Origin of the sequence: Bosea sp. 685, from assembly GCF_031884435.1 — a bacterium.
GTDB lineage: Bacteria > Pseudomonadota > Alphaproteobacteria > Rhizobiales > Beijerinckiaceae > Allobosea.
The window spans coordinates 6,006,194-6,060,161 of the sequence record NZ_CP134779.1; the positions used below are offsets into that span (position 1 = coordinate 6,006,194).

The 53,968-nt window shown below is 64.9% G+C and carries 58 protein-coding genes (1 of these 58 only partly in view); 23 read left to right on the plus strand and 35 right to left on the minus strand.

The window, feature by feature from the left end:
* Positions 1-112 carry the end of a tetratricopeptide repeat protein gene (locus RMR04_RS29220; protein WP_311912008.1) on the plus strand. Its footprint begins 761 nt before the window's first position, so the window shows 112 of its 873 coding nt (coding positions 762-873); its start codon lies beyond the left edge, outside the window; the stop codon is at positions 110-112.
* 350 nt (positions 113-462) lie between these two features.
* On the opposite strand, the gene RMR04_RS29225 is transcribed toward RMR04_RS29220, so the two are convergent.
* Positions 463-1,305, minus strand: coding sequence for an alpha/beta hydrolase (locus RMR04_RS29225; RefSeq protein WP_311912009.1), 843 nt, complete (start codon positions 1,303-1,305; stop codon positions 463-465).
* A 145-nt stretch (positions 1,306-1,450) separates the two neighbouring features.
* Between RMR04_RS29225 and RMR04_RS29230 the strand changes: the two genes are divergently transcribed.
* The gene (locus RMR04_RS29230; protein WP_311912010.1) at positions 1,451-1,864 is read left to right on the plus strand and encodes a DUF2177 family protein; all 414 of its coding nucleotides are present in this window, start codon (positions 1,451-1,453) and stop codon (positions 1,862-1,864) included.
* A 25-nt stretch (positions 1,865-1,889) separates the two neighbouring features.
* On the opposite strand, the gene RMR04_RS29235 is transcribed toward RMR04_RS29230, so the two are convergent.
* The 6 genes from RMR04_RS29235 to RMR04_RS29260 all read right to left on the minus strand — a co-directional run bounded on the left by RMR04_RS29235 (position 1,890) and on the right by RMR04_RS29260 (position 6,018).
* Positions 1,890-2,912: an SAM-dependent methyltransferase gene (locus RMR04_RS29235; RefSeq protein WP_311912011.1), complete on the minus strand. Its 1,023-nt coding sequence runs from the start codon at positions 2,910-2,912 to the stop codon at positions 1,890-1,892.
* On the minus strand, positions 2,909-3,712 hold the full coding sequence (locus RMR04_RS29240; protein WP_311912012.1) for a DUF1295 domain-containing protein: 804 nt from the start codon (positions 3,710-3,712) through the stop codon (positions 2,909-2,911). Before RMR04_RS29240 ends, RMR04_RS29235 begins: the two co-directional genes overlap by 4 nt.
* Positions 3,709-4,335, minus strand: a complete 627-nt coding sequence (locus tag RMR04_RS29245) for a ChrR family anti-sigma-E factor (protein ID WP_311912013.1) — start codon at positions 4,333-4,335, stop codon at positions 3,709-3,711. The genes RMR04_RS29240 and RMR04_RS29245 overlap by 4 nt, the downstream gene beginning before the upstream one ends.
* The gene (locus tag RMR04_RS29250) at positions 4,332-4,874 is read right to left on the minus strand and encodes a sigma-70 family RNA polymerase sigma factor (protein WP_311912014.1); all 543 of its coding nucleotides are present in this window, start codon (positions 4,872-4,874) and stop codon (positions 4,332-4,334) included. The genes RMR04_RS29245 and RMR04_RS29250 overlap by 4 nt, the downstream gene beginning before the upstream one ends.
* A gap of 144 nt (positions 4,875-5,018) precedes the next feature.
* Positions 5,019-5,387 (minus strand): DUF2147 domain-containing protein, encoded by a 369-nt coding sequence (locus RMR04_RS29255; protein WP_311912015.1) that lies wholly within the window; start codon positions 5,385-5,387, stop codon positions 5,019-5,021.
* Positions 5,388-5,424: 37 nt separating this feature from the next.
* Positions 5,425-6,018, minus strand: coding sequence for a hypothetical protein (locus RMR04_RS29260; RefSeq protein ID WP_311912016.1), 594 nt, complete (start codon positions 6,016-6,018; stop codon positions 5,425-5,427).
* 151 nt (positions 6,019-6,169) lie between these two features.
* Between RMR04_RS29260 and RMR04_RS29265 the strand changes: the two genes are divergently transcribed.
* From RMR04_RS29265 to RMR04_RS29275, 3 genes are all read left to right on the plus strand, one after another.
* A complete protein-coding gene (locus tag RMR04_RS29265; RefSeq protein WP_311912017.1) occupies positions 6,170-7,507 on the plus strand; it encodes an NAD(P)/FAD-dependent oxidoreductase in 1,338 nt (445 codons plus the stop codon).
* A gap of 65 nt (positions 7,508-7,572) precedes the next feature.
* Positions 7,573-8,307 (plus strand): DUF1365 domain-containing protein, encoded by a 735-nt coding sequence (locus RMR04_RS29270; RefSeq protein ID WP_311912018.1) that lies wholly within the window; start codon positions 7,573-7,575, stop codon positions 8,305-8,307.
* On the plus strand, positions 8,304-9,539 hold the full coding sequence (locus tag RMR04_RS29275; RefSeq protein ID WP_311912019.1) for a class I SAM-dependent methyltransferase: 1,236 nt from the start codon (positions 8,304-8,306) through the stop codon (positions 9,537-9,539). The genes RMR04_RS29270 and RMR04_RS29275 overlap by 4 nt, the downstream gene beginning before the upstream one ends.
* Positions 9,540-9,984: 445 nt before the next feature.
* Here the strand turns inward: RMR04_RS29275 and RMR04_RS29280 are convergent, their stop codons facing one another.
* The 9 genes from RMR04_RS29280 to RMR04_RS29320 form a co-directional block, all read right to left on the minus strand.
* Positions 9,985-10,962: a type II secretion system F family protein gene (locus RMR04_RS29280; protein ID WP_311912020.1), complete on the minus strand. Its 978-nt coding sequence runs from the start codon at positions 10,960-10,962 to the stop codon at positions 9,985-9,987.
* A gap of 10 nt (positions 10,963-10,972) precedes the next feature.
* Positions 10,973-11,950: a type II secretion system F family protein gene (locus RMR04_RS29285; RefSeq protein ID WP_311912021.1), complete on the minus strand. Its 978-nt coding sequence runs from the start codon at positions 11,948-11,950 to the stop codon at positions 10,973-10,975.
* Positions 11,951-11,978: 28 nt separating this feature from the next.
* Complete coding sequence (locus tag RMR04_RS29290; RefSeq protein ID WP_311912022.1) at positions 11,979-13,433, minus strand: TadA family conjugal transfer-associated ATPase; 1,455 nt, start codon at positions 13,431-13,433, stop codon at positions 11,979-11,981.
* 81 nt (positions 13,434-13,514) lie between these two features.
* Positions 13,515-14,780: a CpaE/TadZ family protein gene (locus tag RMR04_RS29295; RefSeq protein ID WP_311912023.1), complete on the minus strand. Its 1,266-nt coding sequence runs from the start codon at positions 14,778-14,780 to the stop codon at positions 13,515-13,517.
* The gene (locus tag RMR04_RS29300; RefSeq protein ID WP_311912024.1) at positions 14,780-15,523 is read right to left on the minus strand and encodes a CpaD family pilus assembly protein; all 744 of its coding nucleotides are present in this window, start codon (positions 15,521-15,523) and stop codon (positions 14,780-14,782) included. Before RMR04_RS29300 ends, RMR04_RS29295 begins: the two co-directional genes overlap by 1 nt.
* A 33-nt stretch (positions 15,524-15,556) precedes the next feature.
* Positions 15,557-17,002 carry a type II and III secretion system protein family protein gene (locus RMR04_RS29305; RefSeq protein ID WP_311912025.1) on the minus strand — a complete coding sequence of 482 codons (1,446 nt, stop codon included), beginning with the start codon at positions 17,000-17,002 and terminating at the stop codon, positions 15,557-15,559.
* On the minus strand, positions 16,999-17,775 hold the full coding sequence (cpaB, locus tag RMR04_RS29310) for a Flp pilus assembly protein CpaB (RefSeq protein ID WP_311912026.1): 777 nt from the start codon (positions 17,773-17,775) through the stop codon (positions 16,999-17,001). The genes RMR04_RS29305 and cpaB overlap by 4 nt, the downstream gene beginning before the upstream one ends.
* Before the next feature lie 125 nt (positions 17,776-17,900).
* Complete coding sequence (locus tag RMR04_RS29315; protein WP_311912027.1) at positions 17,901-18,413, minus strand: A24 family peptidase; 513 nt, start codon at positions 18,411-18,413, stop codon at positions 17,901-17,903.
* Between the two features lie 155 nt (positions 18,414-18,568).
* The gene (locus RMR04_RS29320; protein WP_311912028.1) at positions 18,569-18,742 is read right to left on the minus strand and encodes a Flp family type IVb pilin; all 174 of its coding nucleotides are present in this window, start codon (positions 18,740-18,742) and stop codon (positions 18,569-18,571) included.
* 413 nt (positions 18,743-19,155) lie between these two features.
* Between RMR04_RS29320 and RMR04_RS29325 the strand changes: the two genes are divergently transcribed.
* The 4 genes from RMR04_RS29325 (at position 19,156) to RMR04_RS29340 (ending at position 22,377) form a co-directional block, all read left to right on the plus strand.
* Positions 19,156-19,659, plus strand: a complete 504-nt coding sequence (locus RMR04_RS29325) for a pilus assembly protein N-terminal domain-containing protein (RefSeq protein WP_311912029.1) — start codon at positions 19,156-19,158, stop codon at positions 19,657-19,659.
* An 85-nt stretch (positions 19,660-19,744) separates the two neighbouring features.
* On the plus strand, positions 19,745-20,710 hold the full coding sequence (locus RMR04_RS29330) for an IS481 family transposase (protein ID WP_311910089.1): 966 nt from the start codon (positions 19,745-19,747) through the stop codon (positions 20,708-20,710).
* 428 nt (positions 20,711-21,138) lie between these two features.
* Positions 21,139-21,750 (plus strand): TadE/TadG family type IV pilus assembly protein, encoded by a 612-nt coding sequence (locus tag RMR04_RS29335; RefSeq protein ID WP_311912030.1) that lies wholly within the window; start codon positions 21,139-21,141, stop codon positions 21,748-21,750.
* Between the two features lie 9 nt (positions 21,751-21,759).
* Positions 21,760-22,377: a TadE/TadG family type IV pilus assembly protein gene (locus RMR04_RS29340; protein WP_311912031.1), complete on the plus strand. Its 618-nt coding sequence runs from the start codon at positions 21,760-21,762 to the stop codon at positions 22,375-22,377.
* A 37-nt stretch (positions 22,378-22,414) separates the two neighbouring features.
* Here RMR04_RS29340 and RMR04_RS29345 read toward each other — a convergent pair whose 3' ends face one another.
* From RMR04_RS29345 to RMR04_RS29375, 7 genes are all read right to left on the minus strand, one after another.
* On the minus strand, positions 22,415-23,914 hold the full coding sequence (locus tag RMR04_RS29345; protein WP_311912032.1) for a phosphomannomutase/phosphoglucomutase: 1,500 nt from the start codon (positions 23,912-23,914) through the stop codon (positions 22,415-22,417).
* A gap of 196 nt (positions 23,915-24,110) precedes the next feature.
* Positions 24,111-24,653, minus strand: a complete 543-nt coding sequence (locus RMR04_RS29350; RefSeq protein WP_311912033.1) for a retropepsin-like aspartic protease family protein — start codon at positions 24,651-24,653, stop codon at positions 24,111-24,113.
* Between the two features lie 178 nt (positions 24,654-24,831).
* The gene (locus RMR04_RS29355; RefSeq protein WP_311912034.1) at positions 24,832-25,740 is read right to left on the minus strand and encodes a ribokinase; all 909 of its coding nucleotides are present in this window, start codon (positions 25,738-25,740) and stop codon (positions 24,832-24,834) included.
* Between the two features lie 34 nt (positions 25,741-25,774).
* Complete coding sequence (gene pcaG / locus RMR04_RS29360) at positions 25,775-26,386, minus strand: protocatechuate 3,4-dioxygenase subunit alpha (RefSeq protein WP_311912035.1); 612 nt, start codon at positions 26,384-26,386, stop codon at positions 25,775-25,777.
* A complete protein-coding gene (gene pcaH / locus RMR04_RS29365; RefSeq protein WP_311912036.1) occupies positions 26,376-27,086 on the minus strand; it encodes a protocatechuate 3,4-dioxygenase subunit beta in 711 nt (236 codons plus the stop codon). The genes pcaG and pcaH overlap by 11 nt, the downstream gene beginning before the upstream one ends.
* Complete coding sequence (locus RMR04_RS29370; protein WP_311912037.1) at positions 27,083-27,856, minus strand: CoA-transferase subunit beta; 774 nt, start codon at positions 27,854-27,856, stop codon at positions 27,083-27,085. The genes pcaH and RMR04_RS29370 overlap by 4 nt, the downstream gene beginning before the upstream one ends.
* Positions 27,857-27,862: 6 nt before the next feature.
* On the minus strand, positions 27,863-28,654 hold the full coding sequence (locus RMR04_RS29375; protein WP_311915981.1) for a CoA transferase subunit A: 792 nt from the start codon (positions 28,652-28,654) through the stop codon (positions 27,863-27,865).
* A 148-nt stretch (positions 28,655-28,802) separates the two neighbouring features.
* Here RMR04_RS29375 and RMR04_RS29380 point away from each other — a divergent pair, with 148 nt between their 5' ends.
* Together RMR04_RS29380 and RMR04_RS29385 are read left to right on the plus strand one after the other, a co-directional pair.
* Positions 28,803-29,570, plus strand: coding sequence for an IclR family transcriptional regulator (locus RMR04_RS29380; protein WP_311912038.1), 768 nt, complete (start codon positions 28,803-28,805; stop codon positions 29,568-29,570).
* A 31-nt stretch (positions 29,571-29,601) separates the two neighbouring features.
* On the plus strand, positions 29,602-30,507 hold the full coding sequence (locus RMR04_RS29385; RefSeq protein ID WP_311912039.1) for an aldose epimerase family protein: 906 nt from the start codon (positions 29,602-29,604) through the stop codon (positions 30,505-30,507).
* A 38-nt stretch (positions 30,508-30,545) separates the two neighbouring features.
* Here the strand turns inward: RMR04_RS29385 and RMR04_RS29390 are convergent, their stop codons facing one another.
* A complete protein-coding gene (locus RMR04_RS29390; protein WP_311912040.1) occupies positions 30,546-31,178 on the minus strand; it encodes a L,D-transpeptidase in 633 nt (210 codons plus the stop codon).
* A 311-nt stretch (positions 31,179-31,489) separates the two neighbouring features.
* Here RMR04_RS29390 and RMR04_RS29395 point away from each other — a divergent pair, with 311 nt between their 5' ends.
* Positions 31,490-32,278, plus strand: a complete 789-nt coding sequence (locus RMR04_RS29395; protein WP_311912041.1) for an alpha/beta hydrolase family protein — start codon at positions 31,490-31,492, stop codon at positions 32,276-32,278.
* 38 nt (positions 32,279-32,316) lie between these two features.
* Here the strand turns inward: RMR04_RS29395 and RMR04_RS29400 are convergent, their stop codons facing one another.
* From RMR04_RS29400 to RMR04_RS29420, 5 genes are read right to left on the minus strand one after another with little or no spacing between them, the layout of a single operon-like run.
* Positions 32,317-33,162, minus strand: a complete 846-nt coding sequence (locus RMR04_RS29400) for an aldo/keto reductase (protein ID WP_311912042.1) — start codon at positions 33,160-33,162, stop codon at positions 32,317-32,319.
* 55 nt (positions 33,163-33,217) lie between these two features.
* Positions 33,218-34,540, minus strand: coding sequence for a bifunctional folylpolyglutamate synthase/dihydrofolate synthase (locus RMR04_RS29405; RefSeq protein WP_311912043.1), 1,323 nt, complete (start codon positions 34,538-34,540; stop codon positions 33,218-33,220).
* Positions 34,541-34,572: 32 nt separating this feature from the next.
* Entirely contained in the window at positions 34,573-35,469 is an 897-nt protein-coding gene (accD, locus tag RMR04_RS29410) for an acetyl-CoA carboxylase, carboxyltransferase subunit beta (RefSeq protein ID WP_311912044.1), read from the minus strand.
* 28 nt (positions 35,470-35,497) lie between these two features.
* On the minus strand, positions 35,498-36,340 hold the full coding sequence (gene trpA / locus RMR04_RS29415; RefSeq protein ID WP_311912045.1) for a tryptophan synthase subunit alpha: 843 nt from the start codon (positions 36,338-36,340) through the stop codon (positions 35,498-35,500).
* 54 nt (positions 36,341-36,394) lie between these two features.
* On the minus strand, positions 36,395-36,796 hold the full coding sequence (locus RMR04_RS29420) for a DUF488 domain-containing protein (RefSeq protein ID WP_311912046.1): 402 nt from the start codon (positions 36,794-36,796) through the stop codon (positions 36,395-36,397).
* A 95-nt stretch (positions 36,797-36,891) separates the two neighbouring features.
* Between RMR04_RS29420 and RMR04_RS29425 the strand changes: the two genes are divergently transcribed.
* Entirely contained in the window at positions 36,892-37,149 is a 258-nt protein-coding gene (locus RMR04_RS29425; protein ID WP_311912047.1) for a type II toxin-antitoxin system Phd/YefM family antitoxin, read from the plus strand.
* 3 nt (positions 37,150-37,152) lie between these two features.
* Complete coding sequence (locus RMR04_RS29430; RefSeq protein WP_311912048.1) at positions 37,153-37,605, plus strand: PIN domain-containing protein; 453 nt, start codon at positions 37,153-37,155, stop codon at positions 37,603-37,605.
* A gap of 8 nt (positions 37,606-37,613) precedes the next feature.
* On the opposite strand, the gene RMR04_RS29435 is transcribed toward RMR04_RS29430, so the two are convergent.
* Genes RMR04_RS29435 through RMR04_RS29445 form a run of 3 tightly spaced genes read right to left on the minus strand, consistent with a single transcriptional unit; the run spans position 37,614 to position 40,306 of the window.
* Positions 37,614-38,339 (minus strand): SIMPL domain-containing protein, encoded by a 726-nt coding sequence (locus tag RMR04_RS29435; protein WP_311912049.1) that lies wholly within the window; start codon positions 38,337-38,339, stop codon positions 37,614-37,616.
* A 31-nt stretch (positions 38,340-38,370) separates the two neighbouring features.
* The gene (trpB, locus tag RMR04_RS29440) at positions 38,371-39,618 is read right to left on the minus strand and encodes a tryptophan synthase subunit beta (protein ID WP_311912050.1); all 1,248 of its coding nucleotides are present in this window, start codon (positions 39,616-39,618) and stop codon (positions 38,371-38,373) included.
* Positions 39,619-39,631: 13 nt separating this feature from the next.
* Positions 39,632-40,306, minus strand: a complete 675-nt coding sequence (locus RMR04_RS29445; protein ID WP_311912051.1) for a phosphoribosylanthranilate isomerase — start codon at positions 40,304-40,306, stop codon at positions 39,632-39,634.
* A 157-nt stretch (positions 40,307-40,463) separates the two neighbouring features.
* On the opposite strand from RMR04_RS29445, the gene RMR04_RS29450 reads away from it, so the two are divergent.
* The 8 genes from RMR04_RS29450 to RMR04_RS29485 all read left to right on the plus strand — a co-directional run bounded on the left by RMR04_RS29450 (position 40,464) and on the right by RMR04_RS29485 (position 52,082).
* On the plus strand, positions 40,464-41,750 hold the full coding sequence (locus tag RMR04_RS29450) for a TAXI family TRAP transporter solute-binding subunit (protein ID WP_311912052.1): 1,287 nt from the start codon (positions 40,464-40,466) through the stop codon (positions 41,748-41,750).
* Between the two features lie 253 nt (positions 41,751-42,003).
* Positions 42,004-43,827: a translational GTPase TypA gene (gene typA / locus RMR04_RS29455; protein WP_311912053.1), complete on the plus strand. Its 1,824-nt coding sequence runs from the start codon at positions 42,004-42,006 to the stop codon at positions 43,825-43,827.
* Between the two features lie 246 nt (positions 43,828-44,073).
* Entirely contained in the window at positions 44,074-45,012 is a 939-nt protein-coding gene (locus RMR04_RS29460) for an aldo/keto reductase (RefSeq protein ID WP_311912054.1), read from the plus strand.
* Positions 45,013-45,286: 274 nt separating this feature from the next.
* Positions 45,287-48,325, plus strand: coding sequence for a DNA polymerase I (gene polA, locus RMR04_RS29465; RefSeq protein WP_311912055.1), 3,039 nt, complete (start codon positions 45,287-45,289; stop codon positions 48,323-48,325).
* Between the two features lie 137 nt (positions 48,326-48,462).
* Positions 48,463-49,617: an AI-2E family transporter gene (locus RMR04_RS29470; RefSeq protein WP_311912056.1), complete on the plus strand. Its 1,155-nt coding sequence runs from the start codon at positions 48,463-48,465 to the stop codon at positions 49,615-49,617.
* 14 nt (positions 49,618-49,631) lie between these two features.
* A complete protein-coding gene (locus tag RMR04_RS29475) occupies positions 49,632-50,102 on the plus strand; it encodes a glycine zipper domain-containing protein (protein ID WP_311912057.1) in 471 nt (156 codons plus the stop codon).
* A gap of 3 nt (positions 50,103-50,105) precedes the next feature.
* Positions 50,106-50,534: a hypothetical protein gene (locus tag RMR04_RS29480; protein WP_311912058.1), complete on the plus strand. Its 429-nt coding sequence runs from the start codon at positions 50,106-50,108 to the stop codon at positions 50,532-50,534.
* Between the two features lie 204 nt (positions 50,535-50,738).
* Positions 50,739-52,082, plus strand: coding sequence for a sensor histidine kinase (locus tag RMR04_RS29485; RefSeq protein ID WP_311912059.1), 1,344 nt, complete (start codon positions 50,739-50,741; stop codon positions 52,080-52,082).
* 148 nt (positions 52,083-52,230) lie between these two features.
* Here RMR04_RS29485 and RMR04_RS29490 read toward each other — a convergent pair whose 3' ends face one another.
* Positions 52,231-52,590, minus strand: coding sequence for a response regulator (locus tag RMR04_RS29490; RefSeq protein WP_311912060.1), 360 nt, complete (start codon positions 52,588-52,590; stop codon positions 52,231-52,233).
* A 179-nt stretch (positions 52,591-52,769) separates the two neighbouring features.
* Positions 52,770-53,276 (minus strand): DUF992 domain-containing protein, encoded by a 507-nt coding sequence (locus tag RMR04_RS29495; protein ID WP_311912061.1) that lies wholly within the window; start codon positions 53,274-53,276, stop codon positions 52,770-52,772.
* Positions 53,277-53,394: 118 nt separating this feature from the next.
* On the opposite strand from RMR04_RS29495, the gene RMR04_RS29500 reads away from it, so the two are divergent.
* Positions 53,395-53,643: a hypothetical protein gene (locus RMR04_RS29500; RefSeq protein WP_311912062.1), complete on the plus strand. Its 249-nt coding sequence runs from the start codon at positions 53,395-53,397 to the stop codon at positions 53,641-53,643.
* Between the two features lie 156 nt (positions 53,644-53,799).
* Here RMR04_RS29500 and RMR04_RS29505 read toward each other — a convergent pair whose 3' ends face one another.
* Positions 53,800-53,964: a hypothetical protein gene (locus RMR04_RS29505; RefSeq protein WP_311912063.1), complete on the minus strand. Its 165-nt coding sequence runs from the start codon at positions 53,962-53,964 to the stop codon at positions 53,800-53,802.
* Between the last annotated feature and the right edge of the window lie 4 nt (positions 53,965-53,968).

Here is a 53,968-nt window from a genome sequence, read left to right on the forward strand (position 1 = left end):
GCGCAGCGTCAGTCAGACGAATAGCTGGGACATCCTGAAGGCCGGCGGCAGCAAGGGCAAGACAACCGCCCGCAAACCGGAAGCACCGATGGGCGAAGCGCCCAAGGTCTGACGCCAAGCTCCGGGAAAGACGCCCTAGGCTGGAGCAATCATGCTTCCGATCGCGTTCGTAAGACCTGTTGGATCTCACCCAGGATGAGACTGACAGGCGCCTCTGACGCAAAAATCTCGCCGAATCTCACTCAGCGTAAGACTGGCCGGTTTTGCTGCCATGCGCTTGACGCATAGCTTTCTTGGAACCAAGGAAAAGCGACCGAAGCCGCTGTCGAGATCGCTTACGGTGTCGAGATGTGGCAGCTCGCCGGAATTCAGAAGGTTACTTCCGAGCGACCGTCATTGGCGACCTAATCGAACGGCCCCTGATCCGCGCTGGCCTGATGTTTTTGCGCGATCAAGGCTTTGTCAGGATCTCGACGTCAAAAACGCGACGACATCATCCAGAATCGGCGCGCTCCATTGCAGAAGCCCCGAGAGCGCGGCAACCGTCCCGACGTGGCCGAGACCGGGATAGATCCTAAGCGAGACCGACTTCGCGCCGACTTTCTTCAGTGCAGCGGCGAGCCGTTCGCTGTTGCGCGGCAGGACCGTCGTATCGTCGGACCCGGTCGCCAGAAGGATCGGCGGGGCGTCGCTGCGGACAAAGTTGATCGGTTGCGTCTGCGCCGGATCGCGGGCATTTCCGAAGGCCGCCTTGGTGACGTCGATGTCGAAAGGCAGGAAATCATAGGGGCCCGAGAGCCCGACGGCGGAGCGGATATCGTTCGAACGCAGCCCCGCAGCGACGAGGTAACGCCTGTCCAGCGTCAGCATCATGGCGTTATAGGCGCCGGCCGAGTGTCCCATGACGTGAAGCATTCGCGGTGAGCCGCCGAAGCGGGCGATATTGTCGCGCACGAAGCGGAGAGCCAGTGCGCCATCCTCAATGAATGTCGGAAAGCGCACCTCGGGAACGAGACGATAGTTCGCGATCACCGTGACAAAACCGCGCGAGGCAAACGCTTCACCGACGAATGCATAGGTCTCCTTGGCGCCATTGGCCCAGGAGCCGCCATAGATGAAGAAGACGACCGGCCTGCCGGTGCCGCCACTTTGCGGGACGTAAATGTCCATTCGCTGCCGCGGGTGGCGGCCGTAGGCGACGTCGCTTGCGCCATTGGTCAGTACGCCGGGGCGTAACGCGGCGCAGCCGGGAAGGGCTCCCGCAGCGAGCAGTGGAACGATCGCGCGGCGGGAGATTTCAGTCATCATGGTCGCCATCAGCTCCAGGGCTTGGCTCTATACGTTTGGCCCGACGGGACGGATTTGTGCCTTGGGCGTTTCGAAGCAGCACCCGGATATGAACCGGGGCGGCTTGCCCTACGTATCTGCAGGCATAGCCCCGGAGGTCATCATGCGCTTCGTCGTCGGTTACATCGCGTTTCTCGTCGCCTTCGGCATCTGCGATGCCATCTGGCTCGGCACGATGACGGCCAAACTCTACAGGCCGGCACTGGGCGACCTGATCGTCGAGCAGGTGCGCTACTGGCCAGCAGCGCTGTTCTATTTCGGCTTTCCGCTCGGTGTGCTGCATTTCGCAATCATGCCCGCTCTGCGAGATGAAAACGCCGGTGCGGCGCTGGTGAATGGCGCCCTGATCGGCTTGTTCGCCTATGCGACCTATGACCTGACGAATTACGCCACGCTGCGACCCTGGACGCTGACGGTCACTGTCGCCGACATCGTCTACGGCACCGTCGTCGTCGGCTTCTGCAGCTGGATCGCCTATGAGATCGTGCGTCGCGCCAGCGGTTGGGGCTGGGTCTGATCGTTCGATCTCCTCGGCGGAGCCATCAAGCGGGCCGCAGCCGATAATGATTGACGCCCCAGGGTTCGCCGCCGGCATGACCGAACAACCCGCTCGTAGCCAGGAAAAAGAGGCGCCAGCGGCGCCGCCACAGCGGCGCGTCCTCGCCATAGGCCTCGCTCAGGATTGGATCGATGGTCGGCAGGTTGCGGTCGAAGTTCGACAGCCAATCTTCGGCAGTGCGCTGGTAGTGCTCGCCGCTCCAGCGCCATTCGGCCTCGACGGTGAAGAGATCCGGAAACTGATGCGCCAGAGCCGCGCTCGGCATGATGCCGCCTGTAAAGAAATGCTGTGCGATCCAGTCGCCGCCATCGCCGATATCGAAACGGTAACAGCCCCGCGCATGGGCGAAGACATGGATGAACAGCCTCCCGTCCGGCTTGAGCCAACCGTGGACGCGGCCGAGAAGCGCGCGCCAGTTCGCCATGTGCTCGAACATCTCGACCGAGACGACGCGGTCGAAACGCTCATCCGATCCGAAATCGTTCATGTCGGCGGTAACGATGCGGAGGTTGTCGAGCCCGTATTCGCGCGCCCGTTCCTCGATGAAGGCGCGTTGCGAGGCCGAATTGGAAACCGAGACGATCCGGGCCGCCGGATAGCGCCTGGCCATCCACAGCGATAGCGAACCCCAGCCGCAGCCGAGCTCGAGGATATCCTGGCCATCGGCGAGCTGCGCGTGCTCTGCCGTCAGCATCAGCGCAGTCTCTTCCGCCGTCGCGAGACTATCGCTGGCATTGGCGTAATAGCAGGAGGAATATTTGCGCTGCGGTCCAAGCACCTTGTCGAAGAAGGCGGCTGGCACCTCATAGTGCTGAGCGTTGGCGATGTCGGTATGGAGTGCGATCGGAAACTCCGCCATCTCGCGGGCGAAGGCGGCGGTGTCGGCGGATTGCGTGGCCAGCGAGCGCCCGGTGCGACCGACCAGAGAGGCGATCACCATGCGGCTGATGGCGTCGGGCACGGGCAGCCCTTCGCCCCAGTTCGAGAGCCTCTGCATGAAGGTCATGGCGTCGCTCCTTTCGGCGGCTTCGGGATCAGCGCGCTGGTTCGATTCTGATAGGCCCGATAGGCCGCGCCGTGCTTGGCGAGCATGTGCTCCTCCAGAGGGGGGATACCGGAGATGCGTGTGAGCAGCAGTGTCATGCAGGCCGGCGCCAACAGAGCAAGCCAGCCCCAGGGATAGGAAACTCCGAGTGCGACGATCGCGTAAGAGCCCCAGAGCACGCATTCGAAGAAGTAGTTCGGATGACGTGACCAGCGCCACAATCCGCGATCGCAGACGCCACCCGTTCCCGAGCGGGCGAAGGCACGCAGTTGCCGATCCGCGACGGCACCGCCTGCGAGGCCGATGGCGAAGACAGAAACACCGATGAAATCCTGCCAACCCAAGGGGGGCGCTGGGTTATGCGCAGCCAGAACGATGCCGAGCGCCAGCAGAATGCTGACCAGCGCCTGCATGTGAAGCAGCCGGACCATCTGTCGGGGTGCATCGCTGCCCCAGTCGCGCTTGAGCTTCGCGTAGCGCGGATCCTCGGTGATAGTGCTCGTACGCTGTGCGATGTGCAGGCCGAGCCTCAGCGCCCAGGCGAGCGCGAGCCCGGCCACCAGCAAACGTCGCGACATCGGCCCGGCGCCGAAGGGCAACAGCGCACCGGCGAAGCCGGTCGCGCCGAGACCAAAGGTCCAGATCACATCGATCCAGCCGGAATTGCCGGTGCGGCGTTCGATCAGCGTTGCCAGCGCCATGAAGGCGGACATCGCCACGCCCGTGAAAACGGCGGCCATGGCGAAGGAAGTGACGGTCACAGCCGCACCAGCGGCTGCAGCAGCCGTCCGAGCCAGCCCTGGAACAGCACATTCCCGGTCATGGCGACGATGCAGGTACAGCCCTCGACCGGGTCGACGCGCGGCGTGTGATCATGATCGGAATCGGCTTCGTCGAAATCCCCGGCCGCATAGCGCCCGTATTGATGCTCATAGGCTCCCGACAGGATCGTGGTCCATTCGAGGCCACTATGTTTGTGGTGCGGCAATGCGATGCCTGGCCCGGCGCGCAGCATGAACACGCGTGCTTCCGCACCGGGAACCTCGATGCGCCGCATGGCAATCCGGATGCCGATCGGCCGCCAGGGGCCGAATGCGTAGGGACGCAGAACCCCGGGCAACCCCGGCTCGCCCCTTGGCGAAGCCGTATCGAAGCCTGGCGTGCCAGGCTCGACCAGCCGCGAATAGGACGGCCCTGCATCCATCGAGACGGGCTCGATTGCATCGAGGAGCGCACCCTGCACAGCCTGCAGTTCCTGCACGCGCCGCCAGCTCTCGTAATCCATCTCGACATGAGCCGCGACGACCACCGCAAGGCCTTCGTCGAGTTGCCCCGCGGCGAAGGACGCCAGCATTTCGTCGGTCGGACGATGCGCGACGCTCATCGCAGATCCTCCAGCTTGCCGCGCAGATGCGACAGTGCCAATCGCAGCCGCGACTTCACGGTCCCGAGCGGGATGGCGAGGCGGTGAGCGACGTCCTGGTGGCTGAAGCCTTCGAGGAACGCCAGTTCGACGACGCGATATTGGTCGGGCGAGAGCTGCGTCATTGCAGCCCGCACCCGCACATCACGTTCCGCTCCGGAGAGGGTCTCGTCAGGACGTTCAGGTCTTTCTTCATCCAAAATCTCGTAAACTTGGGACAATCGCGACCGTGTCTCCCGGCGAGCGATGTCGATGCGCAGATTGCGCGCTATTGTCGCGATCCAGGTCGATGCGCTGGCTTTCGAAGGGTCAAACAATGCCGCCTTGCGCCAGACAGCCAGCAAGGCCTCTTGCGCGACCTCTTCAGCCAGCTCGGCTGGCGTGCCGCCACGCATGAGCAGGCCCTTCACGCGTGGCGCGAAATGGTCGAAAAGAGCAGCGAATGCGGCCCGGTCACCCGAGCGCGCAATCGCAGCAATCAATGTGTTGGGGTCGAACAAGACGAAGAACCGACCTCCTTGCGCTGCAGCTCCCGCCTTGCGCATGCCATCGACAGTCAGGGCGAGAGTGGCAACCATAGGCGAGATACGCTTTGCCCATGGCGCTGGATCACCCGTTGCAGGCCTCGGCAATGCTCGGTCGCATTACTGAGCGGCCTTCCAGGTCACATCCCGGCAGATCAGCCGACCGACGATGCAACCGCGCGTGGTCAAGCCACCGGCTGCCGTTTTGATCGTCATCGCATAGCTCCAGTCGCGCTTGGGATCGTAGGCCTCTCCCGAAAAGCTTCCGTCGGCCTGGCGCGACAGGCTCATGATCAGCTTATCGCCAACGGCCTCACCTGTGCTGGTATCGCCGATCCAGAGATTGGTCGCACAGATCTTGTCACCGCATGGCGCGATGCGCACGCGCGCGTTGCCATCGTCGCGCAGCCACGTGCCGTCGAGATCCGCGGCGGCCGCGCTCGCCACAGACAATGATGAAAAGGTAAGGGCGAGCAGAAGACGGTTCATGGCGATGTCCCTTTCCGCGAATGCCTCTCTTCTACGCTCAGCCACCGTGATCGGTTTCATCGGGGCGCGAAATCGTGCCGAGGCGTCCGGCGAAGAGCCAGCCGATCAACACGGTCAGGGATGCGGCGCTTAAGAAATTCAGGCGCTGCAGGGCCGCATATTCGCCCGGGTCGTAGAGGTGAAGCGGCGCGCCCAGAAGCGCAGCCGGCGGCAGATAGACGATGAAGGCCAGCGCCGCGAAGCCCAATGCAAAGGCGCGTTCGCAATGTCGAAACAGCAGCAGCGCCAGCATCAGGCACGGAAACAGGAAAACTTCGACCCCTGAGCTCGGACCGAAAGCAACGCGGCAGAGCAGGGTGTTGCCGATGCCGGCGACGAGCAGCAGCGCACGTCCGAAAAGCGGGCTGCGCCGCATCGCGGCCGGAACGGCGGCAAAGAAGGGCGTCGACAGGAAGGTGACGTAGGACGGCGAGATGACCGGCGAGACCGCCCAATAGATATAAAGCGGATAAAAAGGCTGGTTCGAGACGATAACCAGCGCGACGGTGTTGGCGATCGCAGCGCGCGGATCGGGATGCGCGGCATAGGCACTGACCGCCGCGATCACCTGCTTCAGACCTGTCCTCGACATAGCCGATCTCTCCCGGACGTCCGCACCTGTTGGCAGCTTACGCAGCAGGACCGGCCATGGGTCACAGGGCCGGCGTGTTTTTCAGTGCCTTGCGACAAATCCAGACCGGCACGTGCTGCGTATACCCGTCATGAAAAGCGGAGAGGCGGGGATGGAAAGGGCGCAGGTCCAGTCGAAGAGGATCGCGGTGATCGGCGCCGGCATCTCCGGCCTGTCCTGCGCGTGGCTGCTCGGACAAGCGCATGACGTCGTGCTGTTTGAGGAGGCGCCTCGCCTTGGCGGGCACGCCAACACGGTTCGCATCACCGGACAAGGCAGCGAGACTGCGGTCGATACCGGTTTCATCGTCTACAACGAGGCGACCTATCCCAATTTCATAGCTCTGATGGCGCATCTTCGCGTCGCGACACAGCCGACCGAGATGTCCTTCGCCGTCTCCCTCGATGGCGGCCGGCTCGAATACAGCGGCACCAGCATCACCGGCTTGTTCGCGCAGCGACGCAATCTGGTCAGTCCGCGCTTCTGGGCGATGTTGCAGGACGTCAGTCGCTTCTACCGAAACGCTTCGAGAGATGTGCTCACAGGCCATGCCGAGGACATTTCGCTCGGCGATTATCTTACCGCAGGCGGATATGGCGTCGCCTTCCGCGACGATCATCTCCTCCCGATGGCTGCGGCGATCTGGTCGGCACCGTGTTCCGAAATACTGTCCTACCCCGCTGCGGCATTCCTTCGCTTCCACCATAATCATGGGCTGCTGCAGCTCACCGACCGGCCGGCGTGGCGCACCGTGACCGGCGGCAGCGCCGTCTATGTCGAGAGGTTGCGCAGCGCCTTTTCGGGCCAGGTCAGGATCGGCTCGCCCGTGCGGCAGGTTCGACGTGCGCCCAATGAGGTCGTGGTCCTGGGTCATGGCTGGAGCGAGCGCTTCGACGAGGTGGTCTTCGCCACTCATGCCGACCAGACACTCGCGATGCTGGCCGATCCCGGCACGGAGGAAACGGAGACACTCGGCGCCTTCCGCTACAGCCGCAACCGCGCGGTGCTGCATAACGACACGAGCCTGATGCCTCGGCGCCGGCGAGCCTGGGCGAGTTGGAACCATATCGGCGATCGCAGCCGGCCCGAGGCTGCCTGCGCCGTCACCTACTGGATGAACCGGCTTCAAGGCTTGCCGGAAGAACGGCCCCTCTTCGTCACGCTCAACCCGCCGGACGGGCTGCGCGAGGCCACCATCCTCCATGAGGAATCCTACGAGCATCCGCTGTTCGATGCCGCAGCGCTCGACGCTCAGGCGCGGCTCTGGTCGCTCCAGGGCGCGCGGCGCAGCTGGTTCTGCGGCGCCTATTTCGGGTCGGGCTTCCACGAGGATGGACTGCAAGCCGGGCTAGCGGTCGCCGAGGCGCTCGGCGGCGGCCGTCGGCCCTGGCGTGTTCCCAACGAATCGGGACGCATCCCGCTGCCCGAGCAACGGGAGCAGGCGGCGTGAGCTGGAATTCTGCCCTCTATGTCGGATCGGTACGACACCATCGGTTTCGGCCGAAGCCACATGCCTTGGCCTATCGCGTCTTCTGGATGCTGCTTGATCTCGACGAAATCGATGCGCTCGCTGCAAATCTGCGTAGCTTCTCGCACAATCACTTCAACCTCTACGCCTTTCGCGACACCGACTATGGCGACCGCAGCGGTCGGCCTCTGCGGGCGCAGATCGGCGACGCTCTGGCCAGCGCGGATATCGCTTGGGACGACGGCTCCATCCGCCTGCTGACCATGCCGCGCATCCTTGGCTACGCCTTCAACCCGTTCAGCGCCTATTTCTGCTATCGCCGCGACGGCAGCCTCTGCGCCACGGTCTATGAGGTGCACAACACCTACGGCGAGACCCACAGCTACGTCGCGCCGGCGACCTCCACAGGGGAGCCGCTGTGGCAGGAGGCCCGCAAGGTCTTCCACGTCTCGCCCTTCATGGGGCTGGCGATGCACTATGCCTTCCAGGTCATGCCCCCTGGGGACCAGGTCTCGATCGCGATCGACGGTCACGACGCCGCAGGGCGCCTGATCGCCGCGACGATGAGCGGCAAACGCGCCGAGATCAGCGATGCAACGCTGCTGCGGCTGCTCGCGACCCACCCACTGCTTACGCTGAAAGTCACCGCCGCCATCCACTGGCACGCGTTGCGGCTGCTGATGAAACGCATTCCGTGGCGGCGGCATCCGGCGCCGCCGGAGCTGCCATTCAGCCCTGGCAGCGCCGTGAGGCCTCATGCGAAAGGACCGATGCAGCGATGAGCCAACACGAGACCGAACGCGGCCTCCCGATCACCGAGCAGTCGCTCGCGCTGCCGCGCGGCATCGGCCTCTCGCGCTGGTTCCTGCGCCGTCTGCTTTCGCGCATCGTCATTGGCCGCCTGACCGTCATCACGCCCGAGGGCGAGCACCTCCACGGTGGAAGCGCCGCTACCAGCCCCCAGGCCACGCTGATCCTGAAAAATTGGCGCGCGATGCGGCGCGTGCTGCTCGACGGCGATATCGGGCTGGCCGAAGCCTATCGCGACGGCGAGCTGGACACGCCCGATCTCACTGCGCTGATCGAACTCGGCGCGCGCAATGACGCGACGCTGCGCCGGTTGATTTCGGGCGCATGGCCGACGCGCCTGTTCAATCGCTTTCGGCATGTGCTGAACGCCAATACCCGCACGGGCAGCCGCCGCAACATCATGGCGCATTACGATCTCGGCAACGACTTCTACGGCCAGTGGCTCGACGCTAGCATGATGTACTCCTCGGCACTTTACGAAACGCCGGCGGAGACGCTCGAAGCGGCGCAGCAGCGCAGGCTCGACAGGATCGTCGCCATGCTGGGTCTTTCAGGAGGCGAACATGTCCTCGAAATCGGCTGCGGCTGGGGCGCCCTGGCCGAACGGCTGGCCCGGGAAGGCTGCCGCGTAACCGCAATCACCCTGTCGCCGGCGCAGCTGGAGATAGCGCGGCAGCGCGTTGCCAAGGCCGGCCTCGCTGAGCGCGTCAGCCTGCACCTGCAGGATTATCGCGACATCTCCGGCGAATTCGACCGCATCGTTTCGATCGAGATGATCGAGGCGGTCGGGCACGCCTATTGGCCATCCTACTTCGCGACGCTGCGCCGTTCGCTCCGGCCCGGCGGCTGTGCTGTGCTGCAGGCAATCACGATCGACGACACTCTGTTCGAGGCCTATCAGCAAGGCACCGATTTCATCCAGCGCTACATCTTTCCCGGCGGCTGCCTGCCATCCGTCCCGGCATTGGTACACGAAGCCGAAGGAGCGGGCTTCACCGTGGCCGAGCAACTCGACTTCGGCGAGAGCTACGCCTTGACCCTGAAGGAGTGGCGCCGGCGCTTCCTGGAGCGCTGGGCCACAGTCGCGCAGTTTGGCTTCGACGAGCCGTTTCGCAGGCTGTGGGAGTTCTATCTCTGCTATTGCGAAGCCGGCTTCCGGGCCCGCACGATCGACGTCAGCCTGATTGCCTTGCGAGGTCGCTAACATACGTGCCGTCCGCTGATATTGAAAGCGACGGAAGTGCTCCCCTGACGCGATGGTTCCGAACGGGACGCAGAGTTCCGCGCCAAGCTCTCTTGTCAGCCTGCCTGAAGCCGACAGACGAATTTGGTATGGATGGTCACGATCTCAGCCTTCGCGATCAAGCTCGTCATCTGCCCCCCCGATGGCGTGCAACCGCTACGGCTATCCGGGACATCTGAAGCCCTGGACCAACTTCGGCGAATTCGAGGTGAATGTCCTCCCGGAATACAAAGCCTTGCACGATGCCGGCTACAACATCATCGCCGATGGCATGTGCAACCGCGGTCGCAGCGGCACGGACAGCGGCGGCGTCACCGGCCACGGTGTTCTCGAATACCGCGATGTCATCGGCTCGTTGCGTTACGCGAAGTCCCACCCAGATACGAAGGACGCGCCGAAGGCCGTGTCACTGCCATTTGAAAACCTGGATCAGCGCCGGCGTCAGGATGACGATGAACAGCACCGGCAGGAAGAACAGGATCATCGGCACGGTCAGCATGGGCGGCAGCGAAGCCGCCTTCTTCTCCGCCATCATCATGCGCTGGTCACGGCTCTCCTGGGCCAGGGTCCGCAGAGCAGTGCCAAGCGGAGTACCGTAGCGCTCGGCCTGGATCAGGGCGGTCGAGACCGATTTGACGCTTTCAAGCCCGGTGCGTTGGGCCAGATTCTCATAGGCCTGCCGCCGCTCCGCCAGATAGGCGAGCTCGGCCGTGCACAGCGCGAACTCCTCCGCGAGCGGTACGGACTGCGTGCCGATCTCGCCGGCGACCTTGCGACAGGCGTGCTCCATCGACATGCCGGATTCGACGCAGATCAGCAGCAGATCGAGAGCGTCGGGAAAAGCCATCCTCATCGAAGCCTGGCGCTTACCGATCCGATTGGACAGGAAGACTTCCGGCGCCTTGATGCCGAGATAGGCGGCGGCGATCGCAATCCCGACCTTGACCATGAAAGGCTGACCGAAATCGTTCAGGACGAAAACGTAGAACAGCGTGAACAGGAAAAGCCCGATCGGCGCCACCAGGCGGAAGAACAGAAAGCCGACTTCAGCCTGTGGGCCGCGATAGCCGGCCATCAAGAGCCGCTGCTTCGCCGTCTCAGTGCCAAGCCAGTCGCCGAGCTTAAATTGGTCGACGACCCGGCGCATATACTGTTTCGGCTCCTGGCGAAGCGTGACCTTGTCCTTCTGCCGGTTGAGCCTGTCGCGCTCGCGGGCGCGGATTTTCTCGCGCTCGCTGGCAACGTTCTTCATGCGCTTTTGCAGGCCGTTGCCTTCCGTCAGCGGGATTGCCAGCGTCAGCACGGTCGCGGCGGCAGCGACAGCGACGAGAATGGACAACAGGAATTGTCCGTCGGCGAGCTTGTCTGCGATGAGGGCAATCATCCGCTCCGCCTCAAATGTTGAAGTTGATCATCTTGCGCATCACCAGGCAGCCGATCAGCATCCAGAGGCCGCCGGCGACCAAGGCGACCTTGCCGGTCTGCGTGAGCCAGAGCAGTTCGATGTAGCGCGGACTGCTGAGGTAGACCAGGATCGCGACGACGGGCGGCAATGAGCCGATGATGCCGGCCGAGGCCTTGGCCTCCATCGAAACAGCCTGGATCTTGTCGCGCATCTTGCGACGCTCGCGGATGACGCGGGACAGGTTTCCGAGCGTCTCGGCAAGGTTGCCGCCGGTCTTCTGCTGGATCGCCAATACGATGCCGAAGAAGTTCGTTTCGGCGCAGGGCATACGATCATAAAGCTTCACGGTGGCTTCCATCAGCGGCAGGCCGAGCGCCTGGCTTTCGATGATCTGCCTGAACTCACCGGCGACAGGCTCGGCGGCTTCATGCGCGATGATCCGCAGGCAGTCGTTCAGCGGCAGGCCCGCCTTGATGCCGCGGACGATGACGTCGATCGCATTGGGGAATTCAATCCCGAACTTCTTTAACCGCTTAGTCTTGCAGCGCTTGATGTACCAGGAGGGCAGGCCGAACCCGCCCACGAACAGGCCGATGACCGCGAGAAGCGGGTTGCCGCTCGCCAGCAGCAGGGCCAGCGCCGTCACCACGGCCATGACCGCGCTGACGATGTAATATTTCTTACGTGTCCAGTTCAGCCCACCCTGCGACAGGCGTGTTTCGAGGGAAAGCTTGTTGCGTGAGCTCTCGCGCTTCTCGATGTCCTTGAGGCTTTGAGCCACCTGGCCGCGCTTGGCTCGGACTTGTGCCTCGCGGTCGATGCCGCGTGTCGCGACGGGACTTGCGAATTCCTTGCGGCGCTTTTCCGCCCGGGCCTGCCCGCTGAGCAGCGGATAGAACAGCGCATAGACGACGCCGCCCGCGGCGAGGGTCGCGAGCACGATGACAGCGATGACGCTCTTGTCCATGGCGTGTTGCTCCGCTCAGATCGCGCAATCAGGCCGCATCGGCCTCGCCGTGCCTTTCCAGCATGTCGATTGCCGCCGCGAGGCGCTGCTCCTCGCCATAATAGCGCGCCCGCTCCCAGAAGCGCGGCCGGCCGATGCCGGTGGCGCGGTGCCGGCCGGTGAGCCTGCCAGACGCATCCTCGCCCAGAATCTCGTAGGTCATCAGGTCCTGGGTGATGATGACATCGCCTTCCATCCCCATCACCTCGGTGATGTGGGTGATCCGGCGCGAACCATCGCGCATGCGCTGGGCCTGGATGATGACGTCGACCGATGAGCAGATCATCTCGCGCAGCGTCTTCGACGGCAGGCTGAAGCCGCCCATGGTGATCATCGATTCGATACGGCTCAGGCATTCGCGCGGCGTATTGGCGTGCAACGTGCCCATCGAGCCGTCATGGCCCGTATTCATCGCCTGGAGCAGGTCGAAGGCTTCCGGTCCGCGCACCTCGCCGACGATGATCCGCTCGGGCCGCATGCGCAGGCAGTTCTTGACGAGGTCGCGCATGGTGACGGCGCCGGTGCCCTCGATATTAGGCGGGCGCGTTTCGAGGCGCACGACATGGGGCTGCTGCAATTGCAGTTCGGCCGCATCCTCGCAGGTGATCACCCGCTCGTCGAGATCGATGTAGTTGGTCAGGCAGTTGAGCAGCGTCGTCTTGCCCGACCCCGTGCCGCCCGAGATGACGATGTTGCAGCGGACCTTACCGATGATCTTCAAGATCTCGGCTCCCGGCGGCGAGATCGCGCCGAACCGCACGAGCTGGTCGAGCGTCAGCTTGTCCTTCTTGAACTTGCGGATCGTGAGCGCCGGGCCGTCGATCGCCAGAGGCGGCGCGATGACGTTGACGCGCGAGCCGTCGGCGAGGCGCGCGTCGCAGATCGGCGAGGATTCATCGACGCGCCGGCCAACCTGGCTGACGATGCGCTGGCAGATATTCATCAGCTGCGCGTTGTCGCGGAAACGGATATTGGTCAGCGTGATCTTGCCGGCGACTTCGATGAAGGTGCGCGTCGCACCATTGACCATGATGTCGGCGATGTCGTCGCGCGCCAGCAAGGGCTCGAGCGGGCCATAACCGAGAACGTCATTGCAGATATCGTCGAGCAATTCCTCCTGCTCGGCGATGGAGAGCACCACATTCTTCAGCGAGATGATCTCGTTGATGATGTCGCGGATTTCCTCCCGCGCCGATTCACCGTCGAGCTTGGCGAGCTGCGAGAGGTCGATCGCTTCGATCAACGCCCCAAAGATCATGCTCTTCATCTGATAATATTCGTCGGAGCGCGGCGTCTCGACCGGTACGGGCGGAGGCGGCGGGCTGCGCCGCGAATCGTGCCCGGCGGTCTGGTCGAGCGTGCGCGCAAGCCCCGGCGCGGAAGCGGCCGCCTTCACGGTCAAGGCCAGGGGCGGATTTGCGCCGGCTGATCGCTTTCCGAACATCTCAACCCTCTTTCGCGGACAAGGCGAGACATCGCCCGACCGAGCAGCCCGTACCGACGCGGATCGCGGCGCACATCATCGTCAGGCCCTGCGGCGCTTCAGCTTGGCGACCAGCGGCTCGAACAGGCCGCGCTTGCCGCGCTTGGCCTCACCGCGCCCGGTCAGCGCACTGGCTATCTGGACGAAGGCTTCGTTGACCTTGCCGGTGGCTTGAATCTCGGCAATCATCTGGCCGTTATTGGCGGCAGTGCCGAAGAGTTGCGCGTCGAAGGGAATCGAGCTCAGCACCTCGACATTGAGCGCCTTGGCGAATTCGGAGGCATCGATCTCGGGCCGCTTGGGCAAGCCGACCTGGTTCAGCACCAACCTCGCGCTGGAATCATTGGCGCGGCCCGCGCGCATCAAATCGATCAGGTTCTTGGCGTTGCGCAGCGAGGCGAGCTCGGGCGCAGCCACGATGACGATCTCGTCCGCACTGATCAAGGCGCGCTTGACCCAGGCGCTCCAGAGATGGGGAACGTCGAGGACGACGCAAGGCACGCTGGCGCGCAGCAGATCGAAGAGCTGGTCGAACGCATCCTCGGAAAGATCGCAGGTGCGATCCAGCATGGCCGGCGCCGCGAGCAGGGCCAGGTTCTCGCTGCAGCGCGAAAGCAGGCGGTCCAGGAAATTGGCGTCGAGCCGTTCCGGCGCGAAGACGGCCTCCGCCACGCCCTGCGGCGGATCCTGGTTGAAATCCAGGCCCGCGGTGCCGAAGGCGATGTCGAGATCGACGATGACGGTCGAGGCATCGAGATTGCGGGCGATCGCCCAGGCGACGTTATGCGACACCGTCGAGGCGCCGACACCACCTTTGGCACCCATCACCGCAATGATACGGCCGAGGTTGCGGGCGCCGGGCGCGACATAGAGCTCCGACAGCGTGCGCAGGATATCGAGCGTACCGAGCGGAGCGATCAGATACTCGCTGACGCCGCGGCGAATGAGATCACGATAGAGTTGGACGTCGTTGACATGCCCGACGACCACGACCTTGGTGCCGGCGTCGCAGGCTTCCGACAAGGTTTCGAGATGGCGGACGAGCGTCGCGGGATCGGACACCGTCTCGACCACGATGATATTCGGGGTCGGGGCCGAACGAAATGCCTCGACAGCCGCCGCGGGACCGCCCATCTGGATGCGCGCATGCGCCTTGTCCATGCGGCGGTCGGCGATGACGGCCTGCATCGTCGCAGCCACGCCCGGCGTCTCGCAGAAGGCCTGCAAGGTGATGCGCGGAAGCGGGGCGATGATGGTTTCGTTGCTCGGGGCCTCAGTCAGCGTCTCGACGGCCTGATCCTTGTCCATCAGGTTCCTCCGCCGACAGTGGAATTGATCTGCGGCGTCTGCTGCCGGTATTCGGTCGAGGGATCCTTGCCTTCACGCAGCTTGGTGATGGCGCCCATGCGCTTGACGATATCGGGGCGGCCCTCGCTGCGGGCACGGACGAGATCGATCGGATCGGCGACTTGCGCGGCAAACGTCGCCTGGGTGGCGCAACCCAGATTCCAGTAAGGCGCGTTCGACGCCCCTGTCTTGAAGCTGGAAGCACCCATATCCTCCGGCCATTGCCCGCAGGAATGCGGCAAGCTGGCCTGGAGAGAGGCGAAGGTGAGGCGGATCGGCGAAGCGAGACCGGGATCGTTGACTGGATAGGTCCGGACAGAAAGCGCCGCAGCCGACACGCCGCTGCGAGCCAGGGTCGCGCGGATGGCGTTGAGCGTGTCATGCGCCGCCATCTCGCGACGCATGCCGGTGGGAACCTCGGCAACGAGCCCGCCGCGCCCGGAGCGGCGATACTCCCGGGCGAAATCGGCGACATCCTCCGCCTGCCTTGCATCGAGCCCGCCGCCGGCCCGGCCCACGAAGACGTCGAGCGAGCGCGGTGCGTCGCGCAGCACGATCGGGTGGCGCTCGCGCGTGTCGACCGGCGCAAGCGAGCCCGTGACATCGGCATTCCTTGCGCAAGCGCCAAGCGCGAGACCCGCCGCCAGGACGGCAGCAAACCCGCGCAGCTGGCGAAGCCTGATATGCTGTGATCGAACCATCATGGTCCCGTCATTCCTCTCGCGCGATAGACGCCGTCAGTCGGCGATGAAGCCGACGCGGCCCTTGTAGGCTTGGGGCAATGGCCCGCTATTGGTGCCGTAGATCTTGTTCAGGCGGCCCAGCAGGATCGCTTGCGCGTCATGGGCCTCGACGAATCCGTCATCGGGACGCTGAACCTGATTGGGCTCCATCGGCTTGGCGATATAGGGGGTTGCCGTGATCATCAGCTCGGTCTCCTCGCGCTGGTAGTCGCGCGAGCGGAACAAGGCGCCGATGACCGGAATGTTCATCAGCCCGGGAAAGCCGTTGATCGACTGCTTCGTGACCCGCTGGATCAGGCCGGCCGTCGCCAAGGTGCCGCCCGATGGCAGCTCGACCGTCGTGTCCGATTTGCGGACCCGGAAGGCGGGAGCGTTCAAGCCCGCCTGATCACTGCTGCTGATCCGGAATTGGTTCTCGAAGTCGAGCTCTGTCACCTCTGTGGCGATGCGCATGCTGATCTTGTTGTCAGAGAGGACGATCGGGGTGAAATTCAGCGCGACACCGATCGGCTTGTATTCAATCTGGATCTGGCAGGTTTGGCGATTGAGCAGATCGATGGAGCAGTTCTGGCCTTTTGGATATGGCACCTCGCCGCCCGCGGTGAATTTGGCGCTTTCACCGGAGATCGCGGTCACCGTCGGCTCCGCCAGAATCCGCGAGAGGCCGGCGCGCTCCAATGCGCGCATGGTAAAATTGGTCGAATTGCCGATTCCAGCCGTCACGGCTGTCGCGGACAGCGCCTGCGGCGAGAGCGGCAGCGGATTGTCGAGACTTGGCGAGATCGAAAAGTTGCCGAGCTTCCACTCGCCGGTCGAGTTGATGCCGAGCTGCTTGATCGCCTTGCGCGAGACTTCCGAGATCACGACCTTGACCATGACCTGATCGCGCCCGCGGATCGTCAGCGAGTTGATGACGGCGCCCTTCGACGAGGAGAAGAGGCCACTCGACTGACCGACGAAAGCCGTGGCGATATCGACGGCTTGAGTGGCCTCCGAAGCATTGGCGACATTGCCGACGAGCAGGATCGAGTTGCCGGCGGGCTTGATATCGATCTGAGCCTTGGGAAGCGCGCTGCGCAGGGTCTGGCGGAGCACGTTGAGGTCGCGCCCGACCTCGATTTCGAGGGCGGAGATCTGCTTGCCCTCGGCATCGATGACGAACATCGAGGTCTGGCCATCGGCGATGCCGATGATGAAGAGCTTGCGCGCCGAGCGCACGACGGCATTGGCGACCTTCGGATTGGCGACGAAGACCTCCTTGGCGTCGCGGGGGAGCTCGACGACCAAGGAGCGCCCGATCGACAAATCGAGCTTGCGCGCGATCGCTTGGTCGCTCGACCCGACGTTCAAGACCGGCGCGGGGCCGGTTGACTGGGCGCCTGCCGACCCAGCCAGGAGCAGCGCAAGCGCCGCCGAAATGAAGATGCGTTCGACGGTCATGGTTTCACGCCTCTGCTGGTGACGCCGTAGCGGACGAGAGTCATGGCGTTATCTTCGGAGGGGCGAGCCGCTTCGCCCACATCCTTCAGGCTGCGGAGCGCAAGTGAGAGCGAGCCGGTCTTCTGAGCCTGAGCGACGGTCTCGACCTGGCCTGGATCGACTTCCAAAGTCGCCGTCTCGCCGATGACGACCTTCTCGCCATTGCGCTCCTGGACATTCTGGCCGATGGCCAGGACGCGGACGTTGCGCAGGATCGTCTCACTGGAATAGCTCTCGCTACGACTACCCGTGCCCTCGTCCCGATAGGTGCGGATGACGTCGACATGGTCGTTGGGCAAGATGAAGCCGCCTGCCGTGTTGGCGCCGCGGCTATCCGTGCTGATCGCAATGGCGCGCTTGCCGGCCGGGAGCACCGCCGAGAGGAAGCCGGTGCCGTCGGTCTTGATCAGCTTCTCGCGCCTGATCGGCTCTGCGCCGAGTATTGCATAGCGAGCGACCTGGCCGATCAGCTCCTTCTCGGCCTCCGGCGCCTCGTCCTGGCGCACTACGCCGGCCGGCACGCTCGCGAGCGGCCAGTCGATCCAGCGCATATCATTGGCGGACACCGTGTTGCCGATCGGGATATCGGCGGCGGCCACGAGCACCGGCACGGTCGGCGCAGCCTGGATCTGAGCGACCGGCGCTGGAACATCCGCCGGTCGCTGCATGAGCAGGGCAGCGCCCAGCCCGGCGACCAGCGCCACGACGAGAATAATGATGCGGGCGGGACTCATCAGACTGACCCTCGGCCAAGACAGAGTTGGCTCTCGGTCGGAATGGTGCCGTCGGAATCGTCAACTTATGGTTAACCAGACGTATCTTTCTTTAATGCTGGGGTCGGAGAGGCCGGAACGAAAACTCAGAGCCCGATGGCAGCACGCCAGAGCGATGTCTCAGGCAGGACAAAAAGGGCGGAAAGTGCGAGCGCGATGCCGTAGGGCACCCCTTCATTGGCTGCGTGCAGGCGACGCAGCCAGTGCCAATTCTCGACCCATTCCGGAAGCGGGGTCGAGCGCAGTTTCAGCACCAGTACGGTGAGCAGACCGCCAGCAAATCCGGCGAGAGCGAGATAGGGCACAAGCTGGTCGAAGCCGAACCAGAGCGCCGTCGCTGCGGCAAGTTTAGCGTCGCCTCCGCCGATCCAGCCGGCGGCGAACATGCCGAAGCAGACGACCAGTACGAGAGCGCCGGCCGCGAGGTGTCCACCGACCTGCTCCCAGCCCAGGCCCAACCAAAGCGCGCAGACCGCAAAGGCCGCGATCAGGCCGAGACAGAGCCTGTTGGAGATCGTCATCCAGACGAGATCGCTCGCCGCGGCGTAAGCCATCGCTGCGGGAAAGACGACGAGGAGCGCGATGAGCGGTGGCGACATGACATGCAATCCCACGCAACACGAAAATCAACACCGGGCCGACCACCGGGAGCCCGTGGCTCTTGAAGCGGTCGAGCGATCCGGAGGTGCCATCTTGGAAGACAATAAGGCGGCCGCCCGCAAGCGGCCGCCCTAAAATATTAATCCGTGCCCGATCAGCTCATGCCGGTCAGCTTGCCGGCGATACGGGTGAACAGCGCGTTAATGTTGCCGCCGAGCGTCGTCGCGCCGGCGATGATGACGACGGCGATCAGGGCGGCGATCAGGCCGTATTCGATGGCGGTCGCGCCGGACTCGTCCTTGGCGAAGCGAGCGAAGAGATTGGTCATATTGGAATTCCTTTTGCACCACGGTTTGACTGCTGCCGTTGCTCTGAGCGGCTTCGGTCAGCGACATCTGGACACTACCCCGTCCCCCTTGCTGATCGGTTAAGCCGAAAGAAGAATTCGCTCGTTTTCGAAGACATCGCTTCGATGGTTAACACTGAATTTATGAGATTATCTAGCGTTTATTTGGAATTAATATCAGTATTCGATTTTATTTCCACTCCCACACACTCGCGAACAAGTTTCCCATCTCCCATATCGCATCGCCTCGTATCAGATCGACTGAATTCCCATGAGGAAAACCCTCAATTTCAGCGGCTCCGAGTAATGATCTAAGCCTTCGATGGAGGCTCATTAGGGATTGATTCATCAATTTGCGCTTTGCTTCCGATGTTGGAATCCTTGAGGCGTCAGCCATGTCCACTCTCGAACCGTCAGCGCCGCGTCGCCGGGCCCGCCTGTCGCGGTCGCTGGCTGCGCTCATCGCCTTCGCCGCGCCGGCGGGAGCGGTAAACGCCGCGCCGCAGACGGCCGCGCCCGAAACCGTGAACGTCCTGGTCGATCACGCGAAGGTGGTGCGGCTGCCGGAGAGGGCGCAGACCGTGATTGTCGGCAATCCCGGCATCGCCGATGTCTCGGTGCAGAAGAACGGCGTGATGGTCGTCACCGGCAAGAGCTTCGGCGTCACCAACCTGATCGCGCTCGACGCCGGCGGGGCGCTGCTGGCGGAGTCCCTCGTGCGCGTGAGCGCGGCTTCCGATTCCATCCTGACCGTGCAGCGCGGCCTGGAACGCGAATCCTATTCCTGCACGCCGATATGCCAGCCCTCGGTCCAGCTCGGCGACGCCCAGAAATATTTCGGCGAGGTCGGCGGCCAAACCACCGCTCGCAACAGCCTGGCGGTCGGCACGAACCGCTAGATGTGAGCTGTCAATAGGTTGTCCATCCGGTCCCGAGCGAGGAAGCTGAGGTTGCGAAGCTTCAGAGCCCTCGGGGAGGAACCGGATGAACATCCACAAGAATGCCCGTCTGACACCGCTGGGTCGAGAGCGGATTGTGCGGATGGCGGCCGATGGGCACAGGCCTTCCGAGATCGCGGTCTGCGTCGGCGTCAGCCTGAAGACCGTCGATAAATGGATCGCCCGCTTCGCCGCCGAGGGTGTGGCAGGTCTGGCCGACCGCTCGTCGCGGCCGCACCGGCTGCATCGCCCGACGCCGAGCGAACGGATCGAGCAGATCCTCGCGCTGCGGCGCCAGAAGCTGAGCGGCAAGGCCATCGCCAAGCAAGCTGGCGTCTCGCCGGCGACGGTGAGCCGGATCCTGCGGCGGGCGCGATTGAGCCGGATGCGCGACCTCGAGCCGGCCGAACCGGTGCGCCGCTACGAGCGCGCCCATCCCGGCGAGTTGATCCACATCGACATCAAGAAGCTCGGCCGCATCGACGGTGTCGGCCACCGCATCACCGGGGACCGGACCCGCCAGAGCAACCGGCGCGGACGCGGCGAAGGCCTCGGCTGGGAGTTCGCCCATGTCTGCATCGACGATGCCTCGCGACTCGCCTTCGTCGAGATGAAGCCCGACGAGAAGGCCATAAGCGCGGTCGCTTTCCTCAGGGCGGCGGTGGCCTATTACGAGCGCCTCGGCGTCACCGTCACCCGCGTCATGACCGATAACGGCTCATGCTATAAAGCCTTCGCTTTCCGCGACGCATGTCGCGATCTCGGGCTCAAGCACATCCGGACAAAACCCTACACACCCAAGACCAACGGCAAGGCCGAGCGCTTCATCCAGACAGCTCTGCGCGAATGGGCCTACGCCAGGCCCTATGATCACTCAGACCGCCGAACAGAGGAGCTGCCGCGCTGGCTCCACCATTACAACTGGCATCGACCCCATGGCGGTATCCAGGCCAATACCCCAATCAGCAGACTCGCTCTCGATCAGGACAACCTGTTGAGGCTCCACAGCTAGAGCAGGATGCGAATAAGTGGGAACCGGTCTTTCGCATCCTCCTCTAATTCTTTGATGAGAGCGTTTTCGAGCGAAATGGTCGCCCGTTCGCGTGAAGAAAACGCGTCGACATAAAGACGAGCAATTGAACGATCCAACGGGATCGGAAATTGCTCTCGACATGGGGTTGCGGAAGACATGGGGCTGCGGACCAACCCGCGCCTGCTCCGGCGACATAGCGAACGGCCATCAAGGTGAATGGCGGACTAACGCCTCTGGCGATGGTCCGCATGTGGCCATAACGGATCCGAAATTCTTTTCGTCTAGGACTGCGCTCGCCGAGGTCGACGGGCTTGTCCCGACGGCTGCCGGCACGACAAGCCGAGAATGTGCCCCGGTCTCATCTGCCCTGCAGTTCCCCGTGACACGCCAGCTGGACGCATGACGCTATGACGGGTCATCCGATCGAAACACCGGCCGAGCCGACGCGCCGACCGCGGGGAATCCATCGCCTGCTGCGACGCTTCAAGCGCTCGCAGAGCGGCGCGACGGCTGTCGAATTCGCCATCATAACGACGCCTTTCCTGATGATGCTGGCGGGGATCCTCGAGACCGCGCTGATGTTCTGGACCAGCCAGGCACTCGAGGAGGGCGTCGCCCAAGCCTCGCGCACGCTGCTCACCGGCCAGTCGCAGACGCTCTACAAAAGCGCCGTCGCCGGCGCCAATGCGACAGCCTTCAAGAACGCGATCTGCGCCAGTGCGCCGGGCCTGGTCGACTGCACCAAGGTGACCATCGACGTCCGCAGCTACGCCTCCTTCGCCACCGCCAACACAGGTACGACCGCGAGCAGTCCCGTGAGCGGCGGCGCCTTGAATACCACCGGTTACGGTTACACCCAGCCGCTGCCCGGGCAGATCGTCGTCGTGCGGGCGGTGCTCGAATACCAGCTGATCTTCACGCAGTGGACCTCGGCGCTAGCCAATCTCGGCTCGGGCAAGCGCGCGATCGTGGCTTCCACCACCTTCCGTGCCGAACCCTTTACCGTTCCTGCGACCTGAGGCCGGATCATGTCGCGCGCCATCTCCTTCCGCCGCAACCGGGCCGCCCTGCGCGGCCTGGCGCGGCGCTTCGCCCGCAGCCGCCGCGGCGTGGCGGCCATCGAATTCGCCTTCGTTCTCCCGATCATGCTGACGGCCTATTTCGGCATCGTCGAGGTTGCACAAGGTGTGATGATCGACCGCAAGGTCACGGATTTGAATCGCGCCTTGGGCGACCTGACCGCCCAGGGCACGTCGATCTCGGACACCGAGATGAGCAATATTTTTGACGCGGCGCAGACGATTATGGCGCCGTTCACCAGCGTCGCGCCGAAGATGGCGGTCGTCAGCGTCGTCATCGACAGCAGCGGCGTCGCCAAGGTCTGCTGGAGCGCGCAGCGCAATTCTGCCGTGCCGAAGCGCGGAGACACGGTCGCCCTGCCGGACAATCTCAAGATCGCCAGCACCTCGCTGATCATGGCGACAGCGAGCTATGACTACACGCCGCTCGGTTATCTCGTGACCAAGACGATCACGCTCGGCAACACCCCGATCTATATGCGCCCGCGTGTCGGCAAGACCGGCGGCACCGGCAATATAGAGCAGGTCGAGCGGGCCAGCGTCGCCATGTGCCCGCTCTACAACTGACGGGGAACTCTGCCTCCCAGCTTGTCTGCCTCGCCCGTCAGATACTCTGGTTGTAGGCGCCGACCTCGGGATTCTCACGCAGCAAGGCATCGATCGCCGCGAACATCTCGCGCATGCGCGCCTCGGAGACCGGGCTCTCGCAGACAACGACGAGTTCGGGCTTGTTCGACGAGGCCCGAACCAGCCCCCAGGTGCCGTCCGTATTGACGACGCGGACGCCGTTCACAGTAATGACGTCGCGGATCGATTGGCCGGCGATGGTGGCGCCTTGCGCCTGCAGCGCCTCGATGCGCTTCACGACGCGTTCGCCGACCTGATACTTGATCTCGTCGGCGCATTTGGCCGCCATGGTCGGCGTGCCCCAGGTCTTGGGCACCGCGGTATAGAGCTGCGACATCGACTTGCCCGGATTGCGGTCGAGCATGTCGATGACGGCGATGGCGGTGACGACGCCGTCATCATAGCCGCGACCGACCGGCGCGTTGAAAAAGAAATGGCCCGATTTCTCGAAGCCGGCGAGCGCGTTCAGATCACGCACGCGGCGCTTGATGTAGGAGTGGCCGGTCTTCCAGTAATCGGTCTTGACGCCGAGCCGCTGCAATTCGGGGTCCGTGCTGAACAGGCCGGTCGACTTCACATCGACGACGAACTGCGCAGCCGGATGAAGCGCGCCGAGATCGCGCGCCAGCATGACGCCGATCTTGTCGGCAAAAATCTCCTCGCCATGATTGTCCACGACGCCGCAGCGGTCACCATCGCCGTCGAAGCCGAGCGCGACATCGGCGCCGTGCTGCTTCACGGCGTCGGCCATGGCATGCAGCATCTTCATGTCTTCGGGGTTGGGGTTGTAGCGCGGGAAGGAATGGTCGGGCTCGACATCCATCGGCACGACCTCGCAGCCCAGCGCCTCCAGGATCTGCGGGGCGAAGGCGCCGGCCGTGCCGTTGCCGCAGGCGGCGATGACCTTGAGCTTGCGCGTGATCTTCGGGCGGCTGGTCAGGTCCTTGATGTAGAGCGCCGGGAAATCCGGCACGAACTGATAGGAGCCACCGCCCGACAGGCCGAAATCGGCGGCGAGCACGATCTCCTTGAGCCTGCCCATCTCCTCGGGACCAAAGGTGACGGGGCGGTCGCAGCCCATCTTCACCCCGGTCCAGCCATTGTCGTTATGCGAGGCGGTGACCATGGCGACGCAAGGCACATCGAGCGCGAACTGAGCGAAATAGGCCATCGGCGACATGGCGAGCCCGATATCATGGACCTTGCAGCCCGCCGCCATCAGGCCGGTGACGAGCGCCATCTTGATCGATGAGGAATAGCTGCGGAAATCATGGCCGGTGACGATCTCCGGCTTCACGCCCATGCGCTTGATCAGCGTGCCCAGCCCCATGCCGACGGCCTGAACGCCCATCAGGTTAAGCTCAGGCCCGAAGAACCAGCGCGCATCGTATTCGCGGAAGCCGGTCGGCTTCACCAGTGGCAGGGCTTCATATTCGAAGGTGTTCGGAAAGAGCTCAGGCAGCGGCTTGGGGAACATCAGGACATCCGGGACGGAGAAGCGGGCCAGAGGCGCCACGCATAGCCGATGACGCCGATGATGGGAAACGCTTGAGCCCGAACCCAGCTGGAGCCGTTTCCGATCCAACTGGATCGGAAACGGCTCCAGCTTTTTGTTTTGACGCGTTTTCTTCATGCGAACCGGTGTCCGCTTCGCTCGAAAACGCTTTAGCGGTTCAGCCGCGCAGGACCATTCTACCGGTCTGGACCTCGTAGCCCAGCAGCTTGCCGAGGAAGGAGGTGCCGAGCAGGCTCATCGAGAGCGCACCGTCCGGCAACACGACCGCCTCGACATTGCGCACCAGGATATCGCCGAGCCGCACCTCCCGCAGATTGACGCGCGCGCCCTTGACCACGCCATTGGCGGTGTTGAGGATCATCTTGTAGTCGCTGGGTCCGAGCTGGATGCCGAGCGCCCGGGCATCGCTCGCCGTCAGTGCGACCATGCTGGCGCCGGTATCGACCATCATCTGGACGCGGTAATTGTCGATCGTCGGATAAACGACATAATGGCCGCGATAATCCGCGGCGACGGTCAGGGTCGGCCGCTGCGGAGCGGTCATTGGCGACGCCGCTGACCGGCTCGCCGTCGTGGCTACCCCCGCGACGGGAGGCGCGCCACCCCCGGTGAAGTCGGCGAGCCGCTCGCTATAGGAAAGCGCGCTGTAGATCACGGCCCCGGCAATGCCGAGAGCCCATATGATCGGCCTTTGCGCCATCGACGTCTGACTCCACCCCCAGTTTACGTTTGGAGAATGTGGCGCAGTCCCTGCGGAAAGATGAAAAACGCAGCTCGTATTGTGCGCGTTGCGGGACCGATCCCGGTTTTGCAAGGAACAGACTTAACGCAGGGTTCCCCCAGCTTTCGCCAAGACTCAACAAAGGGGCCTGCGGGGCTCAAAGAAAAGCCCGGCCGACCAGTGCTTCGATCGCCGCGCGGCGTGGCACGCTCGGCTGCGCACCGGCCACCGTGCAGGCAAGCGAGCCGGCAGCCAGTCCGCGCTGAAGCGCGCCCGAAAAGCCGCAGGCTGCAGCAAGTGCCGCAGCAAAGGCCCCTGTGAAACTGTCGCCAGCAGCGACAGTATCGACGACGTCGACCTGCGGCGCCGCGAGCCTGCGCCGGACGCCGCCCTGCCAGCCGACCACGCCGGCCGCGCCGAGCGTCACGACGCAGGCCAGCCCGCGCTCGGCATCGATGCGCCGGGCGACCTCCTCGGGTTCCCCATCGGGCCAGCCCAGGGACTGCGCCAGAACCAGCGCCTCGTGCTCGTTGACGATGAGGACATCAAGACAGTCGAGCAGCGCCGCAGCGGGCGCACCGGCCGGGGCGAGGTTCAAGATGACGCGTCCGCCGGCACGCTTCATCGACCGCGCGGCGGCGATGCACTCCGCCTCCGGCACTTCACGCTGGAGCAGCAGAACGTCGCGCTCGCCCAGCGGCATGGTGTCCAGCATGGCGCTGCGAGCCAACGCGTTTGCGCCGGCCGCAACGACGATCTGGTTGGAGCCGGCCGCATCGACCGCGATGAAGGCCGCCCCCGTTGGCGCATCGACATGCGCGACATGGGCAAGATCGACCCCGTCCACCGCGAGTAGCGACAAGGCGATCTCGGCGAAACCATCGCGCCCGACCGCGCCGACAAGTGCGACCTCGGCCCCGGCGCGGCGCGCCGCCAGCGCCTGATTGGCGCCCTTTCCACCGGGATGGAGCGCATAGCCCGGGCCAATCACGGTTTCGCCCGCACCGGGCAGGCGCTCGACCGGCGTGACGAGGTCGACATTCAAGGAACCAAAAACGACGATCATGGCACGTCCCGGGGCGGCCTTCACATCGAAGGCCTCAGGCCTCGAAGAACACCGTCTCACCCTCGCCTTGCAAGCGGATATCGAAGCGGAAAACACCATCCGCGCCGCGCTGGGCGATCAGCGTATCGCGCCGCCCGGCCGGCACCAGGGCCAGGACCGGATCGGAGGCATTGCCCGGCTCGTCAGAGAAGTAGATCCGGGTCGCGAGCCTGAGCAGCACACCACGTGCGAAGACCGAGACGCTGAGATGGGGGGCCTGCTGTGTCTCATCAGCTCCCGGCAATGCACCCGGCTTGACCGTCTCGAAGAAGAAGCCGCCTTCCGCATTCGTCTCGGCGCGGCCGAAACCGGTGAAGCCGACATTGCCCGCGGCATGGAAGCGCCCCTGCGGATCAGCTTGCCAGCTCTCGATCATGGCATCGCTCACGGGCACGCCATCGCCGTCGAAGACCGTGCCTTCGATGCGGATATGCTCGCCGGCCACGCCTTCCGCGGCGACCTGTTCGGTCGCGAGTTCCGGCCCGCCATAGGCGCGCGGTGTCAGCGCATAGGCGAAAAAGGGGCCGATCGTCTGGGATGGCGTCAGGCCGGGCTTGGTCTCAGTGGCCGTCTTGGTCTCAGTGGTCTTCCCGGTCTCAGTGGTCATGGGGCTCTTCCAGCGGCGTCGCATTGCGGCCGCGCAGGACGATGTCGAACTGGTAGGCGAGCGCCCATTCCGGCTCGGTGGTCTCGATGTCGAAGCGTGAAACTAGCCGGTTGCGCGCATTCTCGTCGGTGATCGACTGGAAGATCGGATCGTATTTGAACAGCGGATCGCCCGGAAAATACATCTGCGTGATCACGCGCGAGAGGAAGCTCGGCCCAAATAGCGAGAAATGGATATGGGCCGGCCGCCAGGCATTGTGATGGTTGCGCCAGGGATAGGCGCCGGGCTTGACCGTGACGAAGCGATAACGCCCCTGCGCATCGGTCAGTGCCCGGCCCGCGCCAGTGAAATTCGGATCGAGCGGGGCCGGATGCTGGTCGCGGATATGGACATAGCGCCCGGCGGCATTGGCCTGCCAGATCTCGACCAGCGTATGCGGCACCGGCCGGCCGTCCTCGTCGAGCACGCGGCCGGTCACGATGATGCGCTCGCCCAGCGGCTCGCCCTCGTGCTGGCGCGTGAGGTCGGTGTCGGTCTCGTTGACCGCAACATGGCCGAAGACCGGCCCGGTCGTTTCCGACAGCGTGTGCGGCAGCAGGATCAGGGGCTGCGCCGGGGCGCGCTTCAAAGTGGATTTGTATTCTGGCGAGGCGTTGAGAGGGTGTGCCTTCAAGCTCTCGCGCGGATAGATCAGGCTCATGCCGCCACTCCGTGAGCTTGCTTGGTGCGGATGTGCAGGTCGCGCAGCACCGCCAGTTCCTGCACTGATGCGGCGGGAGTCTCCGCCAACTCGGCCACGAAGCGCAAGGGCCAGCCGCAGCCGGCCTGAACCTGCTCGCGCGTGACGCCCGGATGCAGCGAGACCACGGTCAGCTCCGACGTCTCGGGGTCCGGCTCCATCACGCAGAGATCTGTGATGATCTTGGTCGGCCCCCTCGTCTTCAGGCCGAGCTTGGCGCGGTCGCCCTTGCCCGTACCGTGGCCGAAGGAGGTAATGAAGGGCAGCGTCTCGACGAAAGCGCGCGAGCCCATCGCCATGGTGATGAAGATCTGGCCGCAATGGATTGCGATCTCGGGCGCGCCGCCGCCGCCCGGCAGACGCACCTTTGGCGCGTCATAGGGGCCGACGACCGTGGTGTTGAGATTGGCGAAGCGGTCGATCTGCGCGCCGCCGAGGAAACCGATGGTGATGCGTCCGCCCTGCAGCCAGTAGCGGAACATCTCCGGCACCGAGACGGTGGTCAGCGCGGTATCACAGAGTTCGCCATCGCCGATCGAGAGCGGCAGCACGGTCGGCCGCGTCGAGAGCGTGCCGGATTCGTAGATCAGCGTGATTTTCGGCGCATGGGTCAAACGCGCGAGGTTGCAGGCGGCCGAGGGCGCGCCGATGCCGACGAAGCAGACATCCTCATTCGTCAGCAGCCGGGCGGCTGCGATCGTCATCATCTCAGTGGGGGTCGCGGTCATCATGATCCCTCACGCTGCCTGCCGGGACGGGCGGGCATGCTGTGCGAAGGCCTCAGGCCCCTTCTCCAGCACATTCGCCTTGATCCAGGCCAAAAACGTCTCGCGCTCACGGGCGATCTTGTCCCAGGCGATGTAGAAATCATTGGCGCGCTTGTAATAGCCCTGCGCGTAAGAGGGATAGGCGCCCCCCGGGACATGGGCGATCGCGGTCACCGTCCAGGCCGGCAGGATCACGGCATTGGCGTTGCGCGGGCCGAAATCATCGACGATCTCCTCGACCGTGACGAGCGAGCGCTTGGCCGCGAGCACCGCCTCCTTCTGCACGCCAATGATGCCCTCCAACAGGACATTGCCCTCACGATCGGCCTTGAGCGCGTGGATGATCGCGGCGTCGGGACGGATCGCCGGCACCGTCGCCAGCACCTCCCCCGTATAGGGACAGGTCACGGATTTGATCTTCGGGTTGACCTTGGGCAAGTCGACGCCCTTGTAGCCGCGGAAGACCGCGAAGGGCAGGTTCGCGGCGCCGGCCTCATAGGCGTTGGCCATGGCCGCGTGGCTGTGCTCCTCGATCTCGAGCTTGTGCGGCCAGCCATTCTCGACCGCGTCGCGGAAGCGGTGCAGCGAGCCGACGCCGGGATTGCCGCCCCAGGAGAAGACGAGCTTCTCGGCGCAGCCCATGCCGATCATCTGATCATAGACCAGGTCCGGCGTCATGCGGATCAAGGTCAGTCGCTTGCGCGCTTGGCGGATCGCCTCATGGCCCGCCGCATGCGGGATCAGATGGGTGAAACCCTCCATCGCGACGGAGCAGCCATCGCTCAGGACCGCCTCGACCCCTTGGGCAAGGGAGACGAATTCAGCCACCTTGACATCTCCTCATTATGTGCGTTAATCGCACAACGTTTTGATATTCGCACTTTACGGCGCGCAACAAAGACGGTCAAGCATGGCGAACGCAGCACCGGACCGCGACCATATGGTTGCCCTGGAAAAGGGGCTGGCGGTGATCGAATGCTTCGACGCGATCCATGACAAGCTCACCATCGCCGATGTCGCCCGCGCGACCGACCTGTCCCGCGCCGCCGCGCGGCGCTGCCTGCTGACCCTAGCGAAGATCGGTTACGCGGAGTTCGACGGCAAGTTCTTCCGGTTGACGCCGCGCGTGCTGCGTCTCGGCTATGCCTGGCTCGCCTCGACGGCGCTGCCGCAGCTGGTTCAACCGTTCCTGGAGCGACTCTCCGAAGAGACCCACGAATCCTCATCCGCCTCGCTGCTCGACGGCCATGAGATCGTCTACATCGCCCGCTCGGCACAAAGGCGGATCATGTCGGTGGGCCTGTCCGTCGGCAGCCGGCTGCCGGCCTTCTGCTCCTCGATGGGCCGCGTGCTGCTGGCGGCCCTGCCGCCAGAGGAGGCGCAGGCGCGCATTCTCGCAGGCAAGCCGCGCGCGCTGACGCCACGCACGGTCACCGACACAGCGCAATTGATGCCGATCCTGGCGCGGGCGCAGGCGCAGGGCTATTGCCTCGTCGACCAGGAGCTCGAACTCGGCCTGGTCTCGCTGGCGATGCCGCTCGTCAATGCGCGCGGCGAGGTCGTTGCAGCCTTCAACCTGTCGGGCCAGGCGCAGCGCAACTCCGCCGAAGCGATGGCCGAGGCCTTTCTGCCGAAAATGCGCGCGATGCAGGCGATGCTGCAGCCCTTGATCAAATGAACCCAAGTGATCGAACGAACCAAGTGATCAAATGAATCCAAGCGAGATCGCGATGCTGGAACTGTCGAGCGGCCCCTTCACCGCCCGTATCGTCCACGAGATCGGTGGGATCGTCACGGCGCTGGAATGGCGCGCGCCGGATGGACAACGGCACAAGCTGCTGCATGCGCCCAATGGCGCGGTGCCCACGACTGCGCATTCCAACATGTTCGGCACATGGGCGATGGTGCCCTTCGCCAACCGCGCCTTCGATTGCCTGGTCGATGATGGCGAGCGCGCCTTCACTGTCCCGGCCAATGACCGCAGCGGCAACATCCACGGTTTCGGCCGGCAATCGGCCTGGACTGTCCTGGGGAAGACCCAAGGCCATACCGTGCTGGAGCACCGCCGGACGGAGGGCCCAGACCCTTATCGCTACCGCGCGACGCAGGCCATCGCGCTCGACGAGGCCGGTATGACCATCACGATCGCCGTCACCAACGAGGCGGATACGGCACTACCTTACGGGATCGGCCATCATCCCTGGTTTCCCTGCGCGCCCGACACGCGACTCGGTATGACCGCTGAGGGCGCACTCGTCTTCGGCGAGGCCTTTCGCGCAACGGGCTCGGCGCTGTTCAGTGATGGCGGCCCCTATGCGGACAAGCCGGTTTTCGCAAGGGAGCATGAGACCGCCTGGAGCTTGCTCGGCTGGAATGGCGTGGCGCGCATCGAGACGCCCTCGACAGGCCTCGCGATCACGCTGACCGCCAGCGAGAATTTCAGCTTCCCTGTGGTCTGGGCCCCGCTCGGTGCGGATTTCCTCTGCGTCGAGCCGCAAAGCCACGCGATCGGCTCACCGAGCGAAGCGGCGGCACGCGCCGTCTCGCCGCTGACGCGGCTCCAGCCCGGCGAGACGCTGGAAGGCTGGCTGCGGATCGTGCCGGAGACGCTGTGAGCCGGAGACGCTGTGAGCCGGAGACCTGGCGCAGGCGCTCAGCGCCAGCGCTGGTTGGGATAGTAGGGCTGATAGCCGAAAGCATCCACCGGCAGAGCCGGGCGCAGGAAGATCTGCTCGCGGGCGGCGTTCCAGCTCGGGGCCTTGCGGCTCTGCGCGATGGCAGCGCGCTCCCTGGCCTTTGCCTTGGCAAGCTTGGACTTGGTGCCGCCCGACGCCTTGGCGAATTGCGAGAGCCCGTCATCGGCTGCGCCGTTCAGCGCGATGCGCGTCTGGCCGGCGCCATGCTTCTTCACCAGCGCGAAGAACTTCGCGGCATTGGCCGTATGAAGGCGGATGCAGCCATGCGAGGCCGGGCGGCCGAGCGCGCCGACGGCATTGGTGCCATGGATCGCGTAACCGCCGCGGAAGAACACGGCATAGGGCATGGCCCCGCCATATTTCCGCGAGTACCAGTTCTTCTCCAGCCGGGTCGGCCGGTAGACGCCGTTGGGCGAGCGGAAGCCCTTGCGGCCCGAGGAGATCGCCCAGTTGTAGACCTCGCCATCGGTCGTCGTGACCTGCATGCGCTGGGCGGGGATATCGACCTTCACCGAGACGCCGGCCTGAGCCGTGGCGATGCCGGCAAACGATAGAAACAAGACGGCCAGGATGCCGAGAACGCGACGCATCACACCACTCCGAAAAACGCGACTGTTGGATCTTTCGGCATTGTCGGGCGCAAGGCTCGCCGCCATTGCCTTCAGGAAACGCCTCAGCAGGCCCTGCTGTAAAGCGCAAAGACGAATTGTGGTTTCCACGATCCCGCGATGAGCGCTTCAGACCCGATGGGCCTGCCTTGCGCGCAAGGCGAGCTTTTGACGGCGGTGCCAGGAGCCGGCAGCATGATGGACCCGCCAACCGCCCGGACCTTGCCATGCCGTCACGATCGCCTTTCCGCCTTGCTCGTCATCTCCTTGCTCGTCATCTCCTGGCCCTCAGCTTGCTCCTGCTACCCTTCGCGGCGCAGGAGGTCCGCGCCGTCGAGACCCTGAAGACCTCGGTCGGCGGGAGTGAGATCGCCGTCCATCTCTATGTCCCGAACGGGCAAGGCCCGTTTCCGGTGCTGATCCTGTCGCATGGCAGCCCACGCAACCCCTCGGCACGCGCGAAGTTCGGCGAAGCGACGCTGGCCGCCGTCGCCAAAAGCTTCGTGGCGCGCGGCGTGCTCGTCGCAGTGCCGATCCGGCGCGGCTATGGCGGCGAGGGAAGCGGTTGGGCCGAGGGCTATGGCCGCTGCGAGAACGCGGACTATTATGGCGGCGGCCTGGCGACCGCCCAGGATATCCGCGCCGCCGCCAGCGCCGTGAGGGCCCGGCCCGACGCAGACCCGCGCCGGTTGGTCTATATGGGCGTCTCGGCCGGCGGCTGGGGCTCGATCGCAGCCGCAACTCACGGCGATTCAGGGCTGCTCGGCGTGGTCAATTTCGCTGGCGGACGCGGCTCGCGCGGCCCTAACGATGTGTGCTCGGAAGAGGCGCTGATCTCCGCGGCCGGGCGCTATGGCGGTTATGCGCGCACGCCGGAACTCTGGCTCTACAGCAGCAACGATCTCTTCTTCGGCCCCGATCTGGCCAAGCGCCTGTACTCGGCCTTCACCGCCGCAGGCGGAAAGGCGCGCTTCGTGTCCGCTCCGGCCTATGGCCAGGACGGCCATGGCTACATCAATGCCGTCGGCTCCTGGCGCAGCGAGGTCGAGGGATTTTTGCGCGGTATCGGGTTCCTGCGCTGAGGTCTGTGCCTCTGAGGTCTGGGCCTTGACGCCGGCGGCTACAACATCGGCAGCGAGCGCGGCTTTGGCCCACGCGGCAGGGCGGCATCGATACGGGCGATCTCGGCCTCGCTCAGGCGCAGGGACAACGCGCCTGCATTATCCTCGACATGGTTGGCCCTGGCCGCTTTCGGGATGGCGAAGACCGAGGGCCGCCGCGTCAGGAAAGCCAGCGCGACCTGCCGGGCACTGGCCCCATGCGTCGCCGCGATCTCCGCCAAAAGCTTGCCGCCGGTGCTGGCGGATGGCGGAAAATCACCCTGCCCGAACGGGCTATAGGCCGTGACGGCGACACCGTTGCGCTCGCACCACGGGATCACCGCATGCTCGATCGCCCGCTCACGCAGATGGTACAGCACCTGATTGCAGGCGATGCGGCCCGGCCCCGCCACGTCGAGCGCCTCGTCGAGATCGTCGACATCGAAATTGCTGACGCCCCAGGACAGGATCTTGCCCTCCTCGCGCAGCGCCTCGAATGCAGCAAAAGTCTCCTCCAGCGGATAGGAGCCGCGCCAATGCAGCAGGTAACAGTCGAGCCGATCGGTCTTGAGGCGCGCGAGCGAGCGCTCGCAGGCGCTGCGTGTTCCGGCTTTCGAAGCGTTGTGCGGCAGCACCTTCGAGACGAGGAAGACTTCGTCGCGCCGGCCCGCGAGCGCCTCCGCGATGATCTCCTCGGAGCGGCCCGAGCCATACATCTCGGCTGTGTCGACATGGCTCAGGCCGAGATCGAGCCCGCGCCGCAGAGCGGAGATCGTTCCCGCCTTATCCGCGAGCTCGATGTTCCAGGTGCCTTGGCCGATGATCGGAATCGCACGGCCGCCGGCTCCAAATGGCTGTTGGGTCATGGCTCGCTCCGTCTCGTTCCAGCGATGATTGGGCAGAATTGAAGCGGGTCCGCCTTCACACCGGCGGCGTGCCATTGGCCGAGAGCACCTCACCCGCCAGATAGAGCGAGCCGCAGATCAGAATGCGCGGCGGGGCCGCCCAGCTCCGGCTGCCGATTTCGTGCAAGGCCTGCTCGACGGAGCCTGCGACCTCGGCCTTGAGCCCGGCCTCGCGCGCCAGGCTCGCCACCTCCTCGGCCGGGCGCGCCGCCAGCGTATTCTGGATCGGTACGGCAAAAAGCGTCTGCGCCAACCCTTTGAAATGACTGAGTGTCGCCTTGGCGTCCTTGGTCGAGAGCAGGCCCGTGATCATCACCAGCGGGGCTGGATTGCGATCGGCGAGATCGGCCATCGCCTGGGCCAGAACACGCCCGCCATCGGGGTTGTGGCCGCCATCGAGCCAGAGTTCGGCGCGGGTGGGGATGAGCTCGGCAAGCTTGCCGCGCGCCAGCCGCTGCAGCCGCGCCGGCCAGTCGGCCTTCAGCATGCCGCGCTCGAAGGCCCGCGCCGGTAGGCCGCCATAGCCGGCAGCGCGCAGGGCAGCGATCGCCGTGCCGGCATTCACATGCTGATGCCGCCCGGCGAGGCGCGGCAAAGGCAGATCGAGCAGGCCGTCGCCGTCCTCATAGACAAGGCGTCCACCATCCTCATGGACGTTGAAATCCTGCGCGCCGATCAGGATGCGCGAGGCGCCGACGCGCTCGGCCGTGGCCTCCAGCACCGCCGTCGGCTCGGGCTCCTGCGGCGCAATCACCGCCGGCGCGCCGCGCTTGAAGATGCCGGCCTTCTCGGCGGCGATCTTGGTCACGGTGTCGCCGAGATATTCGGCATGGTCGAGCGAGACCGGCGTTACAACCGCGCAGGCGGGATGGGCGATGACGTTGGTCGCATCGAAGCGGCCGCCCAGCCCGACTTCGAGCAGCACGACATCCGCCTTGTGCTCGGAAAACAGCAGCAAGGCCGCCGCGGCGGTGATCTCGAAGAAGGTGATGGCATCGCCGGCATTGATGCGCTCGCAGCGCTCCAGCGCCTCGACCAGCACGGCCTCGTCGACGAAACGCCCGCCGCCGGGCGCCCCGATGCGGATGCGCTCGTGGAAGCGCACCAGATGCGGCGAGGTGTAGACATGGACGCTGAGGCCCGCCGCCTCCAGGATCGCCCGCATGAAGGCGATGGTCGAGCCCTTGCCATTGGTGCCGGCGACATGGATCACCGGCGGCAGGCGCTTCTGCGGATCGCCGAGGCGCTCCAGCAAGGTCAGGATGCGCCCGAGCGAGAGATCGATCAGCTTGGGATGCAGCGCCATGAAGCGCGCGAGCAGCGTGTCGGACGACCCCATCTCGGTTCAAGGCCTCCCGCCCATGCGCGTCTTCAGACGGCCTCGGCGACCGGAAGCGGCGGCTTCACGACGCCATCCGGCGCGGGCTGCTTCGTCAGCAACCGCCCGAGCCGGGCCAGGGTCGCTGGAATCTCATGGCGGTGCACCACCATATCGACCATGCCGTGGTCCTTGAGGTATTCGGCGCGCTGAAAGCCGTCCGGCAGTTTCTCGCGAATGGTCTGCTCGATCACGCGCGGACCGGCGAAGCCGATCAGCGCGCCGGGCTCGGCAATATGGACGTCGCCCAGCATCGCGTAGGAGGCCGTCACACCGCCCGTGGTCGGGTTGGTCAGCACCACGAAATAGGGCAGGCCGGCATTGCGCAACATGCGCACCGCCACGGTGGTGCGGGGCAATTGCATCAGCGAGAGGATGCCCTCCTGCATACGGGCGCCGCCCGAGGCGGCGAAGACGACATAAGGCGTCTTCTTCTCGAGCGCGGTCTCGGCGCCCTTGATGAAGGCCTCGCCCGCCGCCATGCCGAGCGAGCCGCCCATGAAGTGGAAATCCTGCACGGCGAGCGTCATCGCCAGGCCCTGGACGCGGCCGTAACCGACCTTGAAGGCGTCGATCGCGCCGGTCTTGGCGCGGGCGTCCTTCAGCCGGTCGATATAGCGCTTCTCGTCGCGGAACTTCAGCGGGTCGATCGCGACCTCAGGCAGGGCGATGTCGAGCCATTTGCCCTCGTCGAAGCTCAGGCGCAGCCGGTCGGTCGCGGTGACGCGCATATGGTGGTCGGAGCCGGGGATGACGAAGCCATTGGCCTCGACATCCTTGTGGAAGACCATCTGTCCGGAATCCGGGCATTTGATCCAGAGGTTCTCCGGGCTCTCGCGCTTGAACAGCGTCTTGATCCGCGGCCGAACGACTTCGGAAATCCAGTTCATGGATTGGTCCTCAACTGTACCTGTAGGGTCAGGCGGCGGCCCTGGCGACCGAGCGGACGCCGGCTGCGAGCTCGGAGACGAGCGAGGTGACAGCGGAAACCGTCTTTTCCGTGGCTTTGCCCTGAACATCCAACGAAAGCCTGATGCGTTCGACCAGCGACGAGCCGACGACAACGCCATCCGCGCCCTTGGCGATAGCGGCCGCATCGGCCGCCGTCTTGACGCCGAAACCGACAGCCACAGGCAGGTCGGTATGACGCTTGATCCGCGCGACGGCTTCTCCGACCGCGTCGTAATTGGCGATCGTGCCGCCGGTGACGCCCGTCATCGAGACATAATAGACGAAGCCGGAGGTATTCTGCAGCACTTTCGGCAGGCGCTTGTCGTCCGTCGTCGGGGTGGCGAGGCGGATGAAATTGACCCCCGCGGCCAGCGCCGGCAGGCAGAGCTCGGCATCTTCCTCGGGCGGCAGATCGACCACGATCAGACCATCGACGCCGGCTACCTTAGCATCGCTCAGGAAGCGCTCGACACCATAGACATAGATCGGGTTGTAGTAGCCCATCAGCACGATTGGCGTGTCGTTTCCGGCCGCGCGGAACGCCTCGACCATGGCGAGCGTCTTCTTCAAGGTCTGGCCGGCCTTGAGCGCGCGCTGCCCCGCAAGCTGGACCGGGATGCCGTCGGCCATCGGATCGGTGAAGGGCACGCCGAGCTCGATGATGTCGGCGCCTGCGGCCGGCAAAGCGTGCAGAATCGCGCTGGCGGTATCGAAATCAGGATCGCCGGCGGTGACGAAGGTCACCAGCGCGGCGCGCCCTTCGGCGGCGCAGGCTTGGAAGCGGGTCTGGATGCGGGTCTGGCCGGTCATTGTCATGGGCTTGCGGTTAGCATGCCCGGGGCCGGCTTGGCGAGAGGCATGCCGTCAAGCTCCGGTCTCTCCGGCGATCTCGGCACCGCGCTCGATCAGCAGCGCACGCAGCACCGAACGGTGGCAACGGTTCTCATGCTCGCAATAGCAACCGATCGAGAAGCGTCCGCTATGGGAGAGCGCGGCGAGCAGATCGAGCGTGCGACGTGGAGCGGGCTCATCCATTTCGGTGCGGAAGGCGCGCACGAAGCCCTGCCATTCCACTTCGCTCTCTGCATTCAGTGCCGATTTCACCAATTCGGGGCTGGGCGAAAGCTCCGGAAACCAGACATCGTACCAGTCATCGGCCGCGTAGCGCTCCTTGCGGACGCCGCGCGGCGGCCGGCGCACGGTGCCGATCCGCGTGCCCTCATCGGGAAGGCGAGGCGTGCCGAGACGGACGATATGCAGGGTCATGCTTCGTTAGATAACACGCGCCTCGGAAGCCTGGGAGCCCTGCCTGAGAGCTTTGCGAAAGCGGGGCTGTGCGCTAATGTAGTGAGATCACTACTTTGGAGGCCGGCATGGTAAAAACCGTTTCCGCCGCACAGGCCAATCGCGAATTTTCCAAGCTGATGCAGATCGCCGAGGCCGGCGAGGAGGTGGTCGTGACGTCGCGCGGCAAGCCGAAGGTCAAGATCGTTCGCGCGGACGACACCGACAGCGAGATGGAGCGGCGGCAAAAAGCTTTCGACGAGCTGACGCGGCGGCTCAACAGCCAAACGGCTCAGAATCTGCCTCGCGCGACGCGTGACGACATGTACGACTGAGCCATGCTGGTCGCGTTCGATACCAACATCCTTGTCTATGCGGAAGGCTTGAACGATCCGCAACGCGAGGCGCAAGCGAAGGAGCTTCGCTCGAGACTTGGACCGAAGCGCGTATTCCTGGCGTCGCAAGTCGTCGGCGAATTCTACAATGTCCTCACTCGGAAATATCGGACGCCCCTCGATCGGGCGCGCAGCATTTGCCGGGAGTGGACCAGTACCTGCGCTTCAGGCGCAGCGACCGAGGCGACATTCGCTCATGCGACCGACCTCGCAACCGAGGCCGGCTTGCAGATCTGGGATGCCGTGATCCTTGTAACGGCAGCTGACGCAAATTGTGCGGCCCTGCTCTCGGAGGACATGCAGCACGGCTTCGTCTATCGCGGCGTGACCGTGATCAACCCGTTCGCCGAGCAGCCGCATCCGCTGCTCGCGGATGCATTGCGCCACCATCGCTGAGCCGGCGTCTACTTCTCGATGCGCCAGACGGTGCGCAATGCGGCACTGACCGTGATCTCACCCGGCTCGACCTGGATCGGCGCGGCGCCAGCCGCCATGCGATAAGCCCGCACATCGCCCATCGGCCTGGCGGGAGGCTCGGCTTCGGCCTCGACGATCGAGACGAGCTCGCCGAGCTTCACGCCGAGCTTGCCGGCATAGAGCTCCGCACGGGCCCGTGCGCTCTCGGCCGCCTTGGCGCGCGCCGCGTCCTTGGCCTTGCCCTCATCGGCAAGGCCGAAGCTGATGCCGGACATGTCGTTGGCGCCGGCAGCGACCAGCGCATCGATCAAAGGCCCGGCCTTGGCGATGTCGCGCAGGATCACGGTGATGCCGGTGCGCGCCTCATAGCCGTCGATCTTGGGCGCCCGCGGCTGCGGCGAGGAGGACACTGAGGGTTGGGTCAGGCGCGGCGTCAGCGCGACCTGGGAGGTCGAGAGATCGGCAGGCGCGACGCCCGCAGCCTTGACCGCCTCGACCAGCTTGGCCAGCGCCGGCGTGTTCTTGGCCAGGGCCTCCGCCGCGGTCTTGCCTTCGCTGACCACGCCGGCCTGGATCGTCGCGAGATCCGGCTTCACCCGGACTTCGCCTTCGGTGCGGATGACGACGCCTTCGGCGGGAGCCGCGTCGCGGCTCTGGGCCTGCGCCTGGCCCGAAAGGGCCAGCATGGCCGCAAACAGGATCGCCTTCTTCATCATCTGCTCCTTCTCGGCAGCCCGGAGCGGCTCAGCGCGCCGCCAGAATCTCCGCCACCTGCGGGATGTCCTTGTCGCCGCGGCCGGAGAGATTGACCACCATCAGATGGTCCTGCGGCTTCTTCGGGGCGAGATCGGCGACGCGGGCGAGCGCATGGGCCGACTCCAATGCGGGAATGATGCCTTCCAGCTTCGAGATCAGCTGGAAAGCCTCCAGCGCCTCCTCGTCGGTGGCCGAGATGTATTTCGCCCGGCCGACATCATGCAGCCAGGAATGCTCGGGGCCGATGCCGGGATAGTCGAGCCCGGCCGAGATCGAATGCGCGTCCTTGATCTGGCCGTCCGCGTCCATCAGCAAATAGGTGCGGTTGCCGTGCAGGACGCCCGGCGCGCCGCCGGTCAGCGAGGCAGCATGAAGGCCGCTCGGAATGCCGTGTCCGGCCGCCTCGACGCCATAGATCTCGACGCTGGGGTCGTCGAGGAAGGGATGGAACAGGCCCATCGCATTCGAGCCGCCGCCGATGCAGGCGATCAGCGAATCCGGCAGGCGGCCTTCCAGCTCCTGCATCTGCTCGCGCGTCTCCCTGCCGATAATCGACTGGAAATCGCGCACCATGGCGGGGTAGGGATGCGGGCCCGCGACAGTGCCGATGCAGTAGAAGGTGTTGGCGACATTGGTGACCCAGTCGCGCAGCGCTTCGTTCATCGCGTCCTTGAGCGTCTTGGTGCCCGACTCGACCGGGATGACGGTCGCGCCCAGCATCTGCATGCGAAAGACGTTGGGCGCTTGGCGTGCGACATCGACCGCGCCCATATAGACGATGCATTCCAGGCCATAGCGGGCGCAGAGCGTGGCGGTCGCGACACCGTGCTGGCCGGCGCCGGTTTCGGCAATGATGCGCTTCTTGCCCATGCGCCGCGCCAGCAGGATCTGGCCGAGCACATTGTTGACCTTGTGAGAGCCGGTATGGTTCAGCTCCTCGCGCTTCAGATAGATCTTTGCGCCGCCCGAGAGGCCAGAAGCCGCTGCCTTGTCGCGAAAATGCTCGGTCAGGCGCTCGGCATAATAGAGCGGCGAGGGCCGGCCGACATAATGCTTCAGACCATAGGCCGTCTCGGCATGATAGGCGGGGTCGGCCTTGGCCGCCTCATAGGCCTGTTCAAGCTCCAGGATCAGCGGCATCAGCGTCTCGGCGACGAAGCGACCGCCGAACATCCCGAAGCGGCCGTTCTCGTCGGGGCCGGAGCGGTAGGTGTTCGGGCTATGGGGCGCGTTCATGTCCGGCTTGCCTCTATGGTCTCAAATTCTGCGCACCGGCCCGCGCCGCCGCGATGAAATCCCTGATCCGGCCGGCATCCTTGACGCCCGGCGCGGTTTCGACGCCAGAGGAGACGTCGACCCCGGCGGGTCTCGTAATGCGGATCGCCTCGGCCACATTGGCCGGATCGAGCCCGCCCGATAACATGAAGCGCAAGCCTGGGTCGAGTTCGGCAAGCAAGGTCCAGTCGAAGGGCCGGCCATGGCCGCCAGGATAGGCGGCGCCCTTGGGCGGCTTGGCGTCGAGCAGAATGTGGTCGGCGACGCCACGATAAGCTTCGACGGCCGCAAGGTCCTTCGCGCTCGCGATGCCGAGCGCCTTCATCACGGGCAGACCAGTCGCGGCCTTGAGAGCGCGCAGCTGCTCCGGCGTTTCCCGGCCATGCAGCTGCAGCCAGTCCGGTTTCACCGCTTCGACGAGGCTCATGGCCTGCGTCTCGTCCCAATCGACAATCAGGGCCACGATCTCCGCCCGCCCCCGCGCCATGGCCGCCAGCGCCGTCGCTTGCTCGACCGTGACGAAGCGCGGGCTTTTGGGGTGGAAGTTGAGGCCGATCATGTCGGCGCCGGCGTCGAGCGCGACAGCCAGCGTCTCCGGCGTCGAGAGCCCGCAGATCTTCACAGCGAATGTGTCGTCACGGTGGTTCATCGGCCCGCTCTAGAGCAGGATGCGCAAAAGTGGAAACCGGTTTTTCGCATCGATCCTGCTCTCACTCTCTTTGATCAGGGCGCCGCCGCACTTGCGACATGATAGCCCGTGAGAGCATCCTGCGTGGACGCAACGGAATGGGGCGGATCGATTGAGGATGGGGCGGCGCGGCTTTACGGCTCTGGCGGGGCTACTGGCGGTCTTTGGCGTCACGGCGTCGGTTTTCTACTTCGTCAGCCAGCCCAAGACACTGCGCCTGGCCGTTGGACCGCTGGGCTCGGAGGATGCACGCATGGCGGCGGGCTTCGTCCAGGGGCTCAACCGCGAGAAATCGTCCCTTCGCTTCCGGCTCGTGTTGACCGAAGGCTCGGAGGAAAGCGCCAAGAAGCTAGACGACGGCCTGGCCGATCTCGCGATCGTGCGCCCCGACATCGCGCTGCCCGCCCAGGGCGACACGGCCCTGATCACACGCCGCTCCTTCCCCTTCATCATCACCACCAAGGCAAGCGGGATCGGGCGGATCGCCGATCTGCGCGGCCGCAGGATCGGCGTCGCGCGCAATCCGGCCGGGAATACGGTGCTGCTCCAGCGCGTCCTGGCCCAATACGAAGTCAGGCCCGGCGAGGTCGAGATCATCGGGCTGACGCCGGACGAGATCGTGCCCTTCGCCAGGGAAGGGCGCATCGACGCCTTCTTCTCGATCAATGCCGTCGGCTCGCTGGCGAATAATGACGGCATCAACCGCCTCCGCTCCGCCTGGGGCGAAGATCCCATGCTAATCCCGATCCGCGAGGCCGAGGCAATCAAGGCGCGCTACCGCTCTATCGAGACCGGCGAGATCGTGCGCGGCGCGCTCGGTGGCGACCCGCCCCGCCCTTCCGAGAACCTGCCGACGATCTCCGTCACCTCGCGTCTGATGGCCTCGCAGAATCTCGACGACACTCTCGTCGGCCAGGTGGTCAAGGAACTGCTGGCGCTGCGATTGACGCTTGCAGCCGAGCTGCCGTCGATCCAGGGGCTGGAGACGCCCTCCACGGACAAGGATGCGCCGCTCACGGTCCATTCCGGCGCCGCCGCCTTCATCGACGGCGAGCAGGAGACCTTCTTCGAGCGCTATGGCGACTGGTTCTATCTCGCCGTGATGGGGCTCTCCATGCTGGGCACCGGCGGCGCCGCCATTCTGGGCCAGGAAAGCGCGGCGCGCCGCCGCCGGGCGATGTCGGGGCTCGACGAATTGCTGGCGCTGCTGCCGGTGATCCGCACCTGTTCCGACGAGATCGAACTGGCGCGGCTCGACCGCGAGGCCGACGAGATCCTGACGCGCGTGCTCAGCGATTTCGCCAAGGGCGACCTCGACGGTTCGGGGCTGGCCGCCTACCGGCTGGTGATGGACCAGGTCGGGCGCGCGGTCGCGGAGCGGCGTCTGGCGCTGGTCGACGCATAGCGCGCCGCCCTACCATATCAGGCCGGATATCGTCTTCGGCCCGATGCTGTAGGGCTTTGACCTTGCACCGGTATCGGCCCGAAAACCGATTCCCGCTTTTCGGGCCGATACCCTAGCGCGCGAGCAAAGGTTGCCCAAACGGCCTTCAGCGTTTATGTGCAGCGCAGCGAATTCCAGTTTCCTCATGAACGGGCTGCGCCGGCAGGGCTTTGACCTGGCCGGCTTGCGGTCTTGAAACAAGGCCCTTACCCGCATGTCCATGCGCAATATCGCCATTATCGCCCACGTCGACCACGGCAAAACCACGCTTGTTGACAAATTGCTGCAGCAGTCGGGCACCTACCGCGACAACCAGCGCGTGATCGAGCGCGTGATGGATTCCAACGAGCTCGAGAAGGAGCGCGGCATCACCATCCTGGCCAAGGCGACCTCGGTCGTCTGGAAGGATACGCGCATCAACATCGTCGACACCCCCGGCCACGCCGATTTCGGCGGCGAGGTCGAGCGCATCCTGAACATGGTCGACTCGGCCATCGTGCTGGTCGATGCCGCCGAGGGTCCGATGCCGCAGACCAAGTTCGTGGTCTCCAAGGCTTTGAAGCTCGGCCTGCGCCCGATCGTGGCGATCAACAAGGTCGACAAGCCCGACGCCCGCGTCACCGAAGTCATCAACGAAGTCTTCGACCTGTTTGCGGCGCTCGACGCCAGCGACGAGCAGCTCGACTTCCCGATCCTCTACGGTTCGGGCAAGCAGGGCTGGATGGCGCATGATCCCGCCGGCCCGCAGGACCAGGGCCTCGCCCCGATGTACGACCTCATCCTCAGCCATGTGCCGGAGCCGCGCATCGAGGAAGGCCCGTTCCGCATGCTCGGTACGCTGCTCGAAGCCAACCCCTATCTCGGCCGCATCATCACCGGCCGCGTCGTCTCGGGCTCGGCCAAGCCGAACCAGATGATCAAGGTTCTGTCGGGCGACGGCACGCTGGTCGAAAGCGGCCGCATCACCAAGATCCTCGCCTTCCGTGGTCTCGAGCGCACGCCGATCGAAGAAGCCATTCCCGGCGACATCGTCTCCATCGCCGGCCTCGTGAAGGGGTCGGTCGCCGACACCTTCTGCGATCCCTCCGTCGAGACCCCGATCAAGGCCCAGCCGATCGACCCGCCGACCGTGTCGATGACCTTCATGGTCAATGACTCGCCGCTGGCCGGCACCGAGGGCGACAAGGTCACCACCCGCGTCATCCGCGACCGGCTTCTCAAGGAAGCCGAGGGCAATGTCGCGCTGAAGATCGAGGAATCGACCGACAAGGACAGCTACATCGTCTCGGGCCGCGGCGAATTGCAGCTCGCCATCCTGATCGAGCAGATGCGCCGCGAGGGCTTCGAACTCGGCGTCTCGCGTCCGCGCGTCGTGCTGCGGCGCGACGAGAATGGCGCCCTGCTGGAGCCGATCGAGGAGGTCATCATCGACGTCGACGAGGAGCATTCCGGCGTCGTCGTGCAGAAGATGTCCGAGCGCAAGGCCGACATGCTGGAGATGCGTCCCTCGGGCGGAAACCGCCTGCGGCTGGTCTTCCACGCCCCGACGCGCGGCCTGATCGGCTACCAGGGCGAACTGCTGACCGACACGCGCGGCACCGCGATCATGAACCGGCTGTTCCATGCCTACATGCCCTATAAGGGCGAGATCGGCGGGCGCCGCAACGGCGTGCTGATCGCGATGGAGACCGGTGAGGCCGTGGCCTACGCGCTGTGGAACCTCGAGGATCGCGGCCCGATGATGATCGAGCCCGGCTGGAAGGTCTACCAGGGTATGATCGTCGGCGAGCACACCCGCGAGAACGATCTCGAAGTGAACGTGCTCAAGGGCAAGAAACTCACCAACATCCGCACCACCTCGAAGGACGAGGCCGTGCGCCTGACGCCGCCGATCCGGATGACGCTCGAGCGTTCGCTGGCTTGGATCGACGATGACGAGCTCGTCGAAGTGACGCCGAAGTCGATCCGCCTGCGCAAAGGCGTGCTCGACCCCAACGAGCGCAAGCGCTCGCAGAAGCAGAAGCAGGAAGTGGCCTGAGGCCCCGAGTCCTTAAGGCCCGGAGCTCCGTGTCGCGGTCGGGCTCGACCCGACCGTCTCGCTACCGATCATGCCCGGCCATGTCTCCGGTCTAAACACTCGCCGGGCATTTTTCTGAACACGGCTTCCGGCATGGGAGTCTCGGGACCAGCCCGAGACTGACGATGAGCCGGGTTGCGCCCAGCGCGCTTGCCGGCCCGCTCCGGCTCTGATCCCTTGCGTCCCTCATCACGAAGGACGTTTCCCATGCTCACCCGCAATCTCGGCCGCTCCGGCCTGCGCGTTTCGCTCGTCGGCCTCGGCTGCAATAATTTCGGCGGCCGCATCGATGACGAAGCGGCGCGCAAGGTCGTCGATGCGGCGATCGAGCACGGCATCACCTTGTTCGACACGGCCGATGTCTATGGCGCGCGCGGCGGCTCCGAGACGGTGCTCGGCCAGCTTCTGGGCCCGCGGCGCAAGGACATCGTGCTCGCCAGCAAGTTCGGCATGGACATGAACGATGCCGGCACGATGAAGGGCGGCTCGCGGCGCTACATCATGTCGGCGGTCGAGGCCTCGCTGAAGCGCCTCAAGACCGACTGGCTCGACCTCTACCAGTTCCACCGCGCCGACCCGCTGACGCCGATCGACGAAACGCTGCGCGCGCTCGAAGACCTGATCCGCCAGGGCAAGGTGCGCTATATCGGCTGCTCCAACATGCCGGCCTGGCAGATGGCCAATGCGGAGTGGACGGCCCGCGATCTCGGCATCAACGGCTTTGCCTCCTGCCAGGATGAATACAGCCTGCTGGTGCGCGGCGCGGAGAAGGATCTGATTCCCGCCGCCCGCCATTTCGGCATGGGGCTGCTGCCTTATTTCCCGCTCGCGAACGGCTTGCTGACCGGCAAATACAAGCGCAACGCGCCGATGCCGGAAGGCGCGCGCATGACCAGGGAGTCGCAGCGTGCCAACGAGGTTCTGACCGACGTCAACTGGGAGAAGACCGAGAAGCTCACCGCCTTCTGCGAGGCGCGGGGCAAAACACTGGTCGAGCTCGCCTTCTCCTGGCTCGCCGCGCAGCCTGTCGTCTCCAGCGTCATCGCGGGCGCGACCAAGCCGGAGCAGATCGCCGCCAACGTCAAGGCGGCCGAATGGGCGCTGACGGCCGAGGAGCTGGCCGAGATCGACACGATCACGAAGTAGCCCCGGAACCGCGCCCGAGAACCCCTCTCCTGTAAGGAGAGGGGCAGGGGTGAGGTGTAGGCCCCTGGACCAGTTCACTGCCCGCCTCACAGCAACGCAGCGGTTAGCTCGCGATCAACACGTCAAACGGCCGACCCCTCACCCTGCCCTCTCCCTCCGGGAGAGGGTTCCCCGCGCCTTTCTTTGCAAAGGTGCCGCCACTCCTGACAGCTTCTTGCGAATCGGCGCGCGCACCCGATGGACCGCCCGGCGCGCGCCGCTTATGGTCCGCGCCATGAGCGAGACAGCCCCGAAGACCACCGCCCCCGACCTGAAGCCCGGCGACCATCTCTTCCTGGTCGACGGCTCGAACTTCATCTTCCGCGCCTATTTCCAGTCGATCAATCAGGACAGGAAATACAATGCGCGCTCCGATGGCCTGCCCTCCGGCGCGGTTCGGCTTTTCGCGACCAAACTGTTCCAATTCGTCAAGGACGGCGTGCTCGGGGTGAAGCCCACCCATCTCGCCATCGTCTTCGACAAGACCGAGAACTCGTTCCGCAAGGCGCTCTACCCCGCCTATAAGGGTAACCGCTCCGAGCCGCCGGCCGATCTGATCCCGCAATTCCCGCTGATGCGCGAGGCAGTGCGCGCCTTCGGGCTGATCCCGGTCGAGCAGGATGTCTACGAGGCCGATGACCTGATCGCGACCTATGCCAGACAGGCGCGCGAGGCCGGGGCCGACGTGCTGATCGTCTCCGCCGACAAGGATCTGATGCAGCTCGTGGGGCCGGGCGTGGCGATGTATGATCCGGCCTCGGGCGACGCCAAGAAGGGCGCCGGCTTCCGGGCCGAACGCCGGATCGGCGAGCCTGAAGTGGTCGAGTATTTCGGCGTGATGCCGAACAGGGTGGTGGATGTGCAGGCGCTGGCCGGCGATGCGACCGACAATGTGCCGGGCGCGCCGGGCATCGGCATCAAGACGGCGGCCCAGCTCATCGGCGAATATGGCGACCTGGAGACGCTGCTGGCGCGGGCCGGCGAGATCAAGCAGCCCAAGCGCCGGGAGACCCTGACCAATCCCGAGGTGATCGAGAAGGTGCGCATCTCGCACAAGCTCGTGACGCTGGTCGACGATGTGAAGGTCGAGACCCCGCTCTCGCATCTGACGCTGGCCGATCCCGATCCGGCCAAGCTCGTCGCCTTCCTCAAGGCGATGGAGTTCACCACGATCACCAAACGCGTCGCCGAGGCCTATGGGGCCGATGTCGCGGCGATCGACGCCGACGAGGCGCTGGCCCCGGGCGGCACGCGCGCGGCCGAATTGAAGGCGCTCTATATCGGCGGCGATGCGAGCGACGGTTTTTCCGTTGCCCCCGCGGCGTCAGTTGATGCCGAGCCCGCAGGCGCGGCCGCACCAGCCGACGATGGCTGGATGAAGCCGTCCGAGCTCGCAGCGGCCCGCAAGAACGAAGCGATCGCCGGGAAGATCGACCGCGCGGCTTACGAATGCGTGCGCACGCTCACCGATCTCGAGCGCTGGATCGGTTGGGCCTATGAGGCCGGCCATGTCGCGCTCGACACCGAGACCAATTCGCTCGACGCGATGCAGGCCGATCTCGTCGGCATTTCGCTTGCGGTCGCGCCCGGACGCGCCTGCTACATCCCGCTGCAGCATCGCGGCGGCACCGATTTGTTCGGCAGCGGCATGGTCGAGGGGCAGATCCCGCTCGACCAGGCGGTGGCGGCGCTCAAGCCCCTGCTGGTCGATCCAGGCGTCCTGAAGATCGGCCAGAACCTGAAATACGACCTGCTGATCCTCGAACGGCACGGGCTTTCCGTCGCCCCGATCGAGGACACGATGCTGATTTCCTATGCGCTCGACGCCGGCAACAACACTCACGGCATGGACCGGCTCTCCGAGCTGCATCTCGGCCATGAGACGATCCCGTTCTCGCAAGTCGCGGGCACCGGCAAGGCGCAAGTGACCTTCGACAAGATCGCACTCGACAAGGCGACGGAATACGCCGCTGAGGATGCCGATGTGACGCTGCGGCTCTGGCGTGCGCTCAAGCCCAGGCTCGCGGCCGAGGGCAAGACCACGGTCTACGAGACGCTGGAGCGGCCGCTAATCGCCGTGCTCGCCCGGATGGAACAGCGTGGCATCGCCATCGACCGCCAGATCCTGTCGCGGCTCTCGGGCGAGTTCGCGCAATCGCTGGCGCGGCTGGAAGACGAGATCTACGAGGTGGCCGGCGAGAAATTCCTGATCGGCAGCCCAAAACAGCTCGGCGACATCCTGTTCGGCAAGATGGGGCTTTCCGGCGCCAAGAAAACCGCGACCGGGCAATGGGCGACCGGAGCCGGCGTGCTCGAGGAGCTCGCCGAGCAGGGCCACCCACTACCCTCGAAGATCCTGGAATGGCGCCAGCTCGCCAAGCTGAAATCGACCTATACGGACTCGCTGCCGACCTATCTGCACCCGCAGACCAACCGGGTGCACACCTCCTATGCGCTGGCGGCGACGACCACGGGCCGCCTCTCCTCCTCCGAGCCCAATCTGCAGAACATCCCGATCCGCACCGAGGCCGGCCGCAAGATCAGGACCGCCTTCGTGGCCGAAAAGGGCCACAAGCTGATCTCGGCCGATTACAGCCAGATCGAACTGCGCCTGCTCGCCCATATCGCCGACATCCCGCAGCTCCGGCAGGCCTTTGCCGACGGTATCGACATCCATGCGATGACGGCCTCGGAAATGTTCGGCGTGCCGGTCCAGGGCATGCCGAGCGAGGTGCGGCGCCGCGCCAAGGCGATCAATTTCGGCATCATCTACGGCATTTCGGCCTTCGGCCTTGCCAATCAGCTCGCGATCAGCCGCGAGGAGGCCGGCGCCTATATCCGCAAATATTTCGAGCGCTTCCCGGGCATCCGCGACTATATGGACCAGACCAAGACCTTCGTGCGGGCCAACGGCCATGTCACGACGATCTTCGGCCGGGTTTGCCATTTCCCGGCAGTCGCCTCGAAGAACCCCTCCGAGCGCGCCTTCGTCGAGCGCCAGGCGATCAACGCACCGATCCAGGGCTCGGCCGCCGACATTATCCGCCGCGCCATGATCCGGATGGAGGGCGCGCTTGCCGCGGCCAGGCTCGACGCCCGCATGCTGCTGCAGGTGCATGACGAACTTGTCTTCGAGGTGCCCGACGCCCAGGTCGAGGCGACCTTGCCGGTGGTCCGCCAGGTGATGGTGGATGCACCGCACCCGGCTGTGCAATTGCGCGTGCCCTTGCAGGTCGATGCGCGGGCGGCCAGCAACTGGGACGAGGCGCATTGAGGCGCTGGAGTCTCAATCGCAGGAACCTTGCGCAAGAACCTTGGCGCAGGAACCTTAGCGCAGGAACCTTGCCTGCCAGTGCCACGTTATAGGTCCAACGCGCCGGGGGGCGCGCTTTGCGCGTTGGATATCGTCACATGCTCAGCTCGTCCGCCTGGCGACCGTTTCCGCGCTATATGGCGGAACCCGAGATCGAGGAGACTCAGGACGACGTCACGCCCTATGAGCACGACCTCATCGTCCGCTACGCCATTATCGGCATCTTCGTCATCCTGGCGACGACGACGCTCTATCTGACCAAGGTCATCGCCCTGCCGGTGACGGCGGGCGTCATCTTCGGCCTGGTGCTGGGACCGCTGGTCGACTGGCTGGTGCGCCGCGGCGTGCCGCAGCATCTGGCGGCAGCCATAGTGGTCCTGCTCGGGCTCAGCCTGATTCTTGTCTCGATCACCCTGCTCGCCGTGCCGATCGCCGGCTGGAGCGACCGGGCGCCGGCAATGATGGCGGCGCTGCAGGCCAAGCTCGCCAGCGTCTTCGTCTTCATGGACGAATTCAAGCGGGCAGCCGCCACGCTGACCGGCAAGAGCGGAGCGGAACTCAACGTCTCCCAAGGCAATCCGCTGCTCGATATCGCGGTATCGTCCTCGACGGCGGCGGGCGGCCTGCTGATCTTCGTCGCGACAGTGTATTTCTGGCTGGCGACGCGACGCCATCTCAAGGCGCGCGCGCTGCGGCTTTGCCTCGGGCGTGGCGCGCGGAAGTCCGCCGGTTCCTTCTTTCAGGAAATCGAGACGCGGGTCGCGCGCTATTTCGGCCTGGTGACGCTGATCAATCTCGGCATGGGCGTGATGGCTCTGGCGATCGCCTGGCTCGCGGGGCTGCCATTCCCCGTATTCTGGGGCGCGCTCGCTTTCCTGCTGAACTATCTCGCCTTCATCGGGCCGATCATCGTCACCGTGCTGCTGCTTGCAGGAGCGCTGCTGGACGCGCCCTCTCTCCTCGCCGCGATCTGGCCGGCAGCGGCGTATTTCGTGCTGCATCTGATCGAAGGCAATGTGGTGACCCCGGTCTTCGTCGGGCGCAGGCTCACCGTCTCGCCATTCCTGGTCTTCATCGGCTTCATCTTCTGGCTTTGGCTCTGGGGGCCGGTCGGGGCCGTGCTCTCGACTCCGATCCTGCTCGTGGCCATGGTGGCGCAGGAAGAATTTGCCGCATACCGCAAGGCGCAGCAGGCCGAGGCCACGCCCCAGGACGAGTCCGCTCAGCAGCCGGCACTGGCTAGTCGGCTATAAGGAACCTGCGCGCCATGCGTGCGTTAGGTCACGAAGCTCCGGAGTCATTCGAAGCGCATCCATCCATACGCAGTATCGCATCCATTCGCAGTATCGAGAGGGGGACATCAGACATGGCCAGCACCACTTCCGCGAAACGCCAGGCGGCCTCGGCGGTCAAACGCGCCAAGGATGAAGCCGTCGCAGGTGCCGAGGACATCGCTGCTGACGCCAAGGCCTCCGCACAGAAAGCCGGCCGCCGCGTCAAGCGCGAGACGAGCGAGATCGAAGCCAGTTTGACGCGCAGCGCCGAGGATCTGGCCGCAACCGTCACCGAAAAGCTTCGCGCCGTCGGCGTCGACACCGACAAGATGGTCGACGTCGCCAAGGAACAGGCGACCGATCTGCAGCGCATTATCGTGCAGGAGATCCAGGAGCGGCCGTTGCGCGCGCTCGGGGTGGCCGCGGCGGTCGGCCTGTTCGTCGGCTTCCTGTCGGCGCGATAAGTCATGTTCGGGGGGCTGGGAAGCTTCATCGCGTCGGAGATTTCCGGCGCGGTCAAGCGCAATGTCATCATCTACGGCCTGTACGGCTTCTCAGTCCTGCTGGTCCTGTGCGCGGCGGGCTATGCCCTGAACGCGCTGCACACGGTGCTGGCGCTGCGCTACGACCCGATCACGGCGAGTCTCTGGATCGCGGGCGGCCTGTTCCTCGCCGCCTTGCTGAGCCTGGGCGTCGCGGCCTATGTCAAGAATCGCCGGCGACCATCGCGGCCGCTGGCGACCACGGCATTGGCCGCCGCGCCGATCGCAGCCAGCCTGATCGGATCGTCGCGCATGGGCTGGCGCACGGCCGTCGTCGGAAGCGTCATCATCCTCGGCGCCCTGATCGGCAGGCAGTTCTTCAACCGTGGCGAGGACGACGAGGACGAGGCGTAATGGCCAGGGCTAGGCACTAGGGCAATTGCCCTAGTGCCTTGTTTCAGCGCGTTTTCTTCACACGAACCGGTGTCCGCTTCGCTCAAAAGCGCTCCAAGGCAAATGCGGCGCGGGCTCGACTGCCCCTGTCTTTTTACATAGGGATTGCGGATTCCGTCCTGTATCACGGTATCCATGTCTACTGAGGTAAGGCCCCGCAGCCGCTTGGCGCTGCCCAGCATTCCCGCCCTAGGCGCCCGCCTGCGATCGGCCACGACGACGATCATCGCGATCGGCGTCGTTGGCGTGGCGGTCATCCTGGCGGCCTGGATCAACGCGCAAGCGCGCGCCACCGCGGAACTCGTCTCGCATTCCATCGAGATTCGCGAGCGCTCCGAGCGTTTTCTCGGCCATATGCGCGATGCCGAGACCGGACAGCGCGGCTATCTCCTGACCCATGATCCAGCCTATCTCGGCCCCTACACGAATGGCCGAGCCGCCGCCCTGCCGGAACTCGACGCCTTGGCGCAGCTTGTCGAAGGCGATGCCGCGCAAACCGAACGCGTCGCCAAGGCGCGCAGCGAGGCTATCGCCAAGCTGGACGAGCTCGACTCCACGATCGCGCTCGCGCGGGCAAGCCAGCTTGATACGGCTGTCGCACGCGTGAAGGGCGGCAATGGCTTCTCGGTCATGGATGCGTTGCGCGGCACCGTGCAGCAGCTTCAGCTCGCCGAGAACATCCGCCTCGTCGCGCTCAATCGCGCCGAGGAGCGCAGGCGGCTTCTGGCCAGCATCGGCATCGTCGTCGCGCTGGCCGGACTTGCCTTCGCCGCCTGGCAGCAATTGCGCACGCGGCAGCGCCGCAGCACCCTGCTCGCCTCCAGCAATGCGCAGCTCGAGCGGATCGTGAGCGAGAGAACCCAGCAGCTCGAGAACGAGCGACTGCGCATCGAGGCGCTGCTGCGCGACGTCAACCACCGCGTCGGCAACAACCTCGCAATGGTCTCGGCGTTGCTCAACGTCCAGAGCCGGCAGACGCGCGAGCCTGCCGTGCGCAACGCCCTCTCCCAGGCGCAATCGCGCATCCAGGCGATCGCCGCCGGGCAACGCCGCCTGCGCCTCGATATCGAAACCGACGAAATCGACGCCCAGCCCTATATGGAGGATCTCCTGGCCGAGATCGGCAAGGCGGCCGAGGGTCGGCCGATCGAGATCGTATTGGAGATGGATTCGATCCGCTTGCCTGGCCGCGACGCCGTGTCCTTCGTCGTGATCGTCAACGAACTCGTGACGAACGCAATCAAGCACGCTTTCCCCGACAATGCGCCGGGGCGAATCGTCATCCGTTTCAGCGAGCATGACGAGGACGGGGCGACCCCGCTTCTCCTGACGGTCGAGGATAACGGCGTCGGGCTGCCGGTGGTCGAGGCGGATACCAAGGGCCTTGGTCAGACGGTGATCGCCAGCCTGTTGCGCAGCATGCGGGCAACGATGACAAGTGAGCCGCTTTCGCCCGGTTCCGAGCGCCCTGGCTCCAAGGTCACGCTGACCTTCCCGAAACGCGATTGAATTTGGCTAGAGCATTGTTTTGACGCGTTTTCTTCACGCGAACCGGCATCCACTTCGCTCGAAAACGCTCTGGAGCAGGATGCGAAAAAGTGGGAACCGGTTTTTCGCGTTGATCCTGCTCTAACTCCTTGATGAGAGCCGCCGGCTGTTAGTCCAGCTTGATCGCGCTCGACACAAAGCTCGCGATCTCGCGCGTGGAAAAGGGCTTGCGCAGGAAGCGCACGTCACGCAGCGATGTGGGCACATCGTTGGGGAGTGAGCCCGAGACGAACGCGAAGGGCGTGCCGCTCTGGAGCAGGCTGGTCGCGACATCGAAGGTCTTGCCGCCGACGACATCGATATCGAGCAGGGCGCAGGACAGGTGCGACGCGGCCGCCAAGCGCGCACCGGCAACCGATTCGACGATGATCAACTCGGCGCTGTCACCAAATTGTTCTGCCACGGCTGCTTCGATGTCCATTGCGATGAACGGGTCGTCTTCGACGATCAGGATGCGGATATCGGACATCAATCCAGCCTCCCTTCCTCTGCTCTCTTGTCGTAACATGCCGAGAGAACGTCAGAATGCTTGCGATGTTCCGACAGCTTCCTCCAAACATGTTGGGAAATCGTCAAATGCGACTCAATTTGCAGCGATAAGGTTAGCGAATCGTAGCAAACCTTCAGAGGCGTCAGTTATTTGCGACCTCAGCGGCGTCTGGACTTCGCCAGCGTCAGCTCGAACCCGGTCACGCCGATCGCCACGTTGATCCCGCGCGCGCCCTGAAGCGAAAGCGGCTGCAGGGTGACATCGCCGTTATTGCCGCCGACGAGCAGATTGCCGGAGCCTCCCGTCCCTGCGGAGCCGCCCACCGTCGCGCCGCCATAGCGGCCGGCAAGCGCGCCCAGCGGGGCCCGAGCATAAGGACCGTAGACCCGCCAGGACATCGTGTTGCTGCGGATCGTGCCGAGATCGAGGCCGAAGTTCCTGACGACGCCGATATAGCGCTGCCCCGGACCGCGGCGCGGCGTGAAGCGACACTCCATCGGGCGTTGCGATGTCACCACCAGACCCAGCCCCGCGCCGACGCTGCAGTTGAGGCGCCCCGCCGGCGGACCTGACTGGGCGAAGGCCGGAGCCTGGAATGCGAGCAGGCCCGCAGCCGCGGCAGCAAGGATCGCAACAGTTTGAAACCGGGGAAGCGGGGCAGCCATATTGAAACTCCTCACGATCGAATGACGCTGAAACGCCGCAAACGCTCCACAGTTCCTCATTAAACGGAACCTGGTTGGAGGTGTTGCGTTATACTCAGCTTCGAGACGGAAAACCCACATGCTCATCAGCTTCCTCCAGGACGATGCGTCTGCCAAGGGACTGGCTTGCATGGGGCTAGCTCGCAAGGGACTAGCCTGGCGAGGCGCGGTGCACGCACCGCCGTTCTGGGAACTGGAAGAGCTGATCGCACAGGGCCATGACACCAGGACGGCTCTGGAGATCATTGCGGTGCGGCGCGGCGAAGCCGAAAGGCAGGACCGCCACCCCGCTTGCGACATTGCCTCCCCCTCGCCCATTCCCGCTTGAAACCAGCGGCTGGCAGTTCGCATCCTGGATTCCCGGTGTTTAGAGCATTCGGACGGAACCGTCCGAATGCGACGTGATCTAGCGACGGATATGTCCGCACCGCCCCGGATGACACGCCTATCCCGGACAGGTTGGGCAGCGCTGTGATGTGAGGATTCAGCTGTCGAGGGCAGCAGCGCTAAGCACGGCCAGGACCGTGGTAGCAGCCAAGGCGAGCGACAGGGCTTCCGCCGTCAGCGCGCCTGCGGCCACGACGCCACCAAACAGAACCACCGCCATCGAACCGCCCGTGATCAGGGCCGCAACAAACGTCGTCGCCATGGAC

What these genes read in the sequence shown, in the direction of transcription:
- RMR04_RS29380 (WP_311912038.1), top strand. Translation starts at nt 28,803, where the DNA reads ATGGCGAACGCAGCACCGGACCGCGACCATATGGTTGCCCTGGAAAAG.
- RMR04_RS29390 (WP_311912040.1), bottom strand. Translation starts at nt 31,178, where the DNA reads ATGCGTCGCGTTCTCGGCATCCTGGCCGTCTTGTTTCTATCGTTTGCC.
- RMR04_RS29400 (WP_311912042.1), bottom strand. Translation starts at nt 33,162, where the DNA reads ATGACCCAACAGCCATTTGGAGCCGGCGGCCGTGCGATTCCGATCATC.
- RMR04_RS29430 (WP_311912048.1), top strand. Translation starts at nt 37,153, where the DNA reads ATGCTGGTCGCGTTCGATACCAACATCCTTGTCTATGCGGAAGGCTTG.
- RMR04_RS29435 (WP_311912049.1), bottom strand. Translation starts at nt 38,339, where the DNA reads ATGAAGAAGGCGATCCTGTTTGCGGCCATGCTGGCCCTTTCGGGCCAG.
- typA (WP_311912053.1), top strand. Translation starts at nt 42,004, where the DNA reads ATGTCCATGCGCAATATCGCCATTATCGCCCACGTCGACCACGGCAAA.
- cpaB (WP_311912026.1), bottom strand. Translation starts at nt 17,775, where the DNA reads ATGAGTCCCGCCCGCATCATTATTCTCGTCGTGGCGCTGGTCGCCGGG.
- RMR04_RS29375 (WP_311915981.1), bottom strand. Translation starts at nt 28,654, where the DNA reads ATGGAGGGTTTCACCCATCTGATCCCGCATGCGGCGGGCCATGAGGCG.
- RMR04_RS29370 (WP_311912037.1), bottom strand. Translation starts at nt 27,856, where the DNA reads ATGATGACCGCGACCCCCACTGAGATGATGACGATCGCAGCCGCCCGG.
- RMR04_RS29345 (WP_311912032.1), bottom strand. Translation starts at nt 23,914, where the DNA reads ATGTTCCCCAAGCCGCTGCCTGAGCTCTTTCCGAACACCTTCGAATAT.
- RMR04_RS29470 (WP_311912056.1), top strand. Translation starts at nt 48,463, where the DNA reads ATGCTCAGCTCGTCCGCCTGGCGACCGTTTCCGCGCTATATGGCGGAA.
- RMR04_RS29280 (WP_311912020.1), bottom strand. Translation starts at nt 10,962, where the DNA reads ATGATTGCCCTCATCGCAGACAAGCTCGCCGACGGACAATTCCTGTTG.
- RMR04_RS29295 (WP_311912023.1), bottom strand. Translation starts at nt 14,780, where the DNA reads ATGGACAAGGATCAGGCCGTCGAGACGCTGACTGAGGCCCCGAGCAAC.
- RMR04_RS29385 (WP_311912039.1), top strand. Translation starts at nt 29,602, where the DNA reads ATGAATCCAAGCGAGATCGCGATGCTGGAACTGTCGAGCGGCCCCTTC.
- RMR04_RS29405 (WP_311912043.1), bottom strand. Translation starts at nt 34,540, where the DNA reads ATGGGGTCGTCCGACACGCTGCTCGCGCGCTTCATGGCGCTGCATCCC.
- RMR04_RS29275 (WP_311912019.1), top strand. Translation starts at nt 8,304, where the DNA reads ATGAGCCAACACGAGACCGAACGCGGCCTCCCGATCACCGAGCAGTCG.
- RMR04_RS29305 (WP_311912025.1), bottom strand. Translation starts at nt 17,002, where the DNA reads ATGACCGTCGAACGCATCTTCATTTCGGCGGCGCTTGCGCTGCTCCTG.
- RMR04_RS29500 (WP_311912062.1), top strand. Translation starts at nt 53,395, where the DNA reads ATGCTCATCAGCTTCCTCCAGGACGATGCGTCTGCCAAGGGACTGGCT.
- RMR04_RS29505 (WP_311912063.1), bottom strand. Translation starts at nt 53,964, where the DNA reads ATGGCGACGACGTTTGTTGCGGCCCTGATCACGGGCGGTTCGATGGCG.
- pcaG (WP_311912035.1), bottom strand. Translation starts at nt 26,386, where the DNA reads ATGACCACTGAGACCGGGAAGACCACTGAGACCAAGACGGCCACTGAG.
- pcaH (WP_311912036.1), bottom strand. Translation starts at nt 27,086, where the DNA reads ATGAGCCTGATCTATCCGCGCGAGAGCTTGAAGGCACACCCTCTCAAC.
- RMR04_RS29225 (WP_311912009.1), bottom strand. Translation starts at nt 1,305, where the DNA reads ATGACTGAAATCTCCCGCCGCGCGATCGTTCCACTGCTCGCTGCGGGA.
- RMR04_RS29320 (WP_311912028.1), bottom strand. Translation starts at nt 18,742, where the DNA reads ATGACCAATCTCTTCGCTCGCTTCGCCAAGGACGAGTCCGGCGCGACC.
- RMR04_RS29340 (WP_311912031.1), top strand. Translation starts at nt 21,760, where the DNA reads ATGTCGCGCGCCATCTCCTTCCGCCGCAACCGGGCCGCCCTGCGCGGC.
- RMR04_RS29265 (WP_311912017.1), top strand. Translation starts at nt 6,170, where the DNA reads ATGGAAAGGGCGCAGGTCCAGTCGAAGAGGATCGCGGTGATCGGCGCC.
- RMR04_RS29245 (WP_311912013.1), bottom strand. Translation starts at nt 4,335, where the DNA reads ATGAGCGTCGCGCATCGTCCGACCGACGAAATGCTGGCGTCCTTCGCC.
- RMR04_RS29420 (WP_311912046.1), bottom strand. Translation starts at nt 36,796, where the DNA reads ATGACCCTGCATATCGTCCGTCTCGGCACGCCTCGCCTTCCCGATGAG.
- RMR04_RS29450 (WP_311912052.1), top strand. Translation starts at nt 40,464, where the DNA reads ATGGGGCGGCGCGGCTTTACGGCTCTGGCGGGGCTACTGGCGGTCTTT.
- RMR04_RS29355 (WP_311912034.1), bottom strand. Translation starts at nt 25,740, where the DNA reads ATGATCGTCGTTTTTGGTTCCTTGAATGTCGACCTCGTCACGCCGGTC.
- RMR04_RS29480 (WP_311912058.1), top strand. Translation starts at nt 50,106, where the DNA reads ATGTTCGGGGGGCTGGGAAGCTTCATCGCGTCGGAGATTTCCGGCGCG.
- RMR04_RS29495 (WP_311912061.1), bottom strand. Translation starts at nt 53,276, where the DNA reads ATGGCTGCCCCGCTTCCCCGGTTTCAAACTGTTGCGATCCTTGCTGCC.
- RMR04_RS29325 (WP_311912029.1), top strand. Translation starts at nt 19,156, where the DNA reads ATGTCCACTCTCGAACCGTCAGCGCCGCGTCGCCGGGCCCGCCTGTCG.
- RMR04_RS29335 (WP_311912030.1), top strand. Translation starts at nt 21,139, where the DNA reads ATGACGGGTCATCCGATCGAAACACCGGCCGAGCCGACGCGCCGACCG.
- RMR04_RS29350 (WP_311912033.1), bottom strand. Translation starts at nt 24,653, where the DNA reads ATGGCGCAAAGGCCGATCATATGGGCTCTCGGCATTGCCGGGGCCGTG.
- RMR04_RS29475 (WP_311912057.1), top strand. Translation starts at nt 49,632, where the DNA reads ATGCGTGCGTTAGGTCACGAAGCTCCGGAGTCATTCGAAGCGCATCCA.
- trpB (WP_311912050.1), bottom strand. Translation starts at nt 39,618, where the DNA reads ATGAACGCGCCCCATAGCCCGAACACCTACCGCTCCGGCCCCGACGAG.
- polA (WP_311912055.1), top strand. Translation starts at nt 45,287, where the DNA reads ATGAGCGAGACAGCCCCGAAGACCACCGCCCCCGACCTGAAGCCCGGC.
- RMR04_RS29490 (WP_311912060.1), bottom strand. Translation starts at nt 52,590, where the DNA reads ATGTCCGATATCCGCATCCTGATCGTCGAAGACGACCCGTTCATCGCA.
- RMR04_RS29230 (WP_311912010.1), top strand. Translation starts at nt 1,451, where the DNA reads ATGCGCTTCGTCGTCGGTTACATCGCGTTTCTCGTCGCCTTCGGCATC.
- RMR04_RS29285 (WP_311912021.1), bottom strand. Translation starts at nt 11,950, where the DNA reads ATGGACAAGAGCGTCATCGCTGTCATCGTGCTCGCGACCCTCGCCGCG.
- RMR04_RS29460 (WP_311912054.1), top strand. Translation starts at nt 44,074, where the DNA reads ATGCTCACCCGCAATCTCGGCCGCTCCGGCCTGCGCGTTTCGCTCGTC.
- RMR04_RS29260 (WP_311912016.1), bottom strand. Translation starts at nt 6,018, where the DNA reads ATGTCGAGGACAGGTCTGAAGCAGGTGATCGCGGCGGTCAGTGCCTAT.
- RMR04_RS29445 (WP_311912051.1), bottom strand. Translation starts at nt 40,306, where the DNA reads ATGAACCACCGTGACGACACATTCGCTGTGAAGATCTGCGGGCTCTCG.
- RMR04_RS29290 (WP_311912022.1), bottom strand. Translation starts at nt 13,433, where the DNA reads ATGTTCGGAAAGCGATCAGCCGGCGCAAATCCGCCCCTGGCCTTGACC.
- RMR04_RS29255 (WP_311912015.1), bottom strand. Translation starts at nt 5,387, where the DNA reads ATGAACCGTCTTCTGCTCGCCCTTACCTTTTCATCATTGTCTGTGGCG.
- accD (WP_311912044.1), bottom strand. Translation starts at nt 35,469, where the DNA reads ATGAACTGGATTTCCGAAGTCGTTCGGCCGCGGATCAAGACGCTGTTC.
- trpA (WP_311912045.1), bottom strand. Translation starts at nt 36,340, where the DNA reads ATGACCGGCCAGACCCGCATCCAGACCCGCTTCCAAGCCTGCGCCGCC.
- RMR04_RS29330 (WP_311910089.1), top strand. Translation starts at nt 19,745, where the DNA reads ATGAACATCCACAAGAATGCCCGTCTGACACCGCTGGGTCGAGAGCGG.
- RMR04_RS29235 (WP_311912011.1), bottom strand. Translation starts at nt 2,912, where the DNA reads ATGACCTTCATGCAGAGGCTCTCGAACTGGGGCGAAGGGCTGCCCGTG.
- RMR04_RS29300 (WP_311912024.1), bottom strand. Translation starts at nt 15,523, where the DNA reads ATGATGGTTCGATCACAGCATATCAGGCTTCGCCAGCTGCGCGGGTTT.
- RMR04_RS29315 (WP_311912027.1), bottom strand. Translation starts at nt 18,413, where the DNA reads ATGTCGCCACCGCTCATCGCGCTCCTCGTCGTCTTTCCCGCAGCGATG.